Consider the following 55,389-nt stretch of genomic DNA (forward strand, 5'->3'; position numbering starts at 1 on the left):
GGCCCTGCGCGCCATCGGGAACGAGGCGGGCCGGACGGGGCCGACGAGGGCCGGACACGGTAGCATCGCCACGCCCAGCCCCGCCGCGTGGGAGGACCGATGCCGCACCGCCGTACCGCCGTGTTGCTGCCGGTCCTCGTCCTGCTGGCCGGCTGCTCGGGCGGTGCCGCGCGCGATCTCGGCATGACGGTGGACGGCCCGTTCGGGGCCAGGCCGACGATCGCTTTCGCGGGCGGCGGACCGGCCGCCGGGCTCCGGGTGGAGGAGCTGGCGACCGGCGGCGGCGCCCGGCTCGGCGCGGACGACACGGCGATCGTCCAGTACACCGCGCACGTCTGGGACGGCGGGGACAACCGCCTGGTCGACTCCACCTTCGACCGCGGCGCCCCGGCCGCGTTCCCGCTGGGGGAGCTGCCGCCGGGGCTGGACGGGGCGCTGCGGGGCCGCAGGGTCGGCAGCAGGGTCCTGGCCGCGCTCCCGCCCGATCAACGCCGTGGCGCGCGCCTGCCGCCCGGCGTCGGGCCCGATGACGAGCTGGTCTACGTGGTCGACATCCTCGGCGCCCACCCCAAGGGCGCCTCGGTCGAGGCGGGCGGCGGCTCGCTGGCGGGCGTGCGCGTCACCGCCGGCGCCCCGCCCGGGCTGGAGGTGCCCGCTACCGCCCCGCCGGCCGCGTTCGAGGTCAAGGTGCTGGCCAGGGGCGAGGGGCGCGGCACGCGGGCGGGGCAGCTCGTGGTCGCCCAGTACGAGGGCGCGATCTGGAGCCGCCGCCGCGTCTTCGAGGCCACCTGGGCGAGCGGCCGGCCGAAGGCGTTCAGGATCGGCGACGGCGGCGTGCCCAAGGGGTGGGAGGCGGCCCTGGTCGGGGTGCCCGCCGGCAGCCGGGTCCTGATGGTCGTCCCGCCCTCGTACGGGTACGGCCCCGCCGGCGACCCCGCCCACGGCATCACGGGCACCGACACGCTCGTCTACGTCGTGGACGTCATCGCCGCCTATTGAGGCAGGATGAACCTCATGATCCGCACTTTCCTGGTCATCGCATCCGCCTTAGCCGTCCTCCTCGGCGGAGCCACGGCCGCGTCCGCCGCCGATGACCCGCCCTTCTGCAAGGGCGTCAAGAAGCCCTGCGTCGTCGGCGGCGATGCCGGCACGACGTGGGTGAACACCTCCGCCGCCAACAAGGCCCAGGCCAAGGTCGTGGCCGCCCGCGTGCTGAAGAACGCCACGGCCGCCTACCGCCGTTACCACGCGCCCGAGTGGGTCGACATCTGGGTGATCAAGAAGGGGGCGTGCTGGCGCAGGTACGGCAACGTCCCGTCCGACGCCAGCCGCGCGTGCACGTACAAGCACGTGAAGCGGAAGCTTTCATAGACTCCCGTTGTGAGTAGCGACGACCTCGACGCGCTGGCCCTCCTGCACGACCCCGTACGCCGCAGCCTGTACGCGGCCGTCGCGGGCCGCGGCGGCGACGTGGGCAGGGGGGAGGCGGCCGAGGCCGCGGGCGTCTCCAGGACCCTCGCCGGCCACCACCTCGACAAGCTCGTCGAGGCGGGGCTGCTCGAGAGCGGTTTCCGGCAGCAGGAGAAGAAGGGGCCGGGCAGCGGCCGGCCCGCCAAGGTCTACCGCCGGGCCAGGGGCGAGCGGTCGGTGAGCCTGCCGCCGCGCGACTACGGCGCGCTCGCCTCCGTCCTGGCCGAGGTCGTCGACGCGCTCGGCGCCGAGGAGCGGGCCGAGCGGGCGGCGCGCGAGGCCGGCGCCCGGCTGGCCAAGAGGCACGCCGGTGAGCCCGTCGAGCAGGTGCTCAGGGAGCGCGGCTACGAGCCGTACGAGGAGGGCGGCGCGCTGCGGCTGCGCAACTGCCCCTTCCACGTGCTGGCCGAGGAGCAGCCGCTGCTCGTGTGCTCCATGAACCTGGCGCTGTGCCAGGGGCTGCTCGAAGGGCTCGGTGACGAGCCGGGCCGGGCCAGGCTCGACCCGCGGCCGGGGGACTGCTGCGTCTCCCTCTCTAAAACAAATGAGGATTGACATAGAAGGCGGACGGGTGGTGTGCTGAGCGTCATGCATCTCGCTGAGCTGAACATCGCCCATCTGCGCGCGCCCATCGACAGTCAGGAGCTCGCCGAGTTCGTCGCCCTCCTCGAGCCCGTCAACACCATCGCCGACGAGGCCCCCGGGTTCGTGTGGCGGCTGAAGGAGAGCGAGAGCGACCCCACCGCCACCGTCATCCACGACTACGGCGACCACCTGCTGATGAACTTCTCGGTGTGGGAGTCGCTGGACAGCCTGTGGAACTACACCTACCGCAGCGCCCACCTGGGCGTGCTGCGCAGGCGCAGGGAGTGGTTCCTGCGCCTGGCGGAGCCGTACATGGTGATGTGGTGGATCCCCGAGGGTCACATCCCGACGCTGGCCGAGGGCATGGCTCGGCTGGAGCGCCTCAGGGCCGAGGGGCCGAGCCCCGAGGCGTTCACGTTCAAGGACTCCTACGACAGCAGCGAGGCCGCCAGCCTGCCCGCCGCCGCCGAGGCCAGGAAGTAGGGCAGGTCCTCCTCCAGGCCCCTGCCCATCGTCGACAGGCGCACCGGGGACTCCCGCAGCGCCTCGTGCAGGCCCTCCACCGGCACCGGCACCAGGCGGTGCCGGACGGCCAGCAGCTCGGACTGGTCCCTGACCCGCTCGCCGAACTCCCCGGGCAGCTCCGGCACCGGCACGTCGGCGGGCGTCAGGGCGACCCGGCCGTAGGCGGTCAGCGAGTGGTGCGAGACCCCGTAGTGGCGCTCGCGCAGGTCGCCCTCGCTGACCCGCAGCGCAGCCACCGGGCGGCCGCGCAGCACTCCCGCCGCGTTCACCGCCTCGCCCGCCGACACCCCGGAGAAGCCCCACCTGGTGCCCGTGCCCAGGTTGCCGGGGCCCTGCGCGACGATCGCCACGTCGGCCTCCAGCACGTGGCGGGCCGCCAGCAGCCCGGTGTGGACGGTGACCGCCTCCACGTCGCCGCCGAACGACTGCCCGACCGTGACCACGCCCGCCAGCCAGCCGATCTCCCGCAGCCGGGCCGCCGCCATCGAGAACCACACCGGCAGCGCGCCGCCGTCCTGCATCACGTACGCCACCCGCGTGCCGGGCCGGTCGGCGTACAGTCCGCACAGGATCGGCGCCAGCGCCGAGTGCAGGTCGGCCACCACCACCGGCATCCCGTCGAGGGAGTCGGCCTCGCGCAATCTGTCATGATGCGGGGAGTCCTGCTCGTCGGCGCCCAGCACCGTGGCCTGCAGCGGCGTGTAACGGGCCTTCACCAGGTGGCCCGGACCGGCAGGATCTTGCGGCAAACGGTTCGGGACGGCCACCACCATGGCGTAACCTCCCGTACCGAGACCCATCGCGAGTGCCGTCGTGTTGAGCAGCACCTCGTCGCCGGGTTCCGGGCGGCCGACCAACGGCGGATAGGCCAGCGCCCGGCACTCCCCTTCGGGGACGGCGACGTCCAGCTCCACCGCTCCCGGCCACTCGCGTCGGATCCGTACAACCTCGCCCTTGCGCCATCTGATCACGGGGGCAGGGTAGCGTCCATGGAGGAGGAGTGAGGCAGATGTCGCGCCGGAAGACCGAACGGTTGCTCAATCTCGTGATCTGCCTGCTCGCCACCCGGAGGCCACTGTCGGCCGAGCAGATCCGCCAGGCCGTCCCCGGCTACGACCGCGATGGCGACGAGGCGTTCCAGCGCATGTTCGAGCGTGACAAGAACGAGCTGCGCGAGATCGGCATCCCCATCGACGTGGTGCGCGACCCCTGGGAGGACGAGCCGGGCTACCGGATCGAGCGCGAGTCGTACGAGCTGCCGGAGATCACCCTGGAGCCTGACGAGGCCGCCGTGCTCGGCCTGGCCGCGCAGGTGTGGCAGCGGGCCAGCCTGGCCGAGGCCGCCTCGGGGGCGCTGCTGAAGCTGCGCGCCGGCGGCGTGGCCACCGACCGGCCCGTCGGCGCGTCCATGGGCGGGTCCATGGGCGGCGGCGCGCTGGAGCTGCGCGTGGACACCCGCGACCCGGCCTTCCCCGCGCTGTGGGACGCCGTACGCGACCGGCGCGTGGTGCGCTTCGACTACCGCGGCGCCGGCAGCGAGAGCGTGCGCGCCCGCACCGTCGAGCCGTGGGGCGTGGTCAGCCGCAACGGCCGCTGGTACGTGGCCGGGTTCGACCGCGACCGGCAGGCGCCGCGCGTCTTCCGGCTCAGCCGCGTCACCGGCCAGGTCACCGTCATGGGCAGGCCCGGTGCCGTCGAGGTGCCCGAAGGGGTCGATCTCCGGGGTATGGTCGGCTTTCCCGACGACTCGACGGACGAGCGGGTGGCCGTCGTCCGCGTACGCCAGGGGACGTGCGAAGGGCTGCGGCAGCTCGCGGCGGCCGTGCGCACGGGGGAGCACGGGTGGGACGAGGCCGAGCTGCCCTTCACCGACCCCGAACGCCTGGCCGGCTGGATGGCCAGCCTCGGCGCCGACGTGGAGGTCGTCGGGCCGCCGGACGCCCGCGAGGCCGTCATCCGCCGACTGAAGGGGGCAATGGCATGACAGAGGAGCTGCGATGAGCGGGTCGGCCGACCGGCTGCCCAGGCTGCTGGCCCTGGTGCCGTACCTGATGTCCCACCCGGGGGCGCAGGTCGACGAGGTGGCCGCGGTGTTCGGGCTGAGCGAGAAGCAGCTCATCGACGACCTGCAGCTCGTGTGGATGTGCGGCCTGCCCGGCCACACCCCCGGCGACCTCATCGACGTCTCCTGGGACGGCGGCGAGATCATCATCGACAACGCCGAGACCATCGCCAGGCCGCTGCGGCTGGGCATCGACGAGGCCAGCGCGCTGCTGGTCGCGCTGCGCATGCTCGCCGCGACCCCCGAGCTCGCCCTGCCTGCCAACGAGGTGCCGGGCGACGCGCTGCCCCGCGTGACGGCCAAGCTGGAGCGGGCCGCCGGCGAGGGCGCCGCCACCCTCAGCAGCCAGCTCGCGGTCGACGTGGACGCCGCCCCTGACGCGCTGCCGCGCGTGCGCGAGGGGCTCACCAGGGGCCGCCGGCTGTCGCTGCGCTACTACGTTCCCGGGCGCGACGAGGTGACGCCGCGCGAGGTCGATCCCACGCGGGTCGTGGTCGTCGACGGCCGCACCTACCTGGAGGGCTGGTGCTACCGGGCCGAGGCGATGCGGCTGTTCAGGCTCGACCGGATGCTCGGCGTCGAGGTGCTCGACGTGCCCGCCGACCCGCCGGCCGAGGCCGAGCCCATCGACGTCACCCGGGGCGTCTTCCGGCCCTCGCCCACCGACGAGCTGGTCGAGCTGGAGCTCAGCGCCGCCGGGCGGTGGGTGGCCGAGTACTACCCGTGCGAGCAGGTCACCGAGCTGGGCGAGGGGCGGCTGCGGGTGGCGCTGCGGGCCCGCGACGAGGACTGGATCCTCAAGCTGGCGCTGCGCCTGGGCGACACCGGCCGGGTCGTCTCACCCCCTGAGATGGCCGAGACCGTGCGCCAGGAGGCCGAGCGGGCCCTGGCCCTGTACGCTCACCAGTCATGATGTGGATCTACGTGGCCGGCGGGCTGTGCGTCGCGGGGCTCGGCGTGGTCGGGGTCGCGGGTGCCCGCGTCGTCGTGGCGGCACGTACCCTGAAAAGGGAAATCGCCGAGGCGACGGCCCAGCTGGAGCCGCGGCGGGCCAGATTGGCGGGCCAGGGGGGTGAGACCACGCCCCAGGCAGCGTACGATCGTGGCTGAAACAGGCACTCGCTAGAAAAGGGCGTTTCATGTCGCAACTCGGAGTCCCCGAACTTCTGATCATCGCGCTGGTGCTCGTCCTGCTTTTCGGTGCGAAGAAGCTGCCCGAGATGGCCCGCGGCGTCGGCCGTTCTCTGCGCATCTTCAAGTCCGAGACGGCCAAGCTCCGTGAGGACGACGACGACAACCACACCGTCCAGGCCCAGGCGCAGGCCCCGGCTCAGCCGCAGCCCCCGGCGGCGCAGCCCCCGCAGATCCAGGCCACGCCCGCCCCCGCGCTCTCCGCGGAGGAGCAGGCCAGGCAGCTCGAGGAGCAGGCCGCCCGGCTGCGCGCCAGCGCCGCCGCCCAGGCTGACAAGCGCGTCTGACCCCATCCCTCCTCCTCACCTGGACTGCTAGATGGCGCTGCTCAAACGGTCGAGCCAGCCGGCACCCGACCACGACCCCGAGGGCCGCATGCCCCTCATGGAGCACCTGCGCGAGTTGCGTAACAGGTTGCTCATCGCGGCCGCCGCCGTCGTCGTGGGCATCATCATCGGCTGGATCGTCTTCGATCCGGTCTGGGCGTTCATCAAGGAGCCCTTCTGCGAGACGCCGCAGGCCCAGCAGTTGCGTGTCGGCGAGTGCACGCTGACCTACGGCGGCATCTTCCAGTCGTTCTTCCTGACGTTGAAGGTCTCGGCGATGGTGGGCGTCGTCGTGTCCTCGCCCGTCTGGCTCTACCAGGTCTGGGCCTTCGTCACCCCGGCCCTCTACCGCAACGAGAAGCGCTACTCGATCGCCTTCCTCGGGCTGGCGATCCCGCTGTTCCTGATCGGCGCCTTCCTGGCGTACGTGATCATGGACACCAGCCTGGCCATCCTGCTCGGGTTCGCGCCGAGCGACACCGTGGCCATCATCCAGATCGACGAGTACGTCAGCTACGTGCTGATCATGCTCGTGATCTTCGGCATCTCGTTCGAGCTGCCGCTCCTGCTCGTGTTCCTCAACATCATCGGTGTGCTGCCGCACGCCACGGTGAAGAAGTACCGCCGCTGGGTGATCTTCTCCATGTTCGTCTTCGGCGCGGTCATCACCCCCGGCGGCGACCCGCTGACGATGATGGCGCTGGCCATGCCGATGATCGTGCTCTACTTCCTGGCCGAGTTCTTCATGTTCATGCGTGAGAGGCGCAGGCCCGCCACCGAGGACTTCTCCCACCTGTCCGACGACGAGGCCTCCCCGCTGGTGGAGGACTCCACTCCGGTCGACGACGATCGCCCCGGGGAGGATTCCGGTTCCACGCGATAGGCGATAAATTCCGGGCGTGTCCCCTCAAATCGCCCTGCTCGTCAACCCCGCCGCACGCGGCGGCCGTACGCTGCGCCTGATCGAACCCGTGGCGCGCCGGCTGCGCGCCGGCGGGGCAGAGCTGTCGGTGATCGTCGGCGCCGACGCCGCCGACGCCCTCGCACGTGCCTGCACCGCCGTGGCCGAGCGCCCCGACGCGCTCGTGGCCTTCGGCGGCGACGGGCTGGTCCACCTGGCCGTGCAGGCCGTGGCCGGCACCGACGTGCCGCTCGGCATCATCCCCGCGGGCACCGGCAACGACATCGCTGCCGCGCTCGGGGTGCCCTGCGCCGACCCCATGGCCGCGGCCCGCGTCGTGCTGCGCATGAAGTCGCGCCTGGTGGACGTCGCCCGGATCCGGGCCGGGCAGGCCGACGAGCTGTTCGCGGGGGTGATGTGCTGCGGGTTCGACTCGCGGGTCAACGAGCGGGCCAACCGGAAGACGTGGCCGCCGGGGATGGCGCGCTATCTGGTGGCGACGGTGGAGGAGTTGCGCTCGTTCCGGCCGATCCCGTTCCGGATGACCCTCGACGACGGTGAGGTCGTCGAACGCGAGGCCATGCTGGTGGCGGTGGCCAACACGTCCTCGTACGGGGCGGGGATGCGGGTGTGCCCCGACGCCCGGCCCGACGACGGGCTGCTGGACGTGATGATGCTGGACGCGGTGTCCAAGACCGAGTTCCTGCGGGTCTTCCCGAGCGTCTACCGGGGGACGCATGTGGGGCATCCGGCGGTGTCGGTGCGGCGGGTGCGGAGCGTGCGGCTGGAGGCTGCGGACGTCATCGCCTACGCCGACGGCGAACGCGTGGGCCCGGCGCCGGTCCACTGCGAGGTGCGCCCGGGGGCGTTACGGGTCATCGTTTGAAATCTACAATGTAAAGGCGCCCGGCTCGGACGCCGGCTGAGGATCGGCCGGACCACTGGGGGACCGACCGGAAAGGCGATTTCGGTAGGCTGACGGGTATGACAACGCCAGCGGAACGCTATGCGGCATTCCGTCACAAGTATGGGGACGACGGGGCCGCGGTGAGATCGTTCCGAGGTCTCTACGACTTCGAGCTGGACGACTTCCAGCTAGACGCCTGCCGCGCCCTGGAGGCCGGAGACGGCGTGCTGGTGGCGGCGCCCACGGGGTCGGGCAAGACGGTGGTCGGCGAGTTCGCCGTCCATCTGGCCTTGGAGCAGGGCCAGAAATGCTTCTACACCACCCCCATCAAGGCGCTGTCCAACCAGAAGTACAACGACCTGGTCAAGCGCTACGGCACCGCCAAGGTCGGCCTGCTGACCGGCGACAACAGCGTCAACGGCGAGGCCCCCATCGTCGTCATGACCACCGAGGTGCTGCGCAACATGCTCTACGCGGGGTCGGCGACCCTGGCGGGGCTCGGGTTCGTGGTCATGGACGAGGTCCACTACCTCGCCGACCGCTTCCGCGGCGCGGTGTGGGAAGAGGTGATCATCCACCTGCAGGAGTCGGTGCGGCTGGTGGCGCTGTCGGCGACGGTGAGCAACGCCGAGGAGTTCGGCGAGTGGCTGGGCGAGGTGCGCGGCGACACCACGGTGATCGTGGACGAGCACCGTCCGGTGCCGTTGTGGCAGCACATGATGGTCGGCAACCGCCTCTACGACATGTTCGTGAACGACGAGCTGACCCCGCGCGTCAACCCCACGCTGATGCGGGTGACGCGCGACGCCGAGCGGCTGACGGCGGGGCGGGGCAGGCGCGGCTACGGCCGGCCGCAGCGTTCGCGCCCGCCGGACCGGGTGCAGGTGATCGAGAAGCTCGACGCCGAGGGGCTGCTGCCGGCGATCACGTTCATCTTCTCCCGTGCCGGGTGCGACGCCGCCGTTCAGAAGTGCCTGTACGCCGGGATCCGGCTCACGACCGACCGCGAGCGGCACGAGATCAGGCAGCTCGTGGACGAGCGCACCGCGCATCTGCCGGACGAGGACCTGGCCGTCCTGGGCTACCTGGAGTGGCGTGACTGCCTGGAGCGCGGGCTGGCCTCGCACCACGCGGGCATGCTGCCGGCGTTCAAGGAGGTCGTGGAGGAGCTGTTCACGCGCGGGCTGGTCAAGGCCGTGTTCGCGACGGAGACGCTCGCGCTGGGCATCAACATGCCGGCGCGCAGCGTGGTGATCGAGAAGCTCGACAAGTGGAACGGTGAGACCCACGCCGACCTCACGCCCGGCGAGTACACCCAGCTGACCGGGCGGGCGGGGCGGCGCGGCATCGACGTCGAGGGTCATGCGGTGGTGCTGTGGCAGCAGGGCATGGATCCGCTGTCGGTGGCGGGGCTGGCCGGCACGCGTACGTATCCGCTGCGGTCGAGCTTCCAGCCGTCGTACAACATGGCGGTCAACCTCGTCGGGCAGTTCGGTCGGGAGCGGGCCAGGACGCTGCTGGAGGAGTCGTTCGCGCAGTTCCAGGCCGACCGGGCGGTGGTCGGGCTGGCCAAGCAGCTGCGCAAGCACGAGGAGGCGCTGGAGGGCTACCAGGAGGCCATGACGTGCCACCTGGGAGACTTCCCCGAATACGCGGCGCTACGCCGCAGGCTCTCCGATCGTGAGGCCGAGCTGGCCAGGCAGCGCGGCGCCGCGCGCCGGGCGGCGGCCGTGCGGTCGCTGGAGGCGTTGCAGCCGGGTGACGTCATCCGGGTGCCGGGCGGGCGCCGGGCGGGGCTGGCGATCGTGCTCGACCCGGGCCGCAACCCGCGCGGTCAGGGGCCGAGCCCGCTGGTGCTGACGATCGGCAAGCAGATCAAGAAGCTCGACCCGGCGGACTTCCCCGTCCCGGTCGAGCCGCTGGAGAAGCTGCGCATCCCGAAGAACTTCAACGGCCGCTCGCCCAAGGAGCGCGCCAACCTCGTCTCCACGCTGCTGGCCAAGCTCGGCGACCGCGACCTGGGCAAGCCGGCCAGGGCGCGTGACCACACAGTGGAGGACGACGAGGTCAACGAGTTGCGCCGGCTCATCCGCCAGCACCCGTGCCACGGCTGTGACGAGCGTGAGGACCACGCCCGCTGGGCCGAGCGCTACTACAAGCTGCTGCGCGAGACCGAGGGGCTGCGCCGCCGGGTGGAGGGGCGCTCGCACGTCATCTCGCGGACGTTCGACCGCATCTGCTCGGTGCTGGAGCAGCTCGGCTACCTCGAAGGTGAGGCCGTCACCGACGAGGGCCGCCGGCTGGGCCGCATCTACACCGAGCTCGACCTGCTGACCGCCGAGTCGCTGCGCCAGGGGTTGTGGGAGGAGCTCGACCCGGCCGAGCTGGCGGCGTGCGTGTCGGCGCTGGTGTTCGAGTCGCGGGCCGCCGATGACGCGCGCCGCCCGAAGGTGCCCGCCGGGCGGACGCAGGAGGCGCTGACGTCGATGATCCGGCTGTGGGGGGAGCTGGAGGGCATCGAGTCCGACCATGGGCTGTCCACGATCAGGGAGCCGGATCTGGCGTTCGCGTGGGCGGCGTTCCGGTGGACGAAGGGGCACGCACTGGACGCCGTCCTGCGGGACGGGGTGAACGGCAACGAGCTGGCGGCCGGTGACTTCGTACGGTGGGTCAAGCAGCTGATGGACCTGCTCGGTCAGCTCGGGAACGCGGCCCCGCCCGGCAGCAAGATCAAGCAGACGGCGGGCAAGGCGGTCGACGCGATGCGGCGCGGCGTGGTGGCCTACTCCTCGCTCACCTGACCTTCTCGGAAAGGTCCTACCCGCCCTCTTCGGAGGGCGGGTCCGGGGGTGTGGCCGTCAGGAGTCCTTGCTGAGCGCGCCGATCGTCAGGAGCAGGCCCGCGACGCCCACCACGGCGCTCACGACGGTCAGGGCGGTGCCGTCGAGCACCAGGTGCAGCAGGCCGAAGTTCTTGCCGAAGAAGTGATCGGCGATGAGGCCGCCGAAGCCCTGGATCATGAGGATGACGCCGGTGAATGCCATGAGCCCATGATCCCCGGCGCAGACGTCCGATCCATCGGACCAAAGTATCGGGTGACCTACACCTTGGAACCAGTTCTGAGCGGCATCCTTTGGGATTACCGTTACCCGAATTAGCGATTCTTTTTATTTACGGTCGATTTAACGGCGGCAGGCAACAGCCTTTGTCGGGCGGTTTCACTGGTCAAATTCCTTTTAAAAAGGCGATATCTCGTGCTTTGTCGCTTTTCGGGTGCTAACGTGCGATTTGTGCAAGTCAGCAAACGGGGGAGGAATCATGGCTGGCTCTCAGCTCACCAGGTTCGACTTCCAGCAGGGTTGCTGCCGTCGCCGTAGGCGCTGGCGTTGCGGTTGGCGCGGTTGGCGCTGCCGCTCCCGGCGCTGGTGGTGGGGGTGGTAAATCGCTCCCGTGAGAGCCGGTGGCCTGGCCGCCGGCTCTCATTGACTGTCTCCGGCCGCGAACTCGCCCCGGCGATTTCCATTCGCCGTACTTTTCGCGAGTTCTGGCCGGACACCCGCGGGTTGCGCCGCCTATTCGCGGCCGGCGTCGTGTTCGCCGTCGTGGCCGCGCTCTGCGAGGTCGCCGCGATCCGCCTGTTCGGCCACATCACCGACGAGGTGCTGACCACCCGGCGGCTGAACGAGTTCTGGGTCCCGGCCTTCGCCTGGCTCGGGCTCGCCGCGATCGCCGGGGTGACGTCCTTCGCGGCGACGTACGCCACCGCGCTGGGCGCCGAACGGTTCCTGCTGGCTCTGCGCGACCGCGTCTACGCGCACCTGCAGACGCTCGCGCCGGACTTCTCGGAGCACCGGCGCCTCGGCGACCTGATGGCACGGCTGACCGACGACATCGAGGCCATCGAGGAGCTCGTGGGGTCCGGGCTGGTCAAGGCGCTCACCACGGCGGCGAGCGTGGTGTTCTTCGCCGGGGCGGCCTTCTTCATCCGCTGGGACCTCGCCCTCGTCACGATGGCGCTGATCCCGCTGTTCCTGGTGGTGTCCAAGGTGTTCGCGGGCAGGTTCAGAACGGCCGCGGCCCGGGAGCGCTACAGCAACGGCGCCATGAACAGCGTCCTGGAGGAGGGGCTGGCCAACCAGCCGCTCGTGCAGGCGTACAACCGGCAGGAGGCCGAGTCGGGCCGCCTGCACCGGGAGGGCGGCATGTGGCTGCGCGCCAACATGTCGCAGGCCTGGCTGTCCGGCCTGTACGGGCCCACCGTCCAGGTCATCGAGACCGTCTGCCTGATCGTCGTCCTGGGGTTCGGCGCGTGGGAGATCGCCGCGGGCCGGCTGACCCTGGGCGGCCTGCTGGCCTTCGCCGCGTACCTGGCACTGCTGTACCCGGCGGTCCAGGCGCTGGGAGAGCTGGCGCTGACGGTGTCGGAGGCGGCGGCCGGGTCCGACCGGGTCATCGAGATCCTCAAGGTCAGGCCGGCCGTCACCGACGCGCAGGACGCCGTGCCCGCCGGGCGGAGCCGGGGCCTGGTCGAGTTCGACCGGGTCGCCTTCACGTACCCGAGGCGCGGTCGGCAGGTGCTGCGGGACGTGACGTTCACCGCCTCGCCCGGCAAGGTCGTCGTCCTCACCGGGCCCAGCGGGGTGGGCAAGTCCACGCTGGCCAAGCTGATGCTGCGCTTCTACGACCCGGAAGCGGGCCGCATCCTGCTGGACGGGGTCGACATCCGGCGCCTGACGCGGCAGTCGCTGCGCGAGAACATCGCGATCGTGCACCAGGAGACGCTGCTGTTCTCGGCGTCCGTACGCGACAACATCGCCTACGGCCGCCCCGACGCCTCGCTGGAGGAGATCGTGCAGGCGGCGGAGGCGGCGGGGGTGCACGAGTTCGCCGAACTCCTGCCGCAGGGCTACGACACGCCGGTGGGGCAGCGGGGGCGGCTCCTGTCCGGCGGTCAGCGGCAGCGGATCGCCATCGCCAGGGCCGTCCTGCGGGACGCGCCGGTGCTGGTGCTCGACGAGCCCATGACGGGGCTGGACGAGGCCACGGCCGCGCAGGTCATGAAGCCGCTCCTGCGGCTCATGGCCGGGCGGACGACGCTCCTCATCACGCACGACCTGCGGTTCGTGCCGGAGGGGGCGCGCATCGTGGAGCTGTCGCCCGTGCACCGGGAGGAGCGCATCCGCCTCAAGCGCTTCGCCCGCGCCCACCCGCGCCCGCTGACCACCCCTCCCTGACCGACCGCCGCACCACACCCCCGGCCCGACACCCGCCTCTTTTCGGGGGCGGGTGTTCCGGTGTCCGGGGTCGGCGGCTGCCCGTCCTTCGAGCGGGGGTACGCACGGCGGCGGCGCGCCGGTCGGGGCGGGGAAGGCATGATCGGGATGGGTGCGGGGGCGAGGGGCCGTCGATAGAATCGGAGAGATCCCTCCGGTTGTTGAAGGCAGGTTCGTTCATGGGCGACGACCACAGCTCGGCCCGGCCGTTGCGGGCCGACGCCCGGCGGAACCGGGAGCGGGTGCTGCAGATCGCGCAGGAGGCCCTGGCCAGTGACGGCCTGACGATCTCCTTCGACGAGATCGCGCGGCGGGCCGGGTTCGGGGTGGGCACCGTCTACCGGCACTTCCCCACCAAGGAGGCGCTGTTCGAGGCGGTGCTGCTGGGGCGGATCGAGCGGTTCGTGGCCGACGCCCGCGCGCTGGCCACGGCGGAGGATCCCGGGAAGGCGTTCTTCGCCTGGTTCGCCAAGGTGGTCGAGCAGGCGTCGGGGAACCAGGCGCTCTGCGACATGCTCGACAGCGGGGCCGGGATGAGGGTCTCGCTGCAGGACGATCTCGGCAGGGCCGTCGCCCGATTACTGGTCCGGGCGCAGCGGGCCGGGGCCGCGCGCGGGGATCTGGCGGGGGAGGACGTGCTGGATCTGCTGCGCGGGTGCCTGGTGGCCGAGCGCCGGGCGCGGGCCAGAGGGGCCTCGGTACGGATGGCGGACGTGATCTGCGACGGGATGCGGGTGAAAGGGGCCTGAGCCTCATGGCGGGAGACTGACCGGCCGGTCAAAGCGGTGTCGTCATTCGTTCACGGAACGTCACCTTCGGGGCAGTTTTTCGGCCGATCGCGCTGGAAATCCCCATGTCAGAGACATCCTCGGACGCACTCGCCGAGGCCCCCCTCGGCTGCGTGGCGTCCGGCCGGCCCCGTTCGGAGGTAGCCACCACATGTTCGCCCTTGTCGCCGCACTGCTGTTCGTGCTCGCCCTCGTCTTCGAGATCGCCGGCCTCGCGGTCGGCAGCGTAGTCACGGTCGCCACGCTCGGCACCGCCGGGCTGCTCTGCGTCGCGCTCCACCTCATGGGTGTGGGTGCGGGGTGGAGCCTGCTGAAGAAGTGACGCCCGAGGCGGGGCCGCGCGCGGAACGTACCGTGCGCGGTCCCGCGGGTCGTCCGAGGTTCACGTCGCCAGGGTGAAGCGGACCTCGCGGGTCGCCGGGTCCGCCTGCGTGAGGCGTACCGTGACCTGCTCGCCGAGGGGGAGCGGGCCGTCGCAGCGGGCGATCACGGCCGGGTCGGCGAGCTGCACCTGCCCGCCCCCGCGGCGCTCGTCCACGTCGATCACGACCGCGTCGAACGCCTGCCCGATCCGTTCCCGCAGCAGGAACGCCTCCACCAGGTCCACGCACGCCCGCTCCACCGCCCCGGCGCGCCGCCCGGTCGAGCCCATGACGGCGGGCAGGACCGCCAGCCCCGCCCGGACGTCGAACGGCACCGGCACGCCCGCCGCGACCGCCAGGCACACCTCGGTCGCGTACCGGTCGACCAGGCGCCGCAGAGGAGCCGTGACGTGCGCGTACGGCGCCGCCACCGCCGCGTGCTCGGCCAGCGCGGGCGGCGCGCCGTCGAAGGCCACGTAGCCCGCGCCGCGCAGCAGCACCTTCGACTCGTGCAGGAACGCCGCCTGCTGCGGGTTCTTGGGGTCCAGGTCGTGCACCACGGCGCCGTAGGCGGCCCCGTCGGGCCAGGGGACGTCCAGCGCCTGGGCGACCCTGCGGACCTTCGCCAGGTCGTCGGCGTGCGGCCGGGGCAGTACGCGCAGGATGCCGATCTCGGCGTCGAGCATCATCGAGGCCGCGGCCATGCCGGTCAGCAGGGAGATCTGCGCGTTCCACGCCTCGGCGGGCAGTGGCAGCCGGAATTCCAGCCGGTAGGCGCCGTCGCCGTCGGAGACCACCTCCTGCTCGGGGGTGGGCAGGGTGACGCCGCCGCGCTCGCGTTCGAGGGCCAGCCGCAGGCGGCCGATCTCGGCCAGCAACCCCAGGACGCCGTCGGCGGTGCCGGTGTCGACGGCCGCCTGCACGTAGGCGTAGTCGAGGCGTTCGCGGCTGCGGACGAGCGCGCGCTGCACGTCGGCGCCGACCATGCGGCCGTCGGCGTCGAGGTCGATGCGCCAGACCGCGGCCGGCCGCAGCGCGCCGGGCAGCAGGCTGGCCGCGTCCTCCGACAGGACCTTGGGGTGCAGCGGCACCTTGCCCGCGGGAAGGTAGACGGTCTCGCCCCTGGTGCGGGCCTCGGTGTCGATGAGGCCGCCCGGCCGGACGAACGCGCCGACGTCGGCGATCGCGTACCAGACGCGGTAGCCGGCGCGCAGCCGCTCCAGGTGCACGGCCTGGTCGAGGTCCATCGAGCCGGGCGGGTCGATGGTGACGAACGGTACGTCGGACAGGTCTTCGGCGTCGAGCCGCGGCACCCGCGCCACCCACGCGGCCTCGTCGAGCACGGCGCGGGGGAAGCCGTCCGGCAGGTCGAGCTCCCGCCTGACGCGTTCGAACCCGTCCTCCAGCTTCAGGGGTATCTGATCGGGAACCTGAATCACGCCTGACAACCTACAGGTGGCGGGTGTTCAGGTGAGGCGCGCCTCCAGGCCGGTGAGGCGCAGCAGCCGCCGGATGGCGGGCGGGACGCCCGTGAGGCGCAGCGGGGTCTGCTGGGCCCGGGCGTGGTTGTGGGCGCAGACGAGGATGCCGAGCCCGGCGGCGTCGATGAAGGTCAGCCGGCTCATCTCGATGACCAGCGCGACCTGCTCGTGCGGGGCTCGTCCGGCCTCCTGCAGCAGGCCGAGCAGGTGGGCGCGGAGTTGTTCGGTGGTGGCGATGTCGAGCTCGCCGGACACGCTGACGGTCAGGCTCCCGTTGCGGCGGGTGGTGGTCAGCTGTAGTGGCTCCATGAATCGGCTCCGCGCTCTGTCAGGGCCGGGAACCTCCTGCCGGTTGCGCGGGCCAGCCCTTGCGTTGGGCACTTGTTGCCATGAAGGCGTCACTGAGAGCGACAGTGTTGGCTCTGAGTGTACATGTCTGTTCAGGGCTGAACAGAGATGCTGGGGGATAGGACTAATCCTCCAGGACAACAATTCGGGTTACCAGATGTAAAAACATCACACCATCAGCGGACTTCCAGCCCGAGAAGGATGAGATCGCACAAAGCGGTGAAGTCATCCTCGATGCCCGGCCGGCTCCATTCGGCGGAGTGCGCCGGGTTGTGGAAGCGTACCGCCGCGTCGAAAACAGCGCGGGCCGTGGCGGCGGGGTCGGGGGCGGCGAACTCGCCCCGCTCGAGCCCGGCGTCCACGATCTGCCGGATCTGGCCGACCAGGTCGGCGACGTGCCCCTCGACGACCTGGCTGGACTCGGTCACCAGCGCCACGTACGTGGCGAACAGCTCGGGGTCGTCGAGCGCCCGCTTGCGCTTGGAGCGGAACAACGCGCCCAGCCATTCGCGCAGCCGCACGCCGGCCGGAGCGTCGGAGGCCAGCACGGTGGCCAGCTCGGCGTGCGACTGGTCGAGCCAGCGCTGGGTCACGGCCTCGCGCAGGGCCGTCTTGCTGGGGAAGTGCCGGTAGACGCTGCCGTGGCTGACGCCGAGCGCCCGCGCGACGTCGACGACCGTGGCCTTGGCCGGACCGTAGCGGCGCAGGACGTCCTGGGCCGCGGCGAGGATCTGGTCCGGTGTCAGGATGCCATCTGTCACCTTTCCAATTCTGTCAGCCGCCCGGGTATACACGACCCACGGGTGCGGCCAGCCATATTTGCAGAAATTTGTGCATTCATCCGGTCGGAGCACACTACGCTGCTACCGCTGGCAGGTACGAGGGGAAAGCAAACAACATCGTGTGGATCGCAGTCGTGGCGCTGGCCGCCATTGTCGTGGGGGCGATGGTCTGGTGGTTCCGCCGTGACCCGGCCGGCCGTGCCGCCGGTGCCGCCTCCACCACGGTCGAGGCGGACATGGACCTCGGGATCCCGGCGGAGGTCGAGCCCGCGTTCATGGAGGGCCTGCGGGCCTACCCGCTGCGGGTGAGTGGCCGGCGGGGGGTGCTCACGACGTACGAGCCGCCCCGGCTGATCTCGCTGCACCTGCTCGCCGACGCCTTCGCGGCCAGGGGGGACGCCGCGCTGCACGATCCGCAGGGCACGGTCGTGGCCCTGATCGCGCACCTCGGGGCGGTGGAGCGGCCGGGCGTGCTGCACCTGCGCGAGGACTGGCTGGACGGCGAGGTGGACGGCATGGACCGGGCCGCCTTCGCCGAGGCGGTGCGGGAGGCCGTGTCCGGCGAGTGCCCCTGGTCGGCCGAGCCGGCCATTGGAGCGTTGCAGGTCACCGTGCGTGAGGCCAACACGATGATGCTCGACCTGGCCAGGGTGCTCGAGCTGTACCGGGAGGGCCGGGAGAAGCAGCCCGAGGCCGCGGCGGGGGAGCTGCTGCGCGAGGTCGCGCCGCGCCTGATCGCCGCCGGCGGGCCGGGGCTCACCTGGACGAAGCCGCCCACGCAGGCGGACCTGCGGGTCGTGCTCGGCAGCACGCCCGAGCCCGCCTGACGTCCCGCTCCACGGCGGATATCCGCAGGTCAGTACGGTTCCGCACAGCGTGGAATCCCGGCTGTGATGAAAGTTTCAGCTCTGATTGACAGCGGGAAAGCGCTTACCTATGTTGTGGCGTGTTCGGTCACACGTATGGCAGCCACATATGTGAACGGATTCTCGCTGGGGGGACACGTCGCAGGCCGTGAGCGGCCTGCCGGGCCAGCAAGGAGCTGAATCGTGCGACAGAGAATCAACGGCAGAACAGCGGCGGTCATCGCGGGCGTCATCGGCCTGACGGGCACGGCAGTCGTCGCGGTGGCCGCTGCGACGACCACTGCGGCCGCCGCGGCCCCCGCGCCGGGGGCGTACACGGTGGTGAACAACGGCAGCGGCCTGTGCCTCACCGTGCCGGGATCCAGCACCTCAGACGGGGTCCAGCTCACCCAGAGCGGCTGCGGCAGCGCCGCTCAGACCTGGAGCCTGACCGCGAGCGGCAGCGGCTACACCCTCAAGGCCGCCCACAGCGGCAAGTGCGCGGGCGTGCAGGACGCCAGCACCTCCGCGGGCAAGGCCGTGCAGCAGGAGAGCTGCTCCGGCGCCTCGTCGCAGACGTGGACGCTGCCCGAGTCGGGCGCCACCGTCAGGATCGTCAACGCCAACGGCGGCAAGTGCCTCAACACCAAGGACAACGCGACCTCCTCCGGCGCCCTGGTGCAGCAGAACTCCTGCGACTCCGTGGCCACCAAGCAGTGGCGGCTCGTCCCCGCCGGCAGCAACCCGACCAACCCGCCCACAGACCCACCGCCGACCACGCCTCCGGGCAACGCGAACGGGCCGGTCGGCTGGGCCACGCAGGGCGGCGGAACCACGGGCGGCGGCAACGCCTCGCCGGTCACCGTCAGCAGCGCCTCGGCCCTGACCAGCGCGCTGTCGGCGAGCGGCGCCTCGGTGATCCGGGTGTCGGGCACGATCTCCTGCTCGGGCATGCTGAAGGTGGCCTCCAACAAGACCGTGCTCGGCAACTCGGGCGCGACGATCGCGGGCTGCGGGTTCAACATCTCCCAGGCCTCGAACGTGATCGTCCGCAACCTCACCTTCCGCGACTGGGGCGACGACGCGATCAACGTCCAGTACTCGACCCGGGTCTGGCTCGACCACAACTCGTTGAGCCACGGCTACGACGGCGCCATCGACATCAAGCGGGCCAGCGACTACGTCACCGTCTCGTGGAACAAGTTCTCCAACCACGACAAGACCATGCTGCTCGGCCACAGCGACGACAACGGCGGCGAGGACCGCGGTCACCTGCGCGTGACGTACCACCACAACTGGTTCGACGGCACCAACCAGCGCCACCCGCGCGTGCGGTTCGGCAACCCGGTGCACGTCTACAACAACTACTACGGCAGCGTCGGCAGCTACGGCGTGGCCTCCACCGAGGGCGCCGGCGTGCTCGTCGAGGGCAACTACTTCGAGAACACCCAGGACCCGTTCCACCTGGGCGAGGGTGACTCCGGCCCCGGCACGCTGGTCGCGCGCAACAACCACTTCGTCAACTCCGGCAGCGGCCAGAGTGGCGGCAGCGTCGGCTCGATCCCCTACTCCTACTCGCTCGACACCGCCTCCAACGTCAAGTCCGTCGTCACCGCGGGCGCCGGCGCCGGGCGGATCTCCGTCTGACGCTCACCCCCTCGCGGCCCCTCCGGCCCCCGCCCCGGTGGGGCCGCCCCATGATCGAGGCAAGTGTGCTGTTCATGTAGGTTCGCGTCGTAACGCCGAGCTGAACGAGGAGCCTGACTTGTCACCCCTCATCCTCTCCGCCGCGGGGGCCGCCCTGGTGCTGGACGCCTCTGGCCCCGGCCTGCCGCGCGTGCGCCACTTCGGCGCCGACCTCGGGTCCGCGACCGGCGCCGACCTGACGCCCGCGCTGGCCTCCCTCACCGCCGCGCCGCCGCTGCTGCCCGCCCAGGGAGACAGCTGGTACGGCAGGCCGGGCCTGTCGGGCGGCCGGGACGGCGAACACTGGCCGGTGCGCTGGACGCTGGACCGGCTCGACGCGGACGCGACGCCCGGTCGGGGCGGCACGGTCACCGTCGCGGCCTCCGACGCCCGCGCGGGCCTGGAGCTGCTCAGCGAGCTGACCATGGACGCCGGCGGCCTGGTGACGATGCGGCACACGCTGACGAACACCGCCGCCGCCCCGTACCGGCTGGAGGGGCTGGTCTGCGCGCTGCCGGTGCCGGCGCGGGCCGGCGAGCTGCTGGACTTCACCGGGCGGTGGGCGCTGGAGAAGGTGCCGCAGCGCACGGCGTTCGGGTACGGCGTGTGGTCCCGGGAGAACCGGCGCGGCCGGACCGGGCACGACGGCACGGGGCTGCTGGTGGCCGGGACCGCGGGGTTCGGGTTCCGGGGCGGCGAGGTGTGGGGGGTGCACGCGGGCTGGAGCGGCAACCACCTCCACTACGCCGAGCGGCTGGCCGAGGGCCCGGCGCTGGTGGCGGCGGGTGAGCTGCTGGAGCCCGGCGAGATCGTGCTGGCCGAGGGGGAGAGCTACCGCACGCCGCTGGTGTACTTCACCTGGTCGGGCGGCGGGCTGGACGCGGCGAGCACGCGGCTGCACGACCACCTGCGCGCCGCCCGCCCGCTGGGGGTCCGCCCGGTCACGCTGAACAACTGGGAGGCCACCTACTTCGACCACGGCCTCGACCGGCTGCTGGAGCTGGCCGACAAGGCCGCGGCGGCGGGGATCGAGCGGTTCGTGCTCGACGACGGCTGGTTCCGCCACCGCCGCCACGACCGGGCCGGGCTCGGCGACTGGTACGTCGACGAGGGCGTCTGGCCGGACGGCCTGAACCCCCTCGCCGAGCACGTGCGCAAGCTCGGCATGCAGTTCGGGCTGTGGTTCGAGCCGGAGATGGTCAACCCGGACTCCGACCTGCTGCGCGCGCATCCCGACTGGATCCTCGGGCAGGCCGAGCGCGTGCCGCCGCCGCAGCGCAACCAGCAGGTGCTCGACCTGGCCAGGCCCGAGGCGTACGACTACCTGCTGGAGCGGCTGGACAGCCTGGTGAGCGAGTACGCGCTCGACTACATCAAGTGGGACCACAACCGCGACATCGCCGAGCCGGTGCACGACGGGGTGCCCGGGGTGCACGCGCAGACGCTGGCGGCGTACCGGCTGCTGGACGAGCTGCGGGCCCGCCATCCGGAGCTGGAGATCGAGTCGTGCTCGTCGGGCGGCGCCCGCGTCGACTTCGGCGTCCTGGCCCGTACCGACCGGGTGTGGACGTCCGACTGCAACGACGCGCTCGACCGGCAGGCGATCCAGCGCTGGACCGGGCTGCTCGTGCCGCCGGAGCGGATGGGCAGCCACGTCGGCGCGCCGCAGGACCACAGCACGGGCCGGTCGCTGCCGCTGGCCTTCCGGGCCGCGACCGCGCTGTTCGGGCACATGGGCGTGGAGTGGGATCTGACCTCGGCGAGCCAGGCGGAGCTGGAGGAGCTGGCCGAGTGGATCGCCCTGCACAAGCGGCTGCGGCCGACGCTGCACGCCGGGCGGGTGGTGCGGGCCGACCACCCGGACCCGTCGGCGCTGCTGCACGGGGCGGTGCTGCCGGAGCGCGGGGTGTTCGCGTTCGTCCAGCTCACCTCCAGGGTCGCGATCGGGCCCGCGCCGCTGCGGCTGCCCGGGCTCGACCCGGCGGCGACGTACGAGGTGCGGGTCGCGGGCCCCAAGCCCCGCGCGGCCGGGCTGCCGGAGTGGACCTCGGGTCCGGTGCGGCTGAGCGGCGCGGTCCTGGGCGAGCTGGGGCTGCCCGCTCCCGTGCTGCGGGCCGAGTCGGCGCTGGTCTTCGAGGTCGAGCGGGTGTAAGGGGCCTGTCATGAACGGCCCATGCGGTTAGGGCGGTTTAATGCCGCCGCAACCGCGCCGTTCGTGATCAGGAAACACGTCCCGCGGACACTGGGGTGCATGAGCGATGCACCGAAGGTGTTGAACGGTAATCGGCGCTCCTGGCGGCGAGAGATCGTCGAGCTGGCCGCGCTGTTCCTCGCGGTCGGCCTGGCGCACCTGCTCGCGACCCTGCTCGGCCACCGCGAACCGGGTCCGGTGGTGATGGTCGGGCTGGGGGCGGCGTTGATCGTGGGGGCGGCGGTCCACAAGCGGATGGGCCACCGCCCCGTACGCAAGGTCCCCGCGCTGCCCGTGGGGGAGGGTGCGGGGGCGGCCATGGTGCTGTGGCGCATCCGCATGCGGGTGGTGGAGCGGCCGGGGCGGCTCGCCGCGGTGGCGGGGGCGTTCGGGCGGCTGGGCTGCAACATCCTGGCGCTGCACATCGCGCCGACCGGGAGCAGCGCGATCACGCCCGCGGGGTGTGACGCGCTGGACGAGTTCGTCATCGAGGCGCCGCCGGGGTTGGCGCTGGAGGCGCTTTCCGGGGCGCTGACGGAGGCGGGCGGGCATGACGTCGTGATCGTGCCCGCGCAGGTCAAGGACCTCACCGATCCCGGTGTCCAGGCTCTGGTGCTGGCTCAGCGGGTGAGCGCGGACCCGGATCGGCTGCCCGAGGCGATGGCGGAGCTGCTGCGGGTGCCGGAGGTGGAGTGGCGGCGGCCGGGGGACACGGTGGACGAGGGGGCCGAGCTCAACACCACGATGGTGATCTCGGTCAATCCGGACCGGGCGCTGCTGATCCGGCGTCCCGCGCTGCCGTTCACGCCGACGGAGGCGGCCCGTGCTGCGGCCCTCACTGCCACCGCCCGCCAGGCCCGCTACACCGGCTCATCCTGACCCGGCGGCCAGTCCCCGGGGCGGGGCGGGTTCTTCCGGTGCCGTGTGGGGTGGTGCCGGGAGAACCCGCGGGGGTCAGACCGTGGACTCCTTGGCCCAGCGTTCCAGGCCGGAGGCGTCGATGGGCAGGGCGTCCGACAGGATGTCCACGCCGGACGGCGTCACCAGCAGGTCGTCCTCGATCCGCACCCCCACCCCGCGCAGCTCGGGCGGGACCGTGAGGTCGTGGGCGTGGAAGTACAGGCCGGGCTCGACGGTGAGCACCATCCCCGGCGCCATGGCGGCCCCGTGGTAGGCCTCCGGGCGGGACTGGGCGCAGTCGTGCACGTCCAGGCCCAGGTGGTGGCCGATGCCGCAGATCAGGTAGCGGCGGTGGTGCTGGCCGGTGTCCGACAGGGCCTCGTCCACCGAGACCGGCAGCAGTCCCCAGTCGTCCAGCCCGCGCGCGATGACCTCCATCGCCGCGTGGTGGAAGTCGGTGAAGCGCCGGCCGGGGCCGACCGCCGCCAGGCCCGCCCGGTGCGCCTTCTCCACCAGGTCGTGCACCTGCCGCTGGGCGGGGGAGAAGGCGCCGGAGGCGGGGAAGGTGCGGGTGATGTCGGCGGTGTAGTGGCTGCGGACCTCCACGCCCATGTCGAGCAGCAGCAGCTGGTCCGGCAGGACGGGTCCGTCGCAGCGCACCCAGTGCAGGGTGGGGGCGTGCGGGCCGCTGCCGACGATGGTGGCGTAGCCGGGGCCGTTGCCGTACGCCCTGGCGTAGCGGTCGAACGTGCCCTGCAGCCACCGCTCGCCCGCTCCCTCGATCGCCGCCGGGACCTCGGCCAGCACGGCCGCGAAGCCCTCGACCGTGCGGTCCACGGACTCGCGCAGCTGGCCGATCTCCCACTCGTCCTTGATCATGCGCAGCTCGGCCAGCACCCGGGGGAGTTCCTCCACCGGTTCGGACGCGTCCGTGAACTCCGACAGCGGCCGTACCGCGACCCCGAGCGCCGCCGACCACTCGGCGAGGGACGGGGACGGGCCCACCCACAGCTCCCCGTACGCCGCGTCGGCGAAGAAGCCGATGTCGCCGGGGCGGGCGGGCGGCGGCAGGTAGAGGGTGGCGGCGCCGTCCGCGATCACGGCGACGGCGTTCTCCACGGCGCAGCCGGTGAGCCAGTAGAAGTCGCTGTCGACGCGGAAGTCGTAGGCGGTGTCGTTGCTGCGTACCGGAGCCCGGCCCGCCTTCACCACCACGGTCCTGCCGGGCAGCGCGGCGGCCAGGCGCTCGCGGTGCGCGGCTGCCTCCTCGGCCGCCCCGGGCACGAGGTCGGGGGTACGGGCGGGGGCGTCCCAGCCCTGGGCGATGAACTCGCGGAACGCGGGGACCTCTGTCAGCTTGGGGGGTTTGCCGTCACTCACTGGTGATTCCTCCTCCTATGTCGCGCACCAGTCCGGTCAGGCGGGCGAAGACGCGCTCCTCGCCGATGCCGTCGTGCTCGTACTCGTTGGTGACCCAGGCCTGCGTGTTGCCCACCCTGGAGGCGGTGTCCAGTTGCAGCCCCGAGTCGACGTACATGTCGTCGAAGTAGACGGCCGCGGCCACCGGCACGTCGTTGGCCGCCAGGCGGTCCAGGTCGTACAGCGCCGGCCACTCGGCCCGCTCGGCGAGCAGGTCGACGGCGGCGCGGAAGGGGCGCAGCGCGCGGATCTCCGCGAACATCCACGGGTAGATCATCTCGCCGGTGAACAGCAGCGGCCGGGCGTCCTCGGCGAAGGCGGGGTGGTTGGCGCGCTCGCGCTGCGCCGCCCAGGCGGTCGCGCCGGGACCGGAGCCGTAGATGCTCTCCTGCAGCGCGGCGAACAGCGGGTTGTCGGCGTAGGAGGAGCGGGCCAGCACCTGGTGCAGGAACGTCTCCGGCAGTTCTGTGGATTCGTCGAGCAGCCAGTGCATGCGCTCGTACCCCGGCTTCATGCCGAAGTCGATCCCCAGCGACTGCAGCCGCCGCACGGTGAGCGTGTCGCCGTCGGGCAGCAGCACGTCGCCGTAGGCCAGCCGGTCCGCCAGCCGGGCCACCGTCTCGGCGTGGTGCGGGTAGCGGCGGTAGAACTCGGCGTTCTTGGCCGCGACCCGGGGATAGGTGCGCCGGTAGACCTCCGACGCGTCGGGGTCCACGGAGGGCAGCCCGCCCGCCACGTAGCAGGCGCTCAGCCCCTCGGGCGCCTGCGACAGGTACGTCAGCGTCAGGAAGCCGCCGTAGCTCTGCCCGAGCGTCGACCAGCGCCGTCCGCCGAAGACGGTCTTGCGCAGGTGCTCGGCGTCGGCCACGATCGAGTCCGCGCGGAAGCGGGCCAGGTAGTCGGCGCCCTCCTGCGGGTCGAGCGCGCTCATCACCCGCCCGTCGATCCGCGAGCTGCGGCCCGTGCCCCGCTGGTCGAGCAGGATCACCCGGTACTTCTCCAGCGCCTGGCCGAGCCAGCCCGACGTGCCGACCGGACGCGGCCCCTTGCCGCCGGGCCCGCCCTGCAGGTAGAGCAGGCACGGCAGGTCGTGGCCGTCCCGGGTGGGGTCCACGAGCTCCCTGGCGAAGACCCTGATCGTGGCCTCCGGGTCCGACCAGTCGAGCGGCACCTCCACGACGTGGTCGCGTACCCGCATCCCCGGGATCGTGTAGGTCGCGGTGATCACAGCTTCTCCCTCCTGCGGCGGTCCCACTCCGGGTTGATGCGCGGGATGGCCGCCAGCAGCGTACGCGTGTAATCATGCCGGGGCTCGCCGAAGACCTGTTCGGCGTCCCCCAGTTCGACGATCTGCCCCTTGCTCATCACCGCGACCCGCTGCGCGATCTGCCGGACGACGGCCAGGTCGTGGGCGATGAACACGTAGCTGAAGCCGCTCTCGCGCTGCAGCCGCCGCAGCAGCTCGATCACCTGCGCCTGCACCGACACGTCCAGCGCCGAGACGGCCTCGTCGCAGATCACGAGCTTGGGGTTGACGGCCAGCGCGCGGGCGATGCCGATGCGCTGCGCCTGCCCGCCGGAGAACTGCGCGGGGTAGCGGAGCGAGTGGTCGGGGTTCAGGCCGACCCGCTCCATCAGCTCCTTGGCGTGCGCCCGCCGCCCGCCGTCGGGCGCGATGCCCTGGTAGTCCAGCGGCGCCATCAGGATCCGCTCCACCGTGTGGCGGGGGTTGAGCGAGGAGAACGGGTCCTGGAAGACGACCTGGACGTTGGCGCGGAAGCGGGCCAGCGCGGCCCCCTTGGCGTGGGTGACGTCCTCGCCGTCGAACTCCAGCGTGCCCTCGCTCGGGTCCATCAGCTTGGCGATCATGCGGGCGGTCGTCGACTTGCCGCTGCCGGACTCGCCGACCACGGCCAGCGTCTCGCCGAGCCGCACCTCGAAGCTGACCTGGTCGACCGCCGTGAACTCGGCCTTGGCGCCCAGCGGGCCGCGCGAGACGAACCGCTTGGTCAGGTCCTTGGCCCGCAGCAGCGTCATGCCTTCACCTCGCCGTCTACTGGATCGTCGATACGCGGGATGCTCTCCAGCAGCATCCGGGTGTACTCGTGGCGCGGCTCGGCGAAGACCTGCTCGGCCGTGCCGTACTCGACCTGCTCGCCCTGCCGCATCACCAGCACGCGGGTCGCGATCGAGCTGATCACGGCCAGGTCGTGCGTGATGAACACCATGCCCATGCCGCGCTCCTGCCGCAGCCCGGCCAGCAGCTTCAGGATCTGCGCCTGCACGGTCACGTCCAGGGCCGTGGTCGGCTCGTCGGCGATCAGCAGCGCCGGCGAGCACACCAGGGCCATCGCGATCATGACGCGCTGCCGCTGCCCGCCGGAGAACTGGTGCGGGTAGTAGTCCACCCGCCGCTCCGGTTCCGGCAGGTCCACCTGCCGCAGCGCCTCGATCGCGACCTTCCGCGCCGCCGCGCGCGAGCCGCCGCGGTGGGCGCGGTACATCTCCTCGATCTGCAGGCCGACCGTGTAGTACGGGTTCAGGGACGACAGCGGATCCTGGAAGATCATCGACATCTGGTCGCCGCGCAGCCGCCGCAGCTCCCGGTCCGGGCGGCCGAGCAGCTCCGTGCCGTCCAGCCGGATGCTGCCGCTGGTCCTGGCGCCCTTGGGCAGCAGCCCCATGACCGCCAGGCTGGTCATGGACTTGCCGGATCCGGACTCGCCGACGATGCCGACGGTCTCGTCCCGTCCGACCGTGAAGGACACGCCCTTGACCACGTCCACCGGGCCGCGCGTGGTGGGGAAGGTGACGGTGAGGTCCTCCACGACAAGCAGGTCGCTCATTTGGCCGTGATCCTCACTCTCGGGTCCAGCCTCGTGTAGACGAGGTCGATCACCACGTTCCCGATCACCACGAAGAACGCCGCCAGCAGCGTCACGGCCATGATCACCGGCTGGTCGTTCTTGGTGATGGAGTCGGCGGCCATCTTGCCGACCCCGTTCAGCCCGAACACCGTCTCGGTGATCAGCGCGCCGCCCAGCAGCGCGGCGAAGTCCATGCCGAAGATCGTGGCGATGGGCGTCAACGCCGGGCGCAGGGCGTGCCTGCGCATGGTCAGCGCCGGGCTCAGGCCCTTGGACCGGGCCGTGCGCATGAAGTTCTCGGCGAGGGTGTCGATCACGTTCGCCCGGGTGAGCCGGCTGTAGAGGCAGGCGTAGCCGGTGGCCAGCACGATCCACGGCATCAGGTACGACTGGAACCACACCACCGGATCGTCGGCGAAGGCCACGGCCCGCGGGAACGGCAGCACCTGCAGCTGTACCACCAGCACGTACTGCAGCGCCAGCGCCAGCACGTAGTTGGGGACGCTGGAGCCGCCCAGCGCCAGCCCCATCGCCGTGCGGTCCCACCAGGTGCCCTCCTTGACCGCGCTGAGCAGGCCCGCCGCGATCCCGATGAGCAGCCACAGCACCGCGGCCCCGATCGCGACGGTGGCGCTGACCGGCAGCCGCTCGACCACCATGTCCCACACGGACTGGCCGGTCTGGAAGCTGTAGCCCAGGCACGGGGCGCCGCAGTGCACCAGGTTCGCGCCCTGGCCGTAGTCGCGCCCGGCGAAGATGCCGATGAGGAAGCCGAAGAACTGCTTCAGCAGCGGCTCGTCCAGCCCCAGCACGGCGTGGATCTGGTCGATGCGCTCCTGCGTGCACGTCTTGCCGCAGATCATCACCGCCGGGTCGGGCTGGAGCGTGAAGAAGATGATGAACGTGAACAGGCACACCAGGAAGAGGATCAGCACCACCCCGGCGAGCCGCCCGGCGATGTAACGCGCCATCATGAGGCCTCCCCGGCGTCGAAAGCGGCCCGCAGCCGGTCCCCGAGCACCGTCAGCGACAGCACGGTGAGGAACAGGAACCCGCCGGGGATCGCGAAGTACATGGGATCGACGGAGTACCAGGCGACCGAGCTCGAGATCATCTGCCCCCACGACGGCGTCGGCGGCGTGACGCCGACACCCAGGAACGACAGCCCCGCCTCGGTGCCGACGTAGCCGGGCACGGACAGGGTGGTCATCACGATCAGCGAGCTGCGCAGGTTCGGCAGGATCTCCTTGAACACCAGCGCGCCCGTGGAGGCGCCCGACGCCCGGGCGGCCTCCACGAACTCCCTGTTCACCAGCGTCATCGTCTGCCCGCGCACCACCCGCGCCAGGTACGGCCAGCCGAACACGCTGATCACCAGGACCAGCAGCACCGGCCGGTTCCCCTGCGGCAGCGACGACAGGATCGCGATCATGAAGATGAGCGCGGGGAAGGCCATGAGGAAGTCCATGACCCGGCAGATCACCTGGTCCACCCAGCCCTGGTAGAACCCGGCCAGCATGCCCAGCACCACGCCCAGCAGGGTCGTCAGCGCCGTGGCGGAGACCGCGATCAGCAGCGAGACGCGCGCGCCGTAGGCGATGCGGGCCAGGATGTCGCGGCCGTTCTGCGGCTCGACGCCGAGCAGGTGCTCGGCGCTGATGCCGCCGAGCGACCCGCGCGGCACCCCGCCCAGGTCGGTGTTGACGGCGGCGGTGTCGAAGTCGTTCGGGCCGTGGCCGGTGATCGCGCTGATCAGCGGCGCGCCGATCGCCATCAGCACGATCAGCGACAGGAACGCGGTGCTCAGCACCGCGCCCCTGTCACGCAGCAGCGCGCTCGTGACCCGTGCCCTCGACGTGCTCGGGGAGTAAGCGACGACGGCCATCTACTTCGTCGGCTTCGCCAGGCCGACGGAGATCAGGTCGATGCCGCCGGAGAAGGAGTTGGACTGGTAGGCGCCCGCGATGTTCGAGCCGACCAGGAGGATGAGCTTCTCGTAGGCCAGCGGGACGATCGGCGCCTCCTTCATGATCTGCTTGTCCAGCTCGCCGTAGGCCGCGTTGGCCGCCTGCACGTCCGTCATCGCGGCGATCTCGTCGATCCGCTGGTTGATGCCCTTGTCGTTGATCTGCGCGAGGTTGGCGTTGCCCTTGTCGGTGATGTTGCGGCCGTCGAACAGCGGGGGCAGGAACGTCGCGCCGGAGGCCCAGTCGGGGCACCAGCCGGTGACGGCGGCGTCGTGCTGCTGCGCCGGCGTGCCGATGACCTCGTAGTACGTCGAGGTGTCGATGTTGTTGATCTTGACGTCGATCTTCACCTGCTTGAGCGCGTCCTGGATCGCCACCGCCACCGCGGCCATCTTCGGGTCCGGCCGGGTGTCGAGCGTCAGCGTGAACCCGTTCGCCTGGCCGGCCTCGGCCAGCAGCTTCTTGGCCTCCTCGGGGTTGTACGGGTACGGGTCGTAGTCGACCCGGCCCGCGACCGTGGGCGGCTGGATCGAGGTGCCCTTGGCGGCCAGGGCGCCGCCGCCCATGCCCGCGACCACGGTGTCCTTGTTGATCGCCAGGTTGATCGCCTGGCGCACGCGCACGTCGTTCAGGGGCTTCTTGGTGGTGTTGAGGCCCATGTACGTGGTGCAGCCGTTGAGCCCGGCCAGCGTGCGCTGCTTGATCTGGGGCGCCTGCACCCGCGCCACGGTCGCCGCCTGGATCGACGGGCCGATGGCGTCGGTGTCGGTGCCCTGCTCGGCCAGCATGCGCTCGTCGATGGTGGCCGCGTCGAGGCCGAACGTCCACTCGAACGCGTCCGGCTTGGCCGCCCGGACGGTGTCGGTCTCACGCTTCCACTGCGGGTTGCGCTCCAGCTTCAGCGACACGCCGCGCTGGTAGCTCGCCACCTTGTACGGCCCGCTCGCGATCGGCTTGGTGTCGAAGGCCGCGCCCGCCCCCGTGCCCTTGGGGAAGGGGGTGAAGTTGGCCAGCGCCAGTGCGCTCGGGAAGTCGGCGTAGGGCTTCTTCAGGTGGAAGACGACCGTCTTGTCGTCGGGCGTCTCGATCGTCTTCAGGTCGCCGTCCAGGTACGGGCCCTTGTAGTCCTTGGGCGCGTCCAGCAGCAGCTTCCCGTACGGGGAGCCGATCCCGGCCTCCGGGTCGAACGTGCGCGAGAAGCCGAACTTCACGGACTCGCTGTTGATCGGCGAGCCGTCCTCGAAGAACAGGTTGTCCTTGAGCTTGAACGTCCACGTCTTGCCGCCGTCCGACGGTGTACCGGTGTCGGTGGCCAGGTCGGGCACGATCTTCGTGCCCTCGGCGCCCGGACCCGCGCCGAACATCGTCAGTCCCCGGTAGATGAGCCGGTAGAAGTTGTTCACTCCACCGTCGAAGCCGCGCACCGGGTCCAGATGGGAGAAGTCCGCCTTGTTCAGGATGTGCACGGTGCCGCCCGTCGCGGCCGGCGCGCCGGGCCCGCCCGAGGCGCCCGTGCCCGTGCCCGCGCCGGGGGCCGCCGCGCCGCCGCCCCCGCCACAGGCGCTGAGCGCCAGCACGGTGGTCATGGTGACGCTCGCGAGCGCCGCCGATCTCCTCATCATGATGCCTTCTTTCCGTTGGTCCAGGGGGTCCTGACCCAGACCCGCATGGCTTGGGGGCCGCGGTTGCCCCACAGGAAGTAGGGGACGAAGGTCGCCGCGACCCTCGTCTCCGAGAGCGCCTCGTGCAGAGGGAGCTCGGGGTAGAGCTCGGCGGTGGGCGGGGGAGCCGCGTCCGCCTCCACGCGCAGCACGACGGCCGCGTCGCGGCGCTCGGTGTGCGCGTTAACAACGTCGTGGGCGTCGACGAGCAGGTCGTCGACGGGGGCCTGCGGGCTGTCGTGCTGCTCGACGCAGTACACGAGCGGCCCCCGGGCCAGGCTGACCGCGCCCCGGGTGGCGTCCAGGTAGGGGTGCGAGCCGTGCGCCCGGACCGGCATGGGCAGGGTGAGGCGCACCTCGTCGCCCGGCGACCACGTGCGGTGCAGGGTGACCCAGCCGCCGGACTCCGGCGCGTCGCAGGGCTCGCCGTTGACGGTGACGGTCACGCTCCGGGCCCAGCCGGGGACGCGCAGCACCAGCCCGTACGGCCCGGCCGGCGCCCGCTCGACGGTGATGCGCACGTCGCCGTCCCACGGGTAGGCCGTCTCCATCGCCAGCTCCAGCTCGGCCGTCCGGATCGTGGCCTGCGTGTAGGCGGTGATCAGCACGGCGCCGTCCCGCTCGGCCGCCACGTAGTCGGCGAGCTGGGCCATCCACCGCACGATGTTGGGCGGGCAGCACGGGCAGGTGAACCAGGCGCGGCGCAGCGCCTCGCCGCCCGCCTCCGCGCCGCTGCGCTGCGCGTGGTCGGGGCGGCGCTGCAGCGGGTTGTCGTAGAAGAACGCCGTGCCGTCGGCCGACAGGCCCACGGCGTAGGCGTTGTAGAGCACGCGCTCGAACACGTCGAGGTACTTCGCGTCGCCGCCGGCCAGGAACATCCGCCACGCCCACTGCATGACGCCGATGGCCGCGCAGGTCTCGCTGTAGGCGCGCTCGGACGGCAGCTCGTACCGGTCGCCGATCGCCTCGTCGGAGTGGCGGCTGCCCAGGCCGCCGGTGACGTACAGCTTGGTCGCCACCATGTCGTCCCAGAGCCGCTCCAGCGCCTCGAACAGCGACCGGTCGCCGGTCTCCAGGAAGACGTCGGCCGCGCCCGCCGCCAGGTAGGCCATGCGCACCGCGTGGCCGGTCACCGACGGGAGCTCGCGGAGGGGCACGTGGTCCTGGAAGTACTCGCCGGGGAAGATGCGGTGCTCCATCTGCCCGGTGCCGCGGCGGTCGACGAACGCCGCCGCCAGCGTCAGGTAGCGGCGCTCACCCGTCTCCCTGTAGAGCTCGACCAGCGCCATCTCCACCTCGGGGTGGCCGCAGACGCCCGTCTCGTTGAATCGCTCCACTGCCAGGTCGGCGAAGCGCGTGGCCACGCGCAGCAGCCGGTCGTCGCCCATCCGCCGGTTCGCGGCGACGGCCGCCTGGATGAGGTGGCCCAGGTTGTACAGCTCGTGTCCCCAGGCCAGGTCCTCCCACGGCTTCTTTTCCGAAGAGGGGGACTGGAAGAAGGAGTTGAGGTAGCCGTCGCCCGCCTGGACCCGCTCCAGCAGGCCGACCACCTCGTCGAAGAACTCCCTGGCCGAGGCGTCTCCGTCGCCGAGCTCGTACGCCAGACCTTCGAGGGTCTTGTACAGGTCGGTGTCGAGGAACGGGTACCGGCCCCGGTAGGGGGCGGGGTCGTCCTCCAGGAGGCGGCTCAGGTTGGCGACGTTGCCCGCCGCGCGGAGCTGCTCGACGGTGTGGGGGATTGTGGCCCTGCGGTTGCGGCGCTGCCAGTCATGCAGCAGTCCGCCGGTGATACGTGCTCCGGACAGCGGCCGAACTGCTCCTGCGATGGTGCGTACGGCGCCGGCCAGGGGCCTGACCTGCTTGGACGTCATGAACCTTCCCAGTAATGTGTGGCATTGCACTGAACCTTAGGTGTCTGGGAGGTAAGTTGCCAAGGGTTAGGACCGGATGGAAAAAAGAACGTAACCCGTCCGGAAACCACCGGACGGGTCGGTCTGGCGCTCGGCTCCTATGCGCCGTACGGGGCGGGGCGCCAGGACGCCCAGTCGATGCGCACCCGGTCACGCCGCTGCGGGTCCACCTTGACCGGCACCACCGCGCCGGGCACGACCATGCCCATGGGCAGGCGCGGCAGCGACTGCCGGTGCGTGATCCGGTGCACCTGCCCGTCCTGCGTCCGCACGCCCAGGACGAAGCTGACGAGCGGCTGCCCGTTGATCGTCACGCCGGTGTCGGCCATCGACTCGATCACCGCCTGCGCGGCGATGCCGGTGGCCAGGAGCTGCCGGCCGGTCCAGGAGGCGATCAGGAACGGCAGCGCGACGCACGCCAGGACCAGGATCGCCACCCCTGTGATCACCATCGACATCCACAGTCCCGTGCCCATCGCTCTCCCCGCCCTCTCCTCGCCCGCCGCAGGCGTCTCCCGAGTTGTACGCGGGACGGATTGCACGCCACTTGATCGCCGATTACACGGGGGCGATTGAGTAGCCCGTACTCAGGCGTTCATCGCGCCGCCGGGGCTGTACTGGGTGCCCAGCGGAAAACCGGAGGCGACCATGCACGCGCACCACGACCAGGGCCACGACCAGGGCCATGACCGGGCCCATGACCGGGCCCAGCCCGAGACGTTCGACGTCCACGGAATGCTGCTCTTCGGCGACGAGCCGCTCTATTTCTCGCACCTGCCGATGTTCCACGTCCCGGCGCACCGCTTCCAGGTGCTCATGGAGGTCGGCTTCCGCGACGACGTGCGCGAGGCGGTGCGCAAGGTCGACGACCTGCGCACGTTCGTGCCGGACCCGTTCGACATCCTGGAGCTCGACCCCGACGGCGGGCCGGTGCGGACCTCGGTGCGGGGCACCGTCTTCCGCGGGCACTTCGAGCGCGGCGGTACCCCGATCGCCGAGGACGTCACGGCGCGCATCAAGCGCGTCCTCTTCTTCCGGCGGCTCGACCCGGCGGCGCGTCACGACGACGAGGCGCCGCTGAGCTACCTGTGCTTCGGCCGGGCGGGCGGGCTGCACCTCGCGCACGAGATCACCGCCCGCCCCGACTTCGACCAGGTCCTCGCCGTCCGCCTCGTCCCGGGGACCGTGCGCCACGAGCCCGGCGTCACCGGAGAGCCGCCCGCGGACTTCGAGCGTCCGGTGCCGGTGACGTTCGGCCGGGCGGACACGCCCCGGCGGCGGCTCGTGGTGGGCGACACGGCGGAGGGGGACTTCGACCTGGGCGTCTCCCGTACCGGGGAGCACGGTTTCCACGCCCAGGTGGAGGTGGTCGACGAGATCTACATGGAGACGGGGGACCTCAGCATGTGACGCGCCCGTCGAAGCGCCGCGGCCACTCCCACGTGAACGTGCTGCACGTGGAGCGCGGCTCCTTCGGCCGGCCCCGCCCGGCAGTAGATTGTGCCGGGTGAGACGCGTGTCCGTGGTGGGGAACTCCGGGTCGGGGAAGTCGACGCTGGCGGCCGCGCTGGCCGGGCGGCTGGGGGTGCCGTGGCTGGAGCTCGACTCCGTCTTCCACATGGCGGGGTGGACGCCGCGCCCGCCGGAGGAGTTCCGGGCCGAGGTCGACGCGTTCACGGCGGGCGACGGGTGGGTGGTCGACGGCAACTACTCCGCCGTACGCGACCTGGTGTGGTCGCGGGCCGACACCGTGGTCTGGATCGACCTGCCCAGGCCGGCGGTCATGCGCCAGCTCCTGGTCAGGACGCTGCGCCGGATGGCCACCGGCGCCGAGCTGTGGAACGGCAACAGGGAATCCTTCCGCTTCCTCCTCGACAAGGACGAGTCGATCATCCGGTGGGCCTGGACGAAGCACGCCGTCTACCGGGAGCGCTACCGGCGGGCCGCCGCCGATCCCGCCAACGCCCACCTCACCTTCGTCCGTGTGGCCTCCCGGGCCGATGCCGAGCGGTTCGGGGCGGGCTGACAAAAATTGAAATCTGTCAGTCCAATAGGCATACTGGCCGTATGAGAACTCTGGGAACCGGCGGACCTGTCGTGTCCGACCTCGGGCTGGGCTGCATGGGAATGTCCGACTTCTACGGGCCGGCCGACACGTCCGAGTCCATCGCCACCATCCACGCCGCCCTCGACGCCGGCATCACGCTGCTCGACACCGGCGACTTCTACGGCATGGGCCACAACGAGCTCCTCATCCGCCAGGCGCTCGACGGCCGCTCGCGCGACGACGTGCGGATCAGCGTGAAGTTCGGGGCGCAGCGCGACTACGAGGGCAACTGGCTCGGCTTCGACGGCCGGCCCGCGGCCGTCAAGAGCTCGCTCGCCTACACCCTGCGCCGGCTCGGCACCGACCACGTGGACGTCTACCGGATCGCGCGGGTCGACCCGGCCGTGCCGATCGAGGAGACCGTCGGCGCCATCGCCGAGGAGGTCGCCAAGGGGCGCGTGCGGCACGTCGGGCTGTCGGAGGCCGGGGCCGAGACCATCCGGCGGGCCCACGCCGTCCACCCGATCGCCGACGTGCAGCTCGAATACTCGCTGCTGTCCAGGGGCATCGAGCGGGACATCCTGCCGGCCTGCCGCGAGCTGGGCGTCGGCGTGACCGCGTACGGGGTGCTGTCCAGGGGGCTGCTCAGCGGCCACTGGTCCAAGGACCGCGAGGTGGTCGCCGGCGACTTCCGCGCGGCCAGCCCGCGCTTCTCCGGCGACAACCTGGCGCACAACCTCACGCTGGTGGAGGCGCTGCGGAGCCTCGCCGAGGCCAAGGGGGCCACGGTCGCGCAGCTGGCCATCGCCTGGGTGCTGGCCCAGGGCCAGGAGATCGTCCCGCTCGTCGGGGCGCGGCGGCGCGAGCGGCTGGCCGAGGCCCTGGGCGCCCTGGACGTGAGCCTGACCGCCGAGGATCTGGCGGCCGTCGAGGCGGCCGTCCCCGAGGGCGCCGCCGCCGGCTCGCGGTACGCCGAGGCGCAGATGTCCATGCTGGACAGCGAACGCTGACCGTCCGGTGCGGAAGGAAGGTCTCGATCGCGGGTCTTGTGGTGATGTGACGGCGCTAGGGTTGCGCGCGTGCATATCGACGAATGGTTGCAGGCGATCCCGGCCGGCTGGCTTTACGCCATGGTCGCGCTGGTGATCGGGTTCGAGAGCCTCGGCATCCCGCTGCCCGGCGAGATCGTCCTGGTCAGCGCCTCGATCCTGGCCTCCAAGGGCGTGGTGCACCCCTTCTGGGTCGGTGCGTGCGCGAGCGCCGGGGCCATCCTGGGGGATTCCGCGGGCTACGCGATCGGGCGCAGGGGCGGCGCGCCCCTGTTCGAGCGGCTCGGGCGGCGCTTCCCGAAGCACTTCGGGCCCCGGCACATCGCCAAGGCCGAGGGGTATTTCCAGCGCTTCGGGGTGTGGGCGGTCTTCGTCGGGCGGTTCATCGCGCTGCTGCGCATCCTGGCCGGGCCGCTGGCGGGGGCGCTGCGCATGCCGTACTGGAAGTTCGCCGTCGCCAACGTGCTCGGCGGGATCGTGTGGGCGGGCGGCACCACCACGGTGATCTTCTATCTCGGGCTCGTCGCCGAGAAGTGGCTGAAGGGCTTTTCGTGGGTGGGGCTCGTGGTGGCCGTGGTGTTCGGGATCTGCACCACGCTCTACCTGAAGCGGCGGGCCGCCTCAGCGCTCGATGAGAGTGACCTCGAGGGAGTAGTGCGAGGCCCGGTAGACGTGTGAGCCGTGCTCGACGGCCCGGCCCTGGTCGTCGTACGTGGTGCGGATCATGGTCAGCAGCGGCGCGCCGCGGCGCTCGTCCAGGAGCCTGGCCTCGGCCTGGGTGGCGGCCCGCGCGCCGATCCGCTGGTTGGCGACCCGCATCCGCACGCCCGCGGCGCGCAGCAGCTCGTACAGGCCGCGGCTCTCCAGGTCGGCGGCGGTGAGCTGGGCCAGGCCGAGCGGCAGCCAGTTGTGCAGCACCGCCAGGGGCTCCCCGGCCGCGAACCTCAGGCGCTCGAGATAGAGGATCTCCGCGCCCGCCTCCACGCCCAGGATCTGGGCGACCTCCTCCTCGACCGCGCGCGGCTCCAGCGCCAGCACCTGCGTGGCCGGCTCCTGGCCCGCCCTGCGCAGGTCGTCGTAGAGGCTTGTCAGCTCCACCGAGCGCTTGACCTGCCCGTGGACGACCTGGGTGCCGACGCCGCGCTTGCGCACCAGCAGGCCCTTGTCCACGAGATACTGGATGGCCTGGCGGATCGTGGGCCGCGACAGGCCCAGCTTGTCGGCCAGCAGGATCTCGTTGTCCAGCCGGGAGCCGGGCGCCAGGTCCCCTCGCCGGATGGCCTCGGCGATCTGCTCGGCCACCTGGAAGTAGAGCGGCACGGGACTGGATCGGTCCAGGTCGATGGCGAGATTCGCGGTCATGCTGATCAGCTTAACGCAGGTCAGAATGTCCTGACAAACAACCGGGCCGGGCGAAATGGGCATAGAGGGTCATGATGCCCTTTTCCCCTGCTTTGGGAGTGAAGATGGACGTGACGTACCTGCTGGACATCGCCACCGAGGCGGCCAGAGCCGTCGGGCCCCGGCTGCGCAAGGCCTTCAGGTCCCGGCCCGAGGTGTCCACCAAACGCGACTTCCACGACCCGGTGACCGAGCACGACCGCGCCGCCGAGGAGACGATCCGCGCGGTCATCGCCGCCCGCGTGCCGGAGAGCGTGATCGTCGGCGAGGAGGGCGGCACGACCGGCTCCGGCGACCTCGTCTGGTACATCGACCCCATCGACGGCACCGCCAACTTCGCCGCCGGGCTGCCGTTCTTCTGCGTGTCGATCGCCGTCGCCGCGCGCGGCGAGCTGGTCGCCGGCGTCGTGTACGACCCCGTACGCGAGGACGAGTTCGGCGCCTCCACCGAGGGGGCCTGGTGCAACGGCACGCCGTTGAGGAGCGCCGGAGCCACGAGAGACCGGGAGGCGATGCTGCTGTCGAGCTATCCGACGCCCGCGGACCTGGAGGCGGACGGAGAGGAGGCGCTGCGCCGCTACGGCCGGTTCCTGGAGTCCTTCTCGGCCGTGCGCAAGCCGGGCAGCGCCGCGCTCAAGCTCGCGCACGTCGCCGCTGGCTGGTCGGACGCCGCCTACGGCACCCGCGCCCACCCCTGGGACGTGGCCGCGGGGGCGCTGCTGGTGCGCCAGGCGGGCGGCGTCTACCTCGGCGACCCGCTGGCACAGGGGTCCTACCTGGCGCATGTGGGCGGCTTCGACCTGGACGGCTCGGTGCTGGCCGAGCTGGCGCCCCGGTGACGCCGCTAGCGAAGCAGCCGGGGGAGCTCGGTCAGTGAGGTGATGCGCGGGAAGCCGGCGGGTGGCGGCTCGACCCCGAGCCGGTCGAGCCAGACCGAGCGCATCCCGGTCGCCGCCGGCCCCGTCACGTCCTTGTCGACGTCGTCGCCCACCAGCAGCACCTGCTCCGGCGCCAGCCCGAGCGCCGCGGCGGCGCCGGTGTAGGAGGCGGGTGACGGCTTGAAGTGGCCGCCCAGCACCTCGCCCGTCAGCACCGGCCCGATCAGGTCGGCCAGCCCGATCGCGCGGACCTTCGCCTCCTGCATCTGCTGCGCCCCGTTCGTCAGGACCCCGAGCGCGAACCCGCCCAGCTCCGCCACCGCCCCCGCCGCGTCCGGGTAGGCGCTCCAGCCCTGCCGGTAGCGATCGCCGAAGTCGGCGTAGGCCGCGTCGAGGTCGCCGGGCACCGGCACGGCCAGCTCCCGGCAGAGCGAGGTCAGGCGGCGGTGCCGCTGCTCCTGATGGGTGCACTCGCCCGCGTGCCACATCGTCAGATACCGCACCTCCAGGACCTCCCAGAGCGCGGCCGCCTCGTCCAGGCGCGGGTGGCCGGGGAAGCGCGCCGTCATCCATGCCGTGATCGCGGCGTCGGCGGCGCTGCGGTGGTCGAGCAGGGTGCCGTCCAGGTCGAACAGGACACCTTTCACGCCCGGCATGGGTCTGGCGGTCACGGCGTGGCTCCGGCTCCGGTGGTGGGTGCGGTCACGAGAGGGCCGCGGCGGCGATGCGGGCGGCCGTCTCCCGTGGAGGGTATCCGAGGGTGAGGCCGCGGACCGACAGCGGCGCCCGGGCGAAGCGGGCTTCGCCGTTCTCGCTGAGGATGTAGCGCAGCGCGGGGGAGTGGCCGCCGTGCGCCTCCAGCGCCGCCACCTCCGGCTCGGCCAGGTCGGGCGGCAGCGCGCCGCGGTAGTCGGCGATCAGCGCGTCCAGGTCGAACAGCTGCGCGTAGCGCTCGGCCGTGCCCGCCACGACCCTGATCAGCCCGCCGACCGGCTCGGCGTGGTAGACGAGGCCGGTGCCGCCGCTCTTGGCGAACCAGCGCAGCGCCTCGGCCGCGGGCAGCGTGAACGCCCCGTACGGCTTGCGCCCGTACAGCAGGGCGTCGGCGATCCACCGGTCGCACCACAGCTCGTCGTGGTACGGCGAGGGGGAGCCCGGGTCGACGGCCAGCCCCTGGGCCAGCACCGGGTTCCAGGCCGAGACCAGCGGGCTGCTGAACCGCGGCATGCGCGGCCCGCTCCAGTGGCTGAGCGCGTAGCCGTACCAGATGGTGACGACCTCGACCTGCCGGTCGGGAAGGGGCCGTTCGTAGGTGCCGTTCATGATCTGGCCGCCGTCGGGGTGCCGCCAGGGGCCTGGGACGATGCCTGCGGCTGCGGGGGCCGGAGGGGTCCGGTAGTCGGGATGCAGTGTCCACGCGTCCGCCACAGTCCCTGCCCCCTCGGGTGCCAGACCACCTGAGTGGCCATCGTGCAACAGGTGTAATCGAGTTGCAATAGAGCAGAGCCGAACGCTGATTTTTGTCATCGGCGGCCGTGACGTACGTATTCGGTCAGTGCTGTTGCCGGTAGTCCCCGGCCCGGCGCACGTGGTCGATCATGATGCGTTCCGCGGCCTCGGCGTCGCCGGACTCCAGCGCGGCCAGGATGCCCTCGTGCGCGTCGAGCTGGGCCCGCACCTGGGCCTCGTCCAGCCACAGCGACGCGTCGGCGGGCACCGGGACGCTGTTGCGCACCGATCTGGCGTGCGCGCCGAGGAAGGCCGGTCCGCCGATGTCCACGATGCGCAGGTGGAATCGAACGCTCTGCTCCCCGAGCCGGTCGTGCCTGCCGTGCGCGGCGTCCTCGGCCATCGAGGCGTGCAGCTCGCGCAGCCCGGCCAGTTCCTCCGGGGTGATCCGGCCCGCCGCCAGGCGCGCGCCCAGGCCCTCGACCACCGCGCGCAGGCCGTAGTACTCGGCCAGGGCATCGTCGCCCAGGTCCACGACGGTCGCGCCGTGATGCGCCTCGTAGCTGATCAGCCGGTCCTTCTCCAGCCTGCGCAGCGCCTCGCGCACGGGGGTGACCGACACGCCCAGCCGGCGGGCCACCTCCCCGGCCCGCAGCGCCGTGCCGCCCGGGATCCGCGCGGTGCGGATCTCGTCGAGCAGCACGCTGTAGACGTACTCGGCCTTGCTCATCGGCGGCCGCGGCTCAGTAGGCGACATGTCACCATTTTCCGTAGATTGACCTATGACATATTTCTTATAAGTTACATACCTATGACGAGCCTCGCAGACCTTCGGGTCATCGACGCGGCGACCCTGTTCGCCGGTCCCTCCGCCGCGATGATGCTGGGCGACTTCGGCGCCGACGTGATCAAGATCGAGCACCCCCGGCGCGGCGACCCGTCGCGCGGGCACGGCGCGTCCGTGGACGGCGTGGGCCTGTGGTGGAAGACGCTCGCGCGCAACAAGCGCACGGCGGCCGTGGACCTGTCGCACCCCGACGGCCAGGGGATCCTGCGCCGCCTGGCCGAGCGGTCCGACGTGCTGATCGAGAACTTCCGCCCCGGCACCCTCGAACGCTGGAACCTCGCCCCCGAAGACCTGCTCGAGCTCAACCCGCGGCTGATCGTGGCGCGGATGACCGGGTTCGGGCAGTTCGGGCCGATGGCCAGGCAGCCGGGGTTCGGGACGCTGGCCGAGGCGATGAGCGGGTTCGCGGCCATGACCGGGCAGCCCGACGGGCCGCCCACGCTGCCGCCGCTGGCGCTCGCCGACGGCATCGCGGGCCTGGCCATGTCGTACGCGATCATGGTGGCCCTGCGCGCCAGGGAGCAGAGCGGGCGGGGGCAGGTCATCGACCTGGCGATCATCGAGCCGATCCTGGGCATCCTGGGGCCGCAGATGACCGCGTACAAGGCGCTGGGCGTCGTGCCGCGCCGCACCGGCAACCGGTCCAGCAGCAACGCGCCGCGCAACACGTACCGGACCCGTGACGGGCGGTGGCTGGCCATCTCCACCAGCGCCCAGCCCGTCGCCGAGCGGGTGATCGCCCTGGTGGGGCGGCCCGACCTGGTGGAGCAGCCGTGGTTCGCCAGCGGCAGCGGGCGCGTGCAGCACGTGGACGAGCTGGACGAGGCCGTCGCGTCGTGGATCGCCGAGCGGGACGCCGACGAGGTCATCGCCCGCTTCGAGGAGGCGCAGGCCGCGATCGCGCCCATCTACGACGTCTCCGACATCGCCGAGGACCCGCAGTACGCGGCGCTGGAGACGTTCGTGGAGGTGCCGGACGAGGAGCTCGGCAAGGTCACCCTGCAGAACGTGCTGTTCCGCCTGTCGGACACGCCCGGAGAGATCCGCTGGCCGGGACGGCGGCTCGGGCGCGACACCGACGAGGTGCTCGCGGAGCTCGACTACACCGGCGAGGCGATCGCCGCCCTGCGCGAAGAGGGCGTGATCGCGTGATCGTCACCTGGCTGTACGTGCCCGGCGACCGGCCCGAGCGCTTCGACAAGGCCGTCGCCTCCGGGGCGGACGTCGTCATCATCGACCTCGAGGACGCGGTCGTGCCCGCCCGCAAGGACGAGGCCCGCGCCAACGCCGTCGCCTACCTGCGCGCCCGCCGCGGCGCCGAGGGGGAGGCGCGGGTGCACGTGCGGGTCAACGACCTGGCCACCGGGCGGGGGCTGGCCGACCTCGAGGCCGTCGGGGAGCTCGCCGACGCCGTGCGGCTGCCCAAGGTCGAGTCCGTGGCCGTGCTCGACGCGGTCACCGGCGCTCCGGCGTACGCGCTGCTGGAGTCGGCGGCCGGGATCGTCGCGGCGCGCGAGATCGCGGCGCACCCGAAGGTCGCCGGCGTGGCGCTCGGCGAGCAGGACCTGTCCGCCGAGCTGGCCATCACCGACGAGCGGGCCATGCACCACCTGCGGCTCCAGGTGGTGCTCGCCGCGGCGGCGGCCGGCCTGCCGCCGGTGCCCATGGCCGTCTACCCGAACGTCAAGGACGAGGCCGGCCTGCTGGCCTCCTGCCTGGCGGGCCGCGGGCTCGGCATGTTCGGCAGGACCGCCATCCACCCCCGCCAGATCCCGGTGATCAGGCGGGCGTTCCGCCCCTCGGAGGAGGAGGCGGCCAGGGCCGCGGAGATCGTCGAGGCGGCCGAGCAGGCCGAGCGCGCGGGCCTCGGCGCGGTCGCGCTACCCGACGGCCGCTTCGTGGACGCCCCCATCGTCGCCCGCGCCCGCCGTACCGTGGCGCTGGCGAGCCGCCTGACAGACCAGGAGGGTTAGGACGGGTACCAGCGCGTCGACAGCTCCTCGTCCACGGGGGGAGGGCCCGGCAGCTCCCGGTGCGCCGGCGGCATCCGCAGCGAGTCCATCACGAGCGCCAGGTAGCGGTGGCGCAACTGCGCGGTGCGCTCCTCGTCGCCGAGCTTGATCGAGGCCAGCTGCTCGAACAGCAGCGCGATGTCCGCCGTGGTCACGTCCGGCCGCAGCACGCCGGCCTCCACCGCGCGGCGGTGCGCCTCGACGGCCAGGGACGAGGCCCGGAACGCGGCGCGGCCCAGCTCCTCGGTCGGCGTGAACGTGCCCGCCAGCTTGATCGTCAGGGAGTTGGTGTCGGCGTCCACGATGCCGCGCATGTACGCGGCGAACGCCTCCCACGGATCGCCTTCCTGGGCCAGCGACCGCTCGGTCACCTCGCTGTAGAGCTGGAGACCGTCGCCGCACAGCTTCTGCAGCAGCGCCTCCTTGCTGGGGTAACGGCGGTAGAGCGCGCTGATCCCGACGCCCGCCTTCTCGGCCACGGCCGCGATGGGGGCGCCGGGGTCGGCGGTGAAGACCGCCCGGGCCGCCTGCAGGATCAACTCGTCGTTGCGGGCGGCCTGCGCCTTGCGGCCGCTCATGGGTGCGCTCGTCATACCCGCCAGTATATCGGAACGTACGATTCCGTTCTAGTGTGAACAAGTCCGCATGTCTATACATAGAAATGATATTGAGGTAGAACCAGGGCGAGCCCGTTGGTCTTGGAGGTGTCCTATGAGACGTACCCCGATCGTGCTGGCCCTGCTGGGCGCGCTCGCCGTGAGCGGCTGCTCCTCCTCGGGAGGGCAGAGCGCGCAGAGCGCTTCCGCCGCGAGCTCCGCCGCAGCCCCGGCCGCCGCGAGCGCCAGCTTCGCCGTCATCACCCACGCAGGCGCCGGCGACTCCTTCTGGGACGTGGTCAAGAACGGCGCCGAGGCCGCGGGCAAACAGTACGGAGTGAAGGTCACCTACCAGGGTGACGGCGACCCCGCCAAACAGTCGCAGCTCATCGACCAGGCCGTCTCCGAGAAGGTGGACGGCATCGTGGTCTCCATGGCCAACCCCGACGCGCTCAAGGAGGCCATCGGCAAGGCCGTCGCGGCGAAGATCCCGGTGGTCACCATCAACTCGGGCGCCGACTCCTCCAAGGCGTTCGGCGCGATCACGCACGTCGGGCAGTCGGAGGACGTGGCCGGGCGCGGCGCGGGCGAGCAGCTCAAGGCCGCCGGCGTCACCAAGCTGCTGTGCGTCATCCACGAGGCCGGCAACGTCGGCCTCGACCAGCGCTGCAAGGGCGCCGAGCAGACGCTGGGCGGCACGGTCGAGCGGCTGCAGGTCGACGTGGGCAACCTGGCCGACGTCACCTCCAAGGTCACCGCCAAGCTCCAGTCGGACAAGCAGGTCAACGGCGTGCTCGCGCTCAACCCGGCCGTCGCGATCGCCGCCAGGGACGCCATCAAGGACTCGGGCTCGCCGGCCAAGCTGGCCACGTTCGACCTGTCGGGCGACGTGGTGAGCGCGATCAAGGACGGGGAGATCCTGTTCGCCGTGGACCAGCAGCAGTACCTGCAGGGCTACCTGCCGATCACGTTCCTCAACCTGTACAAGAACAACCTCAACACCGTCGGCGGCGGCCTGCCCGTCAACACCGGGCCGGGCTTCGTGACCAAGGACAACGCCGAGCAGGTGGCCAAGCTGGCCGAGGCGGGCACGCGATGACCCTGGCGGCCGACGAGCGGGTCGCCGACGTCGGTCTGGCCCGCCGGCTGCTGATCCGGCCCGAGCTGGGCGCGGTGGTCGGGCTGGTGGTGGTGTTCGTGTTCTTCGCCTCCCAGTCGCCGGTGTTCCGGTCCCTGGACGGCATCGCGAACTGGCTCGACCCGGCCGCCACGCTCGGCATCATGGCCGTCGCGGTCGCGCTGCTCATGATCGGCGGCGAGTTCGACCTGTCGGCCGGCGTGCTGACCGGCACGAGCGGGCTGATCCTGGTCACGCTGGCCACCCGCTACGGGTTCAGCGTGTGGGCGGCGATGCTCGTCGGGCTGGTCGTGGCGCTGGCCATCGGGCTGGCCAACGGCCTGGTCGTCACCAGGACCAGGCTGCCCAGCTTCATCGTCACGCTGGGCACGTTCCTCATGCTGCAGGGCCTCAACCTCGGCGTCACCAAGGCCATCACCGGGACGGTGCAGGTCAGCGGCCTGCGCCGGGCCCCCGGCTTCGAGGCCGCGAACGCGATCCTCGCCGGGACGATCCAGATCGGCGGGACCTCGTTCCGGGTGGCGATCCTGTGGTGGATCCTGGTGACCGCCGTGGCCACCTGGGTGCTCATGCGTTCCAAGGCCGGAAACTGGATCTTCGCGGTGGGCGGCAACGAGCAGGCCGCCCGCGCGGTCGGCGTGGCCGCCGCCCGTACGAAGATCGCCCTGTTCATGACGACGGCGTTCGCCGCCTGGCTGGTCGGCACGATCCTCGCGCTGCGCTACACCTCCGTGCAGGCCAACATCGGCATCGGGCAGGAGTTCATCTACATCATCGCCGCCGTCATCGGTGGCTGCCTGCTCACCGGCGGGTACGGCTCCGCGATCGGGGCCGCCATCGGCGCGGTCATCTTCGGCATGGCCGACAAGGGCATCGTGTTCCTGGGCTGGAACGCCGACTGGTTCAAGTTCTTCCTGGGAGCGATGCTGCTGCTGGCGACGCTGGCCAACCGCCTGGTCAGGCGGTACGCCGAGGAGGTGAAGCATTGATTCTGGAGACCCGGGGCATCGGCAAGACGTTCGGGTCGGTGCTGGCGCTGCGCGAGGTGTCGATGGGCGTGCGGGCCGGCGAGGTGACCTGCGTGCTCGGCGACAACGGCGCCGGCAAGTCCACGCTCATCAAGATCCTCGCCGGGGTGCACCAGCACGACGCCGGCTCGTTGCTGGTGGACGGCCAGGAGGTGCGCTTCGCCAGCCCCCGCGACGCGCTCGACCGCGGCATCGCGACCGTCTACCAGGACCTGGCGATGATCCCGCTCATGTCGGTCTGGCGGAACTTCTTCCTCGGCTCGGAGCCGAAGAAGGGCCTGGCCTTCGACGTGGCCAAGGCCAGGAAGGTCGCCCGCGAGGAGCTGCGGGCCATGGGCATCGACATCCGCGACGTGGACCAGCCGGTCGGCACGCTGTCCGGCGGCGAGCGGCAGTCGGTGGCCATCGCCAGGGCCGTCTACTTCGGCGCCCGCGTCCTCATCCTCGACGAGCCCACCTCCGCGCTGGGGGTCAAGCAGGCCGGGGTGGTGCTGCGGTACATCGCCAGGGCCCGCGACCGGGGGCTCGGCGTGGTCTTCATCACCCACAACCCCCACCACGCCTACCCGGTCGGCGACCGGTTCCTGCTGCTCAACCGGGGCGCCGGCGTGGGCGAGTACGGCAAGGCCGACATCACCACGCAGGAGCTGACCGCGCTCATGGCGGGCGGGGCGGAGCTGGAGGAGCTGGCGCACGAGCTGCAACGGGAGTGACCATTTTGGGGGGAATTTGACGATTTTGGGCGGTGGTCTGGAGATGCGAATAGGCACAAATCCCTCGGCGTGACATTCACCGGGGGGTCATCGTGACCACAATGATCAAGCGGGTCGTCCTGGAGCCGGCGGCGCAGGAGTTCGCGGACGCCACCGCCCGGCGCCCGTTCATCTACGAGCTGCCGCCCGAGGACGGTCGCGAGGCGCTGGAGCGGCTCCAGTCTGACCCGAACGTGCCCAGGCCGGAGATCGACGAGGAGTGGATCCAGGTCCAGGGCGGCCCGACCGGCCTGGTGCCGGTCCGGATCGTCAGGCCCAAGGGCGCCACGGGGACCATGCCGGTCATCTTCTACATCCACGGCGCGGGCTGGGTGTTCGGCTCCGCCCACACCCACGACCGGCTGGTGCGGGAGCTGTCCGTGCGCTGCGGCGCCGCCGTCGTCTTCCCGGAGTACGACCGCGCTCCCGAGGCGAAGTACCCCACGCAGATCCAGCAGAACTACGTCGCGGCCCGCTGGGTGTCGGAGCACGGCAAGGAGAAGGACCTGGACCCGGCGCGGATGGCGGTGTGCGGGGACTCGGTCGGCGGCAACATGGCGACCGTGCTGGCCATGATGGCCAGGAAGCTCAACTTCGTGCAGCTGCGCGGGCAGTGCCTGTTCTACCCGGTCACGGACGCGAGCTTCGACACCGAGTCCTACCGGCAGTTCGCCTCCGGCTACTACCTCAACCGCGACGGCATGAAGTGGTTCTGGGACCAGTACACCCCCGAGTCCTCCCAGCGGGGCGAGAGTCACGCCTCGCCGCTGCGGGCCCGGTCGGAGGAGCTGCGCGGCCTGCCGCCCGCGCTGATCATCACGGGCGAGGCGGACGTGCTGCGCGACGAGGGCGAGCTGTACGCGGCGCGGCTGCGCGAGCTGGGCAACGACGTGACGGCGGTGCGGATGGCCGGCATCGTGCACGACTTCGTCATGCTCGACAAGCTGCGCGACACGAACGCCTGCAAGGCGGCCATGACCCTGGCCACGACCATGCTGCGGCGGTGGATCGAGTCTTGATCTACGCGCCCGCGGCGGTTCCCCCGGGGCCCTTATTACGCCGCCCGCCCCTGACGCAGGGCGGGCCGCACAGATCGTGCGGCCCGCCAGTGCGGCATGCACAGGGCCGCCGGACGAGGGCGGCCTTATGGTGCGGCCATATTCAGCGCCCCCTCCGAGGAGCTTCCATGACCGCCGTCGACTCCCGAACGATCCCCATCGGCGCGGCATTCGATCGGATGCCGTTCACCCGCAGGCACGTGCTCATCGCGCTCGCGCTGTTCATCGCGTTCGTCATCGAGTCGTGGGAGCAGCTCGCCCTCGTCTACGTCTCCGGCGACCTCGGCACCGCCTTCGGGATCGACGAGGCCGGGGTCGGCGTCGTGCTGTCGGCGGTCGCCTTCGGCATGATCCCCGGCGTGCTGGTGTGGGGGCCGGTGGCCGACCGCGTCGGTCGCAAGCCGGTCGCGTTCTGGTCGCTGCTGGCGTACGGGGTGATCGCGCTCGCCTCGGCGTTCGCGCCGAACATGACGGTGCTGGTGACGCTCCGGGTGGCCTCGGGGCTGGCGCTGGCCGGCGTCTACACGATCACCTTCCCCTACTTCCTGGAGCTGCTGCCGACCCGCTCGCGCGGGCGGGCGGCGGTCTACCTGTCGATCGGGTGGCCGATCGGCATGCTGGCCGCGATCGGGGCGTCGATGACGCTGGGCGGCCTGGGCTGGCACGTCGTGGTGATCGCCAGCGCGGCGGCGGGGCTGTGGGCGTTCGCGATCCGGGCATGGGTGCCGGAGTCGCCGTACTGGCTGGCCGCCCGGGGCCGCCAGGAGGAGGCGCGCGCGGTGCTGCGCGCGCTGAACAGCCCCGACTCCGAAGCCACGTTCACCGTGGCGAGCGAGCGGGTGGGCCGGCCGCTCGACCTGTTCCGCGGCGGGCTCGCCCGGATCACCGTGGTCATGCTGCTGCTGAACTTCGTCTTCAACTGGGGCTACTGGGGCCTGCAGACGTGGCTGCCGACGCTGCTGCAGCAGAAGGGCCTGACGCTGTCGGCCTCGCTCGGCTTCGCGGCGCTGAGCGCGCTGATGATGATCCCCGGGTACGTGAGCGCCTCCCTGCTGACCGGCCGGTTCGGCCGCAAGAAGGTGTTCCTCGTCTACGTCGTGGCGGCGCTGCTGGGCGGTCTCTGGTTCGCCACCGCCTCCTCGACCACCGGCCTGTACCTCGGCAACTTCGTGCTGTCGTTCTTCAGCCTCGGCGCCTGGGGCGTCTGGAACACCTGGAACGGCGAGTTCTACCCGACCGCCCTGCGCGGCACCGGGTACTCGTGGGCCACGGCCGCGCAGCTCGTGGCCACCACGGTCGCGCCGTCGGCGGTGGGGGCGCTGCTGGCCCACGCCACCGGGTTCACCGCCACCATGCTGATCATCAACGCGTTCATGGTGGCCACGGCGCTGCTGGCCGTGCCGCTGCCGGAGACCGAAGGACGCGAGCTGGAGTGATCCTCGGCGTCGCCCTCGTACGGCCCTCGCCGGTGCTGGTGGCCGTCAGGGACGGCGCGCCCGAGTGGCCGGTGAGCCGCGCCGCCGCCCGCGCGGCGGCGCGGGCGTGCGTGGCCGTGGACCTGGGCGACGTGCCCACCGCGGCGGTGGCGGCGATCCGGGTGGGCGGGCCGTGCCCCGAGGCGCTGCGGCCGCGCGTCGGCTCCGGGACCGCCACGATCGTGCGCGGCGGCCACAGCCTCACCGGGCGCGTGCTGGCGCCGCTGGACACCGAGGCGGTCCGGCGCTTCGCCGCCACGTGCGGGCTGACCGACTTCGCGGTGACCGCGACCGGCTCCCCCATGCTGGCCGACCACGAGCTGGCCGTGGCCGCGATCATCGCGGCCGAGGTGCCGCAGGCGCGGATCACGCTGTCGTACGAGTTCGGCCATCCGGGGCTGCGCGAGCGCGAGCAGGTCACGATCCGCAACGCGGCGCTCGGCCCCGAGGCGGGGCGGATCGCCGACGAGGCGGCCCGGGAGCTGCCCGGGGTGCCGGTGTTCTTCGCCAGGTCGGGCGGCGGGCTGGTGTCGGCCCATTATTTCCGGCGCTACCCGCTGGCCTGCGACCTGGGCGGGACGGCGAGCCTGGCGCGCGGGCGGGCGGTGCTCCCCGGCGTCCCCGGCGAGGTGGCGGCGGCGTACGGGGCGGCGATCGGGCGGCCGGAGGCGCAGGTGGAGCGGATCGTGCAGGCGCGGGGGCGGGCGGAGCTGGACCGGGTGCTCCAGGACGCCAGGGACGAGGCGCTCACCCGCGTGGTCAGCGCGGGCGCCCTGCCCGGCTCGGCCAGGATCGCGGAGACGACCGTGAACCCGCTGTCGTACCTGCCGGACGGGCTCTACCGGGTGCGGGTGACGGCCGAGGGGACGATGCCATGAACCCGCCCATGAATCCGCGCGAGGCCGTGGTGATCGACGAGGACGGGCTCGCGCGGCTCTCGGCCGGGGCGAGGATGTTCGCGACCGGGGCGGCGGAGTCGGCGCACACTCTCACCCTCGACTGGGCGGGCTCGCTGATCGGGCCGGGCGTCGAACTGGTGGCGGCCGAGAAACTGGCGCCGGACACGTTGTGCGTGGCGGTCAGCCTGGTCGGGTCCACGACCGCGCTGGGGGAGCAGCTGCCGACGGGTGACGAGCCCGCCCGTGCCGTGCGGGCGCTGGAGCGCAGGCTGGGGGAGCGGGCCGGGGCCGTGGTCGCGCTCAACCTGGCCGCCGAGAACGCCCTCGTCCCGCTCATCGCGGCGGCCCAGCTGGAGGTGCCGCTGGTGGACGGCGACGGCACGGGGCGGGTGTTCCCGCTGCTGGAGCAGACGACGTACGCGCTGGGCGGGATGAGCCCGGCGCCCCTGGCGCTGGCGGGCGGATCGGGCGAGCTGGTGCTGCTGGAGACGGCCGGTGACCGGGTGGAGGAGCTGATGCGCCCCGTCGTGCTGTCGGCCGGCGGGTGGGCGGTGGCGGCCTGCTACCCGATGGCGGCCGGCGACCTGGCGCGGGTGCTCGTGCCCGGGACGGTGAGCCTGCTGCTGCGGGCGGGCGAGCCCGGCGCGCCCCGCTCGACCGCGGCGCCGTTCGGCGTGCGGACCCTGTGCAGGGGACGGATCCTGACGGTGGAGGGCAGCACCGGGCACGGCGCCGACGTGTCGCTGCCGTCGCTGCCGTCGAGCATCGTGGTGCAGGAGACGGAGGGGCTGGGCCGGCTGGTACGGCTGGAGGCCCACAACGAGATCGTGCTCGCCCTGGCCGACGGGGCCGCGGTGGCGATGACGCCGGACCAGATCTGCATGATCTCCACGGCCGACGGGATGGTCGTGGACGTCGACAAGGCGGTGCCCGGCCTGGAGGTGGACGTCATGGTCGTGAAGGCCGCACCGGTGTGGCACACGGAGCGGGGGCAGCGGCTGGGCGGGCTGCAGGCGTTCGGGATCCCGCTGTGACGGGGCCGCGGGCGGGGTGGGAGGCGCCGGTCACGGTGGCCGAGCTGGTCAACGCCGGGCCGCTGGCCGGGGCCAGGATGTACGGCTCGGGCGAGAACCCCGTGCACCAGGTGCGGATCGTGGACGAGCTGTCGGTGTTCGGGACGGTGGCGCCGCACACGGCGGTGGTCCTCATCGGGACGGCGGCCAGCGGCGGGTGGGCCGTCGAGATGGCCACCCGCCGGGCGTGGGAGCAGGCGGCGGCGTGCGTGATCGCGCCGGCGGGCGGGCTGAGCGAGGGTTCCGGCGAGGTGCTGGCGGAACGGCTCGGCGTCACGCTGATCTTCGTGGACGAGGATCCGCTCATCGTCGCGGTCCGGGTCGCCTCGGCCGCCGCCCGCCCGGAGGCGGCCCGCACCCAGCTCGTGGCCCGCTGCGCCACCCGCCTGGCCGAGGCCGGGCCCTCGGCCCGCCGCGTACTGGGCGTCCTGAACGCCGAGCTGCCCGGCACCTCGGTGACCCTCATCGACCGGTACGGCCGCCACCTGGCCGGAGCCCGCGCCGTCGATCGGCCGGGCATCGCTCGACTGAGCACGGAGGCCCAGGGCGCCGACGGCCGAGGGCCGGACCGCGACGGGCCGCCCGAAGGGGGTGCCCGGGTAGGTGGTGGGGTGGGGGCGCGGTGGTCGGCCGAGGTGGAGGTGCCCGATCTGGACGGCGGTGTGCTGGGCACGCTCGTGGCCGGCGGGTCGTCCCGGTCGCCCGGATGGCCCGCGGCCGTCCGTACCGTGCTGAGGCTGGCGGTGGCCCCGCTGACCGCCTGGGCCGCGCAGGAGCGGCTGCGCGCCTCCCGCGACTTCGCCCTGCGGCGCGCCCTCGCCGAACGCCTGCTCGCCGACGCCCAGCAGGAGCCCGGGGAGCCCGGGGAGCCGGAGGAGGGCGGGGCGAGGGCGGAGGCGATCGCGCTGGGCTGGCCCGTCGAGGGCGCGCTGACCGCCTACCAGGTCCGGCCGACGGCGGAGGCAGGCGACGCCGCGCCGGCCGGGACGCTCATCGCCGCGGCCGTGGGCCAGGTGCCCGTGCTGCCCCGTGGCGAGGGATGGGCGGGATGGTCGGCGCTGGACCCCGGCGAGCTGGCCGAACGCCTCAGCCGCTGCCTGCGGACGATGCCCTGGCCGTGCGCCGCCGGGGTCGGCGCGCAGGTGGAGGGCCTGCGGTCGGTCGAGGAGTCGCTGCTGGGAGCCGAGGCGGCGGCGTTCGTGGCGGGACCGGGCACCGTGGCGCGAGCGGATCGGATGGGCCCGGCCGAGCTGCTGGGCGCGCTGCCCACCGGCGTCCTGCGCACCCCGGCCACCGTCGTGCTGCGGCCGCTGCTGGCGGTCGACAAGGACGGCACGCTGCTGGAGACGCTGGCCGCGGTCCTGGACGAGGGCGGCGCCTTGAAGGCGGCCGAGCGGCTGGGCGTGCACCGCAACACGATCACGACCCGTCTGGAGCGCATCAAGTCCGCGGGCTTCGACCTGGACGACGCCGCCACCCGCCTGGCCCTGCAACTCGCCTGCCACGTCCTCCTCCGCTGAGCCCGCCTGCGGCCCTTCCGACGGGCGCGCCGACCGGGCGGGATGCACTGGCGAGGGCCTCCTCCTGTGCGGGCCGCACATGCGGGCGGCGTCCCCGTCGGCGTACGGTGCAGCGCATGAGCTATCGCGTCGCCATGGACATCGGCGGCACCTTCACCGACGTAGTCTGCTACGACGAACGCAGCGGGACGGTCACCGCCTCGAAGGCGCCCACCACTCCGGGAGACCTGGCCGAGGGGGTGTTCGCCGCGCTGGGCCGGGTCGTCGAGGATCCGGCCGAGATCTCGTTCTTCGTGCACGGCACCACCCAGGGGCTCAACGCGCTGCTGGAGCGCAAGGGCGCCCGGGTGCTGCTGCTGGCCGGTCAGGGCGGCCGGGACGTCTACCAGATCGCCAGGGGCAACCGCGACCGCATGTTCGACCTGCGTTACCGCAAGCCCGCGCCGCTGGTCCCGCGCCAGGACGTCATGGAGGCCGGCGGCCGGCTCGACTACCTGGGACGCGAACTCCAGCCGCTCGACGAGGAGTCGGTGCGGGCGGCGGGGCGGCGCGCGCGGGAGGAGGGGTTCGACGCGGTGGCCGTGTGCCTGCTGTTCTCCTACGCGAACCCGGCGCACGAGCTGCGGGCCGGCGAGATCCTGCGCGCGGAGCTGGGCGACGACGTGCTGGTCGTGCTCTCCCATGAGGTGGCGCGGGAGTGGCGCGAGTACGAGCGGACCTCGTCGGCGGTGCTGGAGGCGTACACCGGACCCGTGGTGCGCCGCTACCTGGCCAGGATCGAGCGGCGCTTCGCCGAGCGGGGGCTGGCCGTGCCGGTGCACGTGATGCAGTCGTCGGGCGGGCTGGTGAACGCCTCCTACGCGATGCGCAGGCCGTTGCAGACGCTGCTGTCCGGGCCGGTGGGCGGCACGATGGGCGGGGTCGCGGCGGCCCGGTTCATGGACAGGGAGAACGCCATCTGCATCGACATGGGCGGGACGTCATTCGACGTGTCGCTCGTGGTGAACGGGCGGCCGGATGTCAGCGCGGAGGCCCGCATCGAGGGCTACCCGGTGCTCATGCCCATCGTGAACCTGCACACGATCGGCGCGGGCGGCGGCTCGATCGCCTATGCCGAGGCGGGCGCGCTGCGGGTCGGGCCCGAGTCGGCCGGGGCCCTGCCCGGGCCGGCCTGCTACGGCAGGGGCGGCACCCGGGCCACGGTCACCGACGCGAACGTGGCGCTCGGCCGGGTGGACCCGGCCTGGTTCGCGGGCGGGCTGATGACGCTGGACGTGGAGGCGGCGGGTACGGCGGTGGCCACGCTGGCCGACGAGCTGGACATGGATCCGCTGCTGCTGGCCGAGGGGATCTGCGACGTGGCCAACGCCAAGATGGCGCAGGCGATCCGTACGCTGACCGTGGAGCACGGGATCGAGCCGCGGGAGTTCGCGCTGGTGGCGTTCGGGGGCGCGGGGGCGATGCACGCCGTGTTCATCGCGCGCGAGCTGGGGATCTCCGAGGTGGTGGTGCCGCGCTTCCCGGGGGCCTTCTCGGCGTGGGGGATGCTGGAGGCCGACGTACGCCGGGATCTGACGCATCCGTACTTCCGGTCGCAGGACACGCTCGATGGCCCCGACATGTCCCGAAATTTTGTGACCTTGGAGGAAGATGCGCTGGCGGCGCTCTCCGCCCAGGGCGTTCCCGAGGAGCGGCACCGGGTCGAGCACGCCGTGGACATGCGCTACGAGGGCCAGGACTACACGCTGACCATCCCGCTGCGCGACGCGGCCGAGCCCGCCGAGCCCGGGTTCCTGGAGACGATCGCGGCCCGCTACGCCGAGGCGCACACCGGCCGCTACGGGCACGCCACCCCGGAGGCGCCGGTGGAGTTCGTCATGCTGCGCAGCACCGGGCTCGGCTCGTTCCCGCGCACCGCCGCCGCCGCGCAGGAGGCTCCCGAGGAGCGGGCGGCGTACGTACGGGATGTGATCTTCGACGGGGCCGTGCACAGCACCCCGGTGCTGCGGCGCTCCAGCCTCGACGGCGAGCTGGCCGGGCCCGCGATCGTGGTCGAGGAGACCGCGACGACGGTCATCCCGCCCGGCTGCGTGGCCACCGTGGACCCCAACGGCTTTCTCATCGTGAAGGTGAACTTGTGATCGACCCCGTCACCACGGAGATCATCCGCTGCGCGCTGCTGCAGGCGGCCGAGGACATGAACACCACCCTCATCCGCAGCTCCTACACCCCCGTCATCTACGAGGCCAAGGACTGCGCGGTCGCGCTGCTCGACCGCCACCACAACGTGCTGGGCCAGTCGTCCGGGCTGCCGATCTTCCTGGGCAACCTGGAGGTGTGCACCCGCGAGACCGAGCGCCTGTACGGGCAGGAGGTCTGGCAGGAGGGCGACGTGTGGGTGCTCAACGACTCCTACATCGGCGGCACCCACCTCAACGACGTCACGGTCTACGGGCCGATCTTCGTGGACGGGGAACTGGCCGGTTTCGCGGCGTCGCGGGCGCACTGGCTGGACGTCGGCTCCAAGGACCCGGGCGGCTCCATGGACTCCACGTCGATCTTCCAGGAGGGCCTGCGGATGGGCCCGGTCAAGGTGTACGCGGGCGGCGTGCCCTGCCGCGACCTGCACGAGGTGATCGCCCGCAACGTACGCTTCCCGCACGCCACGCTCGGCGACCTGCGCGCCCAGGTGAGCTGTGCCATGACGGGCCAGCGGCGGCTGAAGGAGATCGTGTCCCGGTGGGGCCTGGACACGGTGCTGGCCGCCCGCGACGAGATCTTCGCCCAGACCGAGCGCATGGAACGCGCGGCCATCGCGGCCATCCCCGACGGCGTCTACGAGGCCTCCGGCTTCCTCGACAACGACGGCATCGACCTCGGCACCCCGCTGCCGGTCAACGTCACGGTCGCGGTGTCGGGCGAGTCGATGCACGTCGACCTGACCGACTGCGCCGACCAGGCGCTCGGCCCGGTCAACTGCGGCGCGGCCCAGGCCGTGGCCGCCGTCCGCGTCGGCTACAAGCTGCTGGTCTCGGGCGACGTGCCGCTGAACGGCGGCTCGTTCCGCCCGCTGTCGGTCGAGACCCGGCCCGGCTCCATGCTGGCCGCCGAGTCGCCCGCCGCCTGCCAGTACTACTACTCGCACCTGGGGCTGCTCATCGACCTGGTGGTCAAGGCGCTGGCGCCGGTGCTGCCGGACAAGGCGGCCGCGGCCTCGTACGGGGACTCGATGATCGTGCAGTTCACCGGCACGGACCCGCGTACCGGCAAGCTGTACGTCTCCCAGGAGGCCACGGTCGGCGGCTGGGGCGCCTGGGACGGCGGCGACGGCGAGACCTGCCTGATCAACAACGTCAACGGCGCGCTGCGGGACATGCCCATCGAGGTGCTGGAGACGTTGTTCCCGGTCCGGGTGCGCCGCTACGAGATCCGCCCCGACACCGGCGGCGCCGGTCAGTGGCGGGGCGGGAACGGGGTGGTGCGCGAGTACGAGTTCTGCGGGGACACCTCGCTGTCGCTCTGGTTCGAGCGCTCGGTCACCCCGGCCTGGGGCCTGGCGGGCGGCGAGCCGGGCGCGCCGCCCCGCGTCACCCTCAACCCGGGCACCCCGGACGCCCGCGAGATGCTCAAGGTGAACGCGCTGCCGGTCACCGCGGGGGACGTGCTGCGCTGCGAGTCGGGCGGTGGCGGCGGTTACGGCCCCGCCGCCCGCCGCTCCCA

54 protein-coding genes (1 of these 54 only partly in view) are annotated in these 55,389 nt (G+C 72.1%); 35 read left to right on the top strand and 19 right to left on the bottom strand.

Going from position 1 to position 55,389, the window contains the following annotated elements; translation table 11 throughout:
• Positions 1 to 99 precede the first annotated feature (99 nt).
• The 4 genes from ACWEPL_RS33730 to ACWEPL_RS33745 are packed head-to-tail and all read left to right on the top strand — an operon-like array spanning position 100 to position 2,538.
• Positions 100 to 999 carry an FKBP-type peptidyl-prolyl cis-trans isomerase gene (locus ACWEPL_RS33730; RefSeq protein ID WP_452438585.1) on the top strand — a complete coding sequence of 300 codons (900 nt, stop codon included), beginning with the start codon at positions 100 to 102 and terminating at the stop codon, positions 997 to 999.
• A 15-nt stretch (positions 1,000 to 1,014) separates the two neighbouring features.
• Positions 1,015 to 1,371, top strand: coding sequence for a hypothetical protein (locus ACWEPL_RS33735; RefSeq protein WP_363969730.1), 357 nt, complete (start codon positions 1,015 to 1,017; stop codon positions 1,369 to 1,371).
• A gap of 9 nt (positions 1,372 to 1,380) precedes the next feature.
• Positions 1,381 to 2,025, top strand: a complete 645-nt coding sequence (locus ACWEPL_RS33740; protein WP_363969728.1) for a helix-turn-helix transcriptional regulator — start codon at positions 1,381 to 1,383, stop codon at positions 2,023 to 2,025.
• 33 nt (positions 2,026 to 2,058) lie between these two features.
• Positions 2,059 to 2,538: a DUF3291 domain-containing protein gene (locus ACWEPL_RS33745; protein ID WP_363969726.1), complete on the top strand. Its 480-nt coding sequence runs from the start codon at positions 2,059 to 2,061 to the stop codon at positions 2,536 to 2,538.
• Here ACWEPL_RS33745 and ACWEPL_RS33750 read toward each other — a convergent pair.
• Positions 2,484 to 3,551: a DUF3866 family protein gene (locus ACWEPL_RS33750; RefSeq protein ID WP_355200868.1), complete on the bottom strand. Its 1,068-nt coding sequence runs from the start codon at positions 3,549 to 3,551 to the stop codon at positions 2,484 to 2,486. The two genes, ACWEPL_RS33745 and ACWEPL_RS33750, sit on opposite strands and share 55 nt — an antisense overlap.
• A gap of 38 nt (positions 3,552 to 3,589) precedes the next feature.
• Between ACWEPL_RS33750 and ACWEPL_RS33755 the strand changes: the two genes are divergently transcribed.
• The 7 genes from ACWEPL_RS33755 to ACWEPL_RS33785 all read left to right on the top strand — a co-directional run bounded on the left by ACWEPL_RS33755 (position 3,590) and on the right by ACWEPL_RS33785 (position 10,768).
• Positions 3,590 to 4,564, top strand: coding sequence for a helix-turn-helix transcriptional regulator (locus ACWEPL_RS33755; protein WP_363969722.1), 975 nt, complete (start codon positions 3,590 to 3,592; stop codon positions 4,562 to 4,564).
• 13 nt (positions 4,565 to 4,577) lie between these two features.
• Entirely contained in the window at positions 4,578 to 5,555 is a 978-nt protein-coding gene (locus ACWEPL_RS33760) for a helix-turn-helix transcriptional regulator (protein ID WP_363969720.1), read from the top strand.
• Positions 5,552 to 5,752, top strand: coding sequence for a hypothetical protein (locus tag ACWEPL_RS33765; RefSeq protein WP_350735430.1), 201 nt, complete (start codon positions 5,552 to 5,554; stop codon positions 5,750 to 5,752). Before ACWEPL_RS33760 ends, ACWEPL_RS33765 begins: the two co-directional genes overlap by 4 nt.
• A gap of 29 nt (positions 5,753 to 5,781) precedes the next feature.
• Positions 5,782 to 6,120: a Sec-independent protein translocase subunit TatA gene (gene tatA, locus ACWEPL_RS33770; RefSeq protein ID WP_350735433.1), complete on the top strand. Its 339-nt coding sequence runs from the start codon at positions 5,782 to 5,784 to the stop codon at positions 6,118 to 6,120.
• Positions 6,121 to 6,151: 31 nt separating this feature from the next.
• Positions 6,152 to 7,042, top strand: coding sequence for a twin-arginine translocase subunit TatC (gene tatC, locus ACWEPL_RS33775; protein WP_363969717.1), 891 nt, complete (start codon positions 6,152 to 6,154; stop codon positions 7,040 to 7,042).
• Positions 7,043 to 7,058: 16 nt separating this feature from the next.
• Positions 7,059 to 7,946, top strand: a complete 888-nt coding sequence (locus ACWEPL_RS33780) for a diacylglycerol/lipid kinase family protein (protein WP_350735439.1) — start codon at positions 7,059 to 7,061, stop codon at positions 7,944 to 7,946.
• 98 nt (positions 7,947 to 8,044) lie between these two features.
• Complete coding sequence (locus tag ACWEPL_RS33785) at positions 8,045 to 10,768, top strand: DEAD/DEAH box helicase (RefSeq protein ID WP_452438586.1); 2,724 nt, start codon at positions 8,045 to 8,047, stop codon at positions 10,766 to 10,768.
• A gap of 57 nt (positions 10,769 to 10,825) precedes the next feature.
• Here ACWEPL_RS33785 and ACWEPL_RS33790 read toward each other — a convergent pair whose 3' ends face one another.
• Positions 10,826 to 11,011: a hypothetical protein gene (locus ACWEPL_RS33790; RefSeq protein WP_363969711.1), complete on the bottom strand. Its 186-nt coding sequence runs from the start codon at positions 11,009 to 11,011 to the stop codon at positions 10,826 to 10,828.
• Between the two features lie 519 nt (positions 11,012 to 11,530).
• On the opposite strand from ACWEPL_RS33790, the gene ACWEPL_RS33795 reads away from it, so the two are divergent.
• From ACWEPL_RS33795 to ACWEPL_RS33805, 3 genes are all read left to right on the top strand, one after another.
• Entirely contained in the window at positions 11,531 to 13,201 is a 1,671-nt protein-coding gene (locus tag ACWEPL_RS33795; protein WP_452438587.1) for an ABC transporter ATP-binding protein, read from the top strand.
• Positions 13,202 to 13,419: 218 nt separating this feature from the next.
• Positions 13,420 to 13,989 carry a TetR/AcrR family transcriptional regulator gene (locus ACWEPL_RS33800; RefSeq protein ID WP_363969707.1) on the top strand — a complete coding sequence of 190 codons (570 nt, stop codon included), beginning with the start codon at positions 13,420 to 13,422 and terminating at the stop codon, positions 13,987 to 13,989.
• 190 nt (positions 13,990 to 14,179) lie between these two features.
• The gene (locus ACWEPL_RS33805) at positions 14,180 to 14,350 is read left to right on the top strand and encodes a hypothetical protein (RefSeq protein WP_350731913.1); all 171 of its coding nucleotides are present in this window, start codon (positions 14,180 to 14,182) and stop codon (positions 14,348 to 14,350) included.
• A 60-nt stretch (positions 14,351 to 14,410) separates the two neighbouring features.
• On the opposite strand, the gene ACWEPL_RS33810 is transcribed toward ACWEPL_RS33805, so the two are convergent.
• From ACWEPL_RS33810 to ACWEPL_RS33820, 3 genes are all read right to left on the bottom strand, one after another.
• Positions 14,411 to 15,829, bottom strand: coding sequence for an RNB domain-containing ribonuclease (locus ACWEPL_RS33810; protein WP_452438588.1), 1,419 nt, complete (start codon positions 15,827 to 15,829; stop codon positions 14,411 to 14,413).
• Positions 15,830 to 15,856: 27 nt separating this feature from the next.
• The gene (locus ACWEPL_RS33815) at positions 15,857 to 16,180 is read right to left on the bottom strand and encodes an STAS domain-containing protein (RefSeq protein WP_452438589.1); all 324 of its coding nucleotides are present in this window, start codon (positions 16,178 to 16,180) and stop codon (positions 15,857 to 15,859) included.
• Between the two features lie 215 nt (positions 16,181 to 16,395).
• Positions 16,396 to 16,980 carry a TetR family transcriptional regulator gene (locus ACWEPL_RS33820; RefSeq protein ID WP_363969701.1) on the bottom strand — a complete coding sequence of 195 codons (585 nt, stop codon included), beginning with the start codon at positions 16,978 to 16,980 and terminating at the stop codon, positions 16,396 to 16,398.
• A gap of 140 nt (positions 16,981 to 17,120) precedes the next feature.
• On the opposite strand from ACWEPL_RS33820, the gene ACWEPL_RS33825 reads away from it, so the two are divergent.
• The 4 genes from ACWEPL_RS33825 to ACWEPL_RS33840 all read left to right on the top strand — a co-directional run bounded on the left by ACWEPL_RS33825 (position 17,121) and on the right by ACWEPL_RS33840 (position 22,602).
• Positions 17,121 to 17,828 carry a hypothetical protein gene (locus ACWEPL_RS33825; protein ID WP_452438590.1) on the top strand — a complete coding sequence of 236 codons (708 nt, stop codon included), beginning with the start codon at positions 17,121 to 17,123 and terminating at the stop codon, positions 17,826 to 17,828.
• A 222-nt stretch (positions 17,829 to 18,050) separates the two neighbouring features.
• Positions 18,051 to 19,493, top strand: a complete 1,443-nt coding sequence (locus tag ACWEPL_RS33830; RefSeq protein WP_452438591.1) for an RICIN domain-containing protein — start codon at positions 18,051 to 18,053, stop codon at positions 19,491 to 19,493.
• Positions 19,494 to 19,611: 118 nt separating this feature from the next.
• The gene (locus ACWEPL_RS33835; RefSeq protein ID WP_452438592.1) at positions 19,612 to 21,684 is read left to right on the top strand and encodes an alpha-galactosidase; all 2,073 of its coding nucleotides are present in this window, start codon (positions 19,612 to 19,614) and stop codon (positions 21,682 to 21,684) included.
• Between the two features lie 99 nt (positions 21,685 to 21,783).
• On the top strand, positions 21,784 to 22,602 hold the full coding sequence (locus ACWEPL_RS33840) for an ACT domain-containing protein (protein WP_452438593.1): 819 nt from the start codon (positions 21,784 to 21,786) through the stop codon (positions 22,600 to 22,602).
• Between the two features lie 75 nt (positions 22,603 to 22,677).
• Here ACWEPL_RS33840 and ACWEPL_RS33845 read toward each other — a convergent pair whose 3' ends face one another.
• The 9 genes from ACWEPL_RS33845 to ACWEPL_RS33885 all read right to left on the bottom strand — a co-directional run bounded on the left by ACWEPL_RS33845 (position 22,678) and on the right by ACWEPL_RS33885 (position 32,923).
• Positions 22,678 to 24,003 carry an aminopeptidase P family protein gene (locus tag ACWEPL_RS33845; protein WP_452438594.1) on the bottom strand — a complete coding sequence of 442 codons (1,326 nt, stop codon included), beginning with the start codon at positions 24,001 to 24,003 and terminating at the stop codon, positions 22,678 to 22,680.
• Positions 23,996 to 25,270: an alpha/beta fold hydrolase gene (locus ACWEPL_RS33850; protein ID WP_355200890.1), complete on the bottom strand. Its 1,275-nt coding sequence runs from the start codon at positions 25,268 to 25,270 to the stop codon at positions 23,996 to 23,998. Before ACWEPL_RS33850 ends, ACWEPL_RS33845 begins: the two co-directional genes overlap by 8 nt.
• Positions 25,267 to 26,079 (bottom strand): ATP-binding cassette domain-containing protein, encoded by an 813-nt coding sequence (locus ACWEPL_RS33855; protein WP_350731928.1) that lies wholly within the window; start codon positions 26,077 to 26,079, stop codon positions 25,267 to 25,269. The genes ACWEPL_RS33850 and ACWEPL_RS33855 overlap by 4 nt, the downstream gene beginning before the upstream one ends.
• Positions 26,076 to 26,888 carry an ABC transporter ATP-binding protein gene (locus tag ACWEPL_RS33860; RefSeq protein WP_363969688.1) on the bottom strand — a complete coding sequence of 271 codons (813 nt, stop codon included), beginning with the start codon at positions 26,886 to 26,888 and terminating at the stop codon, positions 26,076 to 26,078. Before ACWEPL_RS33860 ends, ACWEPL_RS33855 begins: the two co-directional genes overlap by 4 nt.
• Positions 26,885 to 27,883: an ABC transporter permease gene (locus ACWEPL_RS33865; RefSeq protein ID WP_363969686.1), complete on the bottom strand. Its 999-nt coding sequence runs from the start codon at positions 27,881 to 27,883 to the stop codon at positions 26,885 to 26,887. Before ACWEPL_RS33865 ends, ACWEPL_RS33860 begins: the two co-directional genes overlap by 4 nt.
• Positions 27,880 to 28,794, bottom strand: a complete 915-nt coding sequence (locus tag ACWEPL_RS33870; RefSeq protein WP_363969684.1) for an ABC transporter permease — start codon at positions 28,792 to 28,794, stop codon at positions 27,880 to 27,882. The genes ACWEPL_RS33865 and ACWEPL_RS33870 overlap by 4 nt, the downstream gene beginning before the upstream one ends.
• Positions 28,795 to 30,498, bottom strand: a complete 1,704-nt coding sequence (locus ACWEPL_RS33875; RefSeq protein ID WP_452438595.1) for an ABC transporter substrate-binding protein — start codon at positions 30,496 to 30,498, stop codon at positions 28,795 to 28,797.
• Positions 30,495 to 32,408, bottom strand: a complete 1,914-nt coding sequence (locus ACWEPL_RS33880) for a glycoside hydrolase family 127 protein (RefSeq protein WP_452438596.1) — start codon at positions 32,406 to 32,408, stop codon at positions 30,495 to 30,497. The genes ACWEPL_RS33875 and ACWEPL_RS33880 overlap by 4 nt, the downstream gene beginning before the upstream one ends.
• Positions 32,409 to 32,545: 137 nt before the next feature.
• The gene (locus ACWEPL_RS33885) at positions 32,546 to 32,923 is read right to left on the bottom strand and encodes a hypothetical protein (RefSeq protein ID WP_452438597.1); all 378 of its coding nucleotides are present in this window, start codon (positions 32,921 to 32,923) and stop codon (positions 32,546 to 32,548) included.
• Between the two features lie 172 nt (positions 32,924 to 33,095).
• On the opposite strand from ACWEPL_RS33885, the gene ACWEPL_RS33890 reads away from it, so the two are divergent.
• The 4 genes from ACWEPL_RS33890 (at position 33,096) to ACWEPL_RS33905 (ending at position 36,221) form a co-directional block, all read left to right on the top strand.
• Positions 33,096 to 33,857: a hypothetical protein gene (locus ACWEPL_RS33890; protein ID WP_452438598.1), complete on the top strand. Its 762-nt coding sequence runs from the start codon at positions 33,096 to 33,098 to the stop codon at positions 33,855 to 33,857.
• Positions 33,858 to 33,954: 97 nt separating this feature from the next.
• Positions 33,955 to 34,473 carry a hypothetical protein gene (locus tag ACWEPL_RS33895; protein ID WP_452438599.1) on the top strand — a complete coding sequence of 173 codons (519 nt, stop codon included), beginning with the start codon at positions 33,955 to 33,957 and terminating at the stop codon, positions 34,471 to 34,473.
• 41 nt (positions 34,474 to 34,514) lie between these two features.
• Positions 34,515 to 35,504: an aldo/keto reductase gene (locus tag ACWEPL_RS33900; RefSeq protein WP_363969672.1), complete on the top strand. Its 990-nt coding sequence runs from the start codon at positions 34,515 to 34,517 to the stop codon at positions 35,502 to 35,504.
• Between the two features lie 69 nt (positions 35,505 to 35,573).
• On the top strand, positions 35,574 to 36,221 hold the full coding sequence (locus tag ACWEPL_RS33905; RefSeq protein ID WP_350731945.1) for a DedA family protein: 648 nt from the start codon (positions 35,574 to 35,576) through the stop codon (positions 36,219 to 36,221).
• Here ACWEPL_RS33905 and ACWEPL_RS33910 read toward each other — a convergent pair.
• Positions 36,165 to 36,905 (bottom strand): GntR family transcriptional regulator, encoded by a 741-nt coding sequence (locus ACWEPL_RS33910; RefSeq protein ID WP_452438600.1) that lies wholly within the window; start codon positions 36,903 to 36,905, stop codon positions 36,165 to 36,167. The two genes, ACWEPL_RS33905 and ACWEPL_RS33910, sit on opposite strands and share 57 nt — an antisense overlap.
• A 104-nt stretch (positions 36,906 to 37,009) precedes the next feature.
• On the opposite strand from ACWEPL_RS33910, the gene ACWEPL_RS33915 reads away from it, so the two are divergent.
• A complete protein-coding gene (locus ACWEPL_RS33915; RefSeq protein WP_350731948.1) occupies positions 37,010 to 37,783 on the top strand; it encodes an inositol monophosphatase family protein in 774 nt (257 codons plus the stop codon).
• A gap of 5 nt (positions 37,784 to 37,788) precedes the next feature.
• Here ACWEPL_RS33915 and ACWEPL_RS33920 read toward each other — a convergent pair whose 3' ends face one another.
• The 3 genes from ACWEPL_RS33920 to ACWEPL_RS33930 all read right to left on the bottom strand — a co-directional run bounded on the left by ACWEPL_RS33920 (position 37,789) and on the right by ACWEPL_RS33930 (position 40,028).
• Positions 37,789 to 38,493, bottom strand: coding sequence for an HAD family hydrolase (locus ACWEPL_RS33920; RefSeq protein ID WP_452438601.1), 705 nt, complete (start codon positions 38,491 to 38,493; stop codon positions 37,789 to 37,791).
• 31 nt (positions 38,494 to 38,524) lie between these two features.
• Positions 38,525 to 39,250, bottom strand: coding sequence for a hypothetical protein (locus ACWEPL_RS33925; RefSeq protein WP_452438602.1), 726 nt, complete (start codon positions 39,248 to 39,250; stop codon positions 38,525 to 38,527).
• Positions 39,251 to 39,374: 124 nt separating this feature from the next.
• On the bottom strand, positions 39,375 to 40,028 hold the full coding sequence (locus tag ACWEPL_RS33930; protein ID WP_452438603.1) for a GntR family transcriptional regulator: 654 nt from the start codon (positions 40,026 to 40,028) through the stop codon (positions 39,375 to 39,377).
• A 54-nt stretch (positions 40,029 to 40,082) separates the two neighbouring features.
• Here ACWEPL_RS33930 and ACWEPL_RS33935 point away from each other — a divergent pair, with 54 nt between their 5' ends.
• Both ACWEPL_RS33935 and ACWEPL_RS33940 read left to right on the top strand, forming a co-directional pair.
• The gene (locus ACWEPL_RS33935) at positions 40,083 to 41,270 is read left to right on the top strand and encodes a CaiB/BaiF CoA transferase family protein (protein WP_363969660.1); all 1,188 of its coding nucleotides are present in this window, start codon (positions 40,083 to 40,085) and stop codon (positions 41,268 to 41,270) included.
• Positions 41,267 to 42,091 (top strand): HpcH/HpaI aldolase/citrate lyase family protein, encoded by an 825-nt coding sequence (locus tag ACWEPL_RS33940; protein WP_452438604.1) that lies wholly within the window; start codon positions 41,267 to 41,269, stop codon positions 42,089 to 42,091. The genes ACWEPL_RS33935 and ACWEPL_RS33940 overlap by 4 nt, the downstream gene beginning before the upstream one ends.
• Here the strand turns inward: ACWEPL_RS33940 and ACWEPL_RS33945 are convergent.
• Complete coding sequence (locus ACWEPL_RS33945; RefSeq protein WP_452438605.1) at positions 42,088 to 42,723, bottom strand: TetR/AcrR family transcriptional regulator; 636 nt, start codon at positions 42,721 to 42,723, stop codon at positions 42,088 to 42,090. The two genes, ACWEPL_RS33940 and ACWEPL_RS33945, sit on opposite strands and share 4 nt — an antisense overlap.
• Positions 42,724 to 42,841: 118 nt before the next feature.
• Between ACWEPL_RS33945 and ACWEPL_RS33950 the strand changes: the two genes are divergently transcribed.
• From ACWEPL_RS33950 to ACWEPL_RS33995, 10 genes are all read left to right on the top strand, one after another.
• Entirely contained in the window at positions 42,842 to 43,825 is a 984-nt protein-coding gene (locus tag ACWEPL_RS33950) for a sugar ABC transporter substrate-binding protein (protein ID WP_363969654.1), read from the top strand.
• Positions 43,822 to 44,853, top strand: a complete 1,032-nt coding sequence (locus tag ACWEPL_RS33955; RefSeq protein ID WP_350731959.1) for an ABC transporter permease — start codon at positions 43,822 to 43,824, stop codon at positions 44,851 to 44,853. The genes ACWEPL_RS33950 and ACWEPL_RS33955 overlap by 4 nt, the downstream gene beginning before the upstream one ends.
• Positions 44,850 to 45,605 carry an ATP-binding cassette domain-containing protein gene (locus ACWEPL_RS33960; protein WP_363969651.1) on the top strand — a complete coding sequence of 252 codons (756 nt, stop codon included), beginning with the start codon at positions 44,850 to 44,852 and terminating at the stop codon, positions 45,603 to 45,605. Before ACWEPL_RS33955 ends, ACWEPL_RS33960 begins: the two co-directional genes overlap by 4 nt.
• A gap of 101 nt (positions 45,606 to 45,706) precedes the next feature.
• The gene (locus tag ACWEPL_RS33965; RefSeq protein WP_363970126.1) at positions 45,707 to 46,663 is read left to right on the top strand and encodes an alpha/beta hydrolase; all 957 of its coding nucleotides are present in this window, start codon (positions 45,707 to 45,709) and stop codon (positions 46,661 to 46,663) included.
• Positions 46,664 to 46,830: 167 nt separating this feature from the next.
• Positions 46,831 to 48,138, top strand: a complete 1,308-nt coding sequence (locus ACWEPL_RS33970; RefSeq protein ID WP_355200918.1) for an MFS transporter — start codon at positions 46,831 to 46,833, stop codon at positions 48,136 to 48,138.
• Positions 48,135 to 49,055, top strand: a complete 921-nt coding sequence (locus tag ACWEPL_RS33975; RefSeq protein ID WP_452438606.1) for a hypothetical protein — start codon at positions 48,135 to 48,137, stop codon at positions 49,053 to 49,055. Before ACWEPL_RS33970 ends, ACWEPL_RS33975 begins: the two co-directional genes overlap by 4 nt.
• On the top strand, positions 49,052 to 50,110 hold the full coding sequence (locus ACWEPL_RS33980; RefSeq protein ID WP_452438607.1) for a DUF917 domain-containing protein: 1,059 nt from the start codon (positions 49,052 to 49,054) through the stop codon (positions 50,108 to 50,110). The genes ACWEPL_RS33975 and ACWEPL_RS33980 overlap by 4 nt, the downstream gene beginning before the upstream one ends.
• A complete protein-coding gene (locus ACWEPL_RS33985) occupies positions 50,107 to 51,669 on the top strand; it encodes a PucR family transcriptional regulator (RefSeq protein ID WP_452438608.1) in 1,563 nt (520 codons plus the stop codon). Before ACWEPL_RS33980 ends, ACWEPL_RS33985 begins: the two co-directional genes overlap by 4 nt.
• Positions 51,670 to 51,785: 116 nt before the next feature.
• Positions 51,786 to 53,810 carry a hydantoinase/oxoprolinase family protein gene (locus tag ACWEPL_RS33990; protein ID WP_452438609.1) on the top strand — a complete coding sequence of 675 codons (2,025 nt, stop codon included), beginning with the start codon at positions 51,786 to 51,788 and terminating at the stop codon, positions 53,808 to 53,810.
• A protein-coding gene (locus ACWEPL_RS33995; RefSeq protein ID WP_452438610.1) for a hydantoinase B/oxoprolinase family protein crosses the window boundary here: on the top strand, positions 53,807 to 55,389 show its 5' portion. It continues 46 nt past the right edge of the window; 1,583 of the gene's 1,629 nt are visible here — the first part of the coding sequence; its start codon is at positions 53,807 to 53,809; the stop codon falls past the right edge of the window. The genes ACWEPL_RS33990 and ACWEPL_RS33995 overlap by 4 nt, the downstream gene beginning before the upstream one ends.

It is taken from the genome of Nonomuraea sp. NPDC004186 (assembly GCF_053603495.1).

What these genes read in the sequence shown, in the direction of transcription:
- ACWEPL_RS33730 (WP_452438585.1), top strand. Translation starts at nt 100, where the DNA reads ATGCCGCACCGCCGTACCGCCGTGTTGCTGCCGGTCCTCGTCCTGCTG.
- ACWEPL_RS33735 (WP_363969730.1), top strand. Translation starts at nt 1,015, where the DNA reads ATGATCCGCACTTTCCTGGTCATCGCATCCGCCTTAGCCGTCCTCCTC.
- ACWEPL_RS33745 (WP_363969726.1), top strand. Translation starts at nt 2,059, where the DNA reads ATGCATCTCGCTGAGCTGAACATCGCCCATCTGCGCGCGCCCATCGAC.
- ACWEPL_RS33755 (WP_363969722.1), top strand. Translation starts at nt 3,590, where the DNA reads ATGTCGCGCCGGAAGACCGAACGGTTGCTCAATCTCGTGATCTGCCTG.
- ACWEPL_RS33760 (WP_363969720.1), top strand. Translation starts at nt 4,578, where the DNA reads ATGAGCGGGTCGGCCGACCGGCTGCCCAGGCTGCTGGCCCTGGTGCCG.
- ACWEPL_RS33765 (WP_350735430.1), top strand. Translation starts at nt 5,552, where the DNA reads ATGATGTGGATCTACGTGGCCGGCGGGCTGTGCGTCGCGGGGCTCGGC.
- tatA (WP_350735433.1), top strand. Translation starts at nt 5,782, where the DNA reads ATGTCGCAACTCGGAGTCCCCGAACTTCTGATCATCGCGCTGGTGCTC.
- tatC (WP_363969717.1), top strand. Translation starts at nt 6,152, where the DNA reads ATGGCGCTGCTCAAACGGTCGAGCCAGCCGGCACCCGACCACGACCCC.
- ACWEPL_RS33785 (WP_452438586.1), top strand. Translation starts at nt 8,045, where the DNA reads ATGACAACGCCAGCGGAACGCTATGCGGCATTCCGTCACAAGTATGGG.
- ACWEPL_RS33790 (WP_363969711.1), bottom strand. Translation starts at nt 11,011, where the DNA reads ATGGCATTCACCGGCGTCATCCTCATGATCCAGGGCTTCGGCGGCCTC.
- ACWEPL_RS33800 (WP_363969707.1), top strand. Translation starts at nt 13,420, where the DNA reads ATGGGCGACGACCACAGCTCGGCCCGGCCGTTGCGGGCCGACGCCCGG.
- ACWEPL_RS33805 (WP_350731913.1), top strand. Translation starts at nt 14,180, where the DNA reads ATGTTCGCCCTTGTCGCCGCACTGCTGTTCGTGCTCGCCCTCGTCTTC.
- ACWEPL_RS33815 (WP_452438589.1), bottom strand. Translation starts at nt 16,180, where the DNA reads ATGGAGCCACTACAGCTGACCACCACCCGCCGCAACGGGAGCCTGACC.
- ACWEPL_RS33840 (WP_452438593.1), top strand. Translation starts at nt 21,784, where the DNA reads ATGAGCGATGCACCGAAGGTGTTGAACGGTAATCGGCGCTCCTGGCGG.
- ACWEPL_RS33855 (WP_350731928.1), bottom strand. Translation starts at nt 26,079, where the DNA reads ATGACGCTGCTGCGGGCCAAGGACCTGACCAAGCGGTTCGTCTCGCGC.
- ACWEPL_RS33860 (WP_363969688.1), bottom strand. Translation starts at nt 26,888, where the DNA reads ATGAGCGACCTGCTTGTCGTGGAGGACCTCACCGTCACCTTCCCCACC.
- ACWEPL_RS33865 (WP_363969686.1), bottom strand. Translation starts at nt 27,883, where the DNA reads ATGATGGCGCGTTACATCGCCGGGCGGCTCGCCGGGGTGGTGCTGATC.
- ACWEPL_RS33870 (WP_363969684.1), bottom strand. Translation starts at nt 28,794, where the DNA reads ATGGCCGTCGTCGCTTACTCCCCGAGCACGTCGAGGGCACGGGTCACG.
- ACWEPL_RS33875 (WP_452438595.1), bottom strand. Translation starts at nt 30,498, where the DNA reads ATGATGAGGAGATCGGCGGCGCTCGCGAGCGTCACCATGACCACCGTG.
- ACWEPL_RS33880 (WP_452438596.1), bottom strand. Translation starts at nt 32,408, where the DNA reads ATGACGTCCAAGCAGGTCAGGCCCCTGGCCGGCGCCGTACGCACCATC.
- ACWEPL_RS33885 (WP_452438597.1), bottom strand. Translation starts at nt 32,923, where the DNA reads ATGGGCACGGGACTGTGGATGTCGATGGTGATCACAGGGGTGGCGATC.
- ACWEPL_RS33890 (WP_452438598.1), top strand. Translation starts at nt 33,096, where the DNA reads ATGCACGCGCACCACGACCAGGGCCACGACCAGGGCCATGACCGGGCC.
- ACWEPL_RS33900 (WP_363969672.1), top strand. Translation starts at nt 34,515, where the DNA reads ATGAGAACTCTGGGAACCGGCGGACCTGTCGTGTCCGACCTCGGGCTG.
- ACWEPL_RS33910 (WP_452438600.1), bottom strand. Translation starts at nt 36,905, where the DNA reads ATGACCGCGAATCTCGCCATCGACCTGGACCGATCCAGTCCCGTGCCG.
- ACWEPL_RS33915 (WP_350731948.1), top strand. Translation starts at nt 37,010, where the DNA reads ATGGACGTGACGTACCTGCTGGACATCGCCACCGAGGCGGCCAGAGCC.
- ACWEPL_RS33930 (WP_452438603.1), bottom strand. Translation starts at nt 40,028, where the DNA reads ATGTCGCCTACTGAGCCGCGGCCGCCGATGAGCAAGGCCGAGTACGTC.
- ACWEPL_RS33935 (WP_363969660.1), top strand. Translation starts at nt 40,083, where the DNA reads ATGACGAGCCTCGCAGACCTTCGGGTCATCGACGCGGCGACCCTGTTC.
- ACWEPL_RS33945 (WP_452438605.1), bottom strand. Translation starts at nt 42,723, where the DNA reads ATGACGAGCGCACCCATGAGCGGCCGCAAGGCGCAGGCCGCCCGCAAC.
- ACWEPL_RS33950 (WP_363969654.1), top strand. Translation starts at nt 42,842, where the DNA reads ATGAGACGTACCCCGATCGTGCTGGCCCTGCTGGGCGCGCTCGCCGTG.
- ACWEPL_RS33955 (WP_350731959.1), top strand. Translation starts at nt 43,822, where the DNA reads ATGACCCTGGCGGCCGACGAGCGGGTCGCCGACGTCGGTCTGGCCCGC.
- ACWEPL_RS33965 (WP_363970126.1), top strand. Translation starts at nt 45,707, where the DNA reads ATGATCAAGCGGGTCGTCCTGGAGCCGGCGGCGCAGGAGTTCGCGGAC.
- ACWEPL_RS33970 (WP_355200918.1), top strand. Translation starts at nt 46,831, where the DNA reads ATGACCGCCGTCGACTCCCGAACGATCCCCATCGGCGCGGCATTCGAT.
- ACWEPL_RS33980 (WP_452438607.1), top strand. Translation starts at nt 49,052, where the DNA reads ATGAACCCGCCCATGAATCCGCGCGAGGCCGTGGTGATCGACGAGGAC.
- ACWEPL_RS33990 (WP_452438609.1), top strand. Translation starts at nt 51,786, where the DNA reads ATGAGCTATCGCGTCGCCATGGACATCGGCGGCACCTTCACCGACGTA.